Below are 54,249 nucleotides of genomic sequence, written 5' to 3'. Positions count from 1 at the left end.
GCGATAGGCAATGTCCGTCAGGTGATCGTTACTCATGGTACAGCGCTCTCTGTGGCTCGGTCGTGGCAAAACGCATTAGATATAACAGAATCACGCCCATAATGAATACAAGGTTAAGGTGTTTTATGGTCGCCTTTCCGGCCCGGACAACCGCCGATCGCGCGGCGGACACTCCTGTTAAGCGTAGTGGACCAGGCCACCTTCGGGGGGATAACCTCGGCGATTTTCGCACTTAGGTCGCCCACTAATAGTTACTTTTATTGATTAAAAAGTTTGATTGAAAGAATAAATAAAAGGAGTAATGTTAATAATACTTTCTATGGAGGTTAAATATGTTGCGTGATTATTTAAAAGTGGAAAAAGAAGATCGGTTGGTTGAACAACAGAGTCGTCATGACAATAGTCAGCATTATTCTTCGGTAACTGAATGGGTTATTTTAAGTAAAGATGGCCAGCGTAAAGGCCGGGTATCCCTGTTTGACCGCTTCACCACCCGCCGCTCCTGGAGCGACAGCTTCCGCATTACGCAGTTCGATAATGCGGGTAAAGTGGTGGTGGATAAACTCACTGACGCGCTGTAAATTCCCCGGATTCCCGGCCTGACGGGAGAATATTCATACGCAAAATTAACACCTGCATAAAATATATTGATGCGTCGTCATCATGTTATTTTCATTCCGCATACCGATAACCTAATGGGTAATTTTCGCCATGGTGAGCCGCGCGAATTTTTAACCTGAAAAAATACGGTAAATAAGCCCGCTGGTCGGGCTTTTTTGCATGACGCTCGTCACCCACGCCACAAAATGCCAAGGACATCCCGCGCTGGTTTCTATACGATACATCTACGAATCATATATGGTCTGTTTCTATGGGAATCGTCAAAATCTCCGATCTGCTGCACGATGACATTCGTGATGCCAGCAAAGCCATGTCCCGCTCCGTTAATGCCCAGGCGGAATACTGGATCCGCCTGGGCATGATGAGCGAACTCTACCCCGAGCTTAACCACCAGCAGATCAAACTGCTGATGCTGAAATCCGGCTCTGACCGTCTGCTGGAGGTGATCAATGCCATCAATAATCATTAAAACCGCCGATGAGCTCGCGCGCCAGCGCCATGCCGGCCAGCTGCTGGCATCGGTGTTTGACATGCTGGATACCTTTATCGTCCCCGGCGTGACGACGATGGAAATCAACGATCGAGTGGAAGATTTTATCGTCAACCAGCTGGACGCCCGCCCGGCCAGCAAGGGGCAATACGACTTTCCCTATGTGTTGAACACCTCGATTAACGATGTGGTCTGCCATGGGATCCCGAAGGCGACCGAGCATCTGCGCTCCGGGATGATCGTTAACGTCGATATCACCCTCGAGAAAGCGGGCATGATCGCTGACTCCAGTAAGATGTACCTGATAGGCGACGTTTCCCCGCTGGCTCGCCGGCTGGTAAAGACCACCTATGAAGCCATGTGGAAAGGCATTGAGGTGGTGAAACCCGGCGCGACGCTGGGCGACATCGGCCATGCCATTCAGCGCTGGGTCGAGGACCATGGCTACAGCGTGGTCAGAGAATATTGCGGTCACGGTATCGGCCAGGAAATGCATGAAGAGCCGCAGGTGCTGCACTACGGCAGGCCCGGTGAAGGCGCGGTGCTGCGGGAAGGCATGGTATTCACTATTGAACCGATGGTGAACCAGGGCGGCAGTCGTATCAAAACCAAAAAGGATGGCTGGACGGTGGTCACCCGCGATAAAAAACTATCCGCGCAGTGGGAACACACCGTGGCCGTCACCGCCAACGGATTTGAGGTGCTGACGCTACGCGACGACGAGCAGTCGCGGATCCGCTAAGTTTTCTTCTCCCGGTATATCGGCATAGCCGACATTTCTCGCTGGCGAGTACCGCCCTTCGTCAGCGCACTTTATCCCCTGGCCTCTATTGCCCCCCGCGTTCTCCACACCGCGCCGGGTGTGTCTGCTTTACCCCTCATAAAGTTAATCATAAAACGATAAAAATTTATTGTAAAACGATAAACACCAGGCTAACCTGCGCTCACTTTAACACCAGGGAGAAACGGTATTCCCTCACCTGGATGTCGTACCGCGTTAAGGAGAAAACATGCGCTGGAACCGCTATCGCCGGGACAGACAGATCATTGCCGCCGTGCTGGTTTTTACCGTCATTGTGGCGGCGGGGATCGCCCTGCAGCCCGGCTTTCATCCCCCCAGCTCCCGGACGACGGGGGATAAACAGCTGGTCTCGATATTAACGCCCCTGCTCAATGGCGCCCGCGGACAGGTCGCCGCAGCGCTGATTACGCCTCAGGGGGTGCGCTACGGCCTGTGGGGGAGCGAGTATACGACGCAGTATGAGATCGCCAGCCTGAGCAAAACCATGACCGCCAGCCTGCTGCTGGAGGCTATTCGCCGCGGCGAAGTCACCGCGCAGACGCCGGTGTCGGCGCTGGTCCCGGAGATTGTCAGCCCGGTGCGGGACGTTACCCTGGAGCAACTGGTTTCTCACCGTTCAGGACTGCCACCGCTTACCGCGTCGGTTGGGCAGCGGCTGGCTATTCTGAGCGACATTGCCCGGCGGCAGAATCCCTGGCGCTACGATCGACCCGCGCTGATCGCGATGATGAACCAGGCCACTCTGCAGCCGACGAAATGGTTTGATTATTCCAACGCCGGGTTTGCCCTGCTCGGACTGGCGCTGGAGCGGGCGTCTCATCGCGATTTTGCCACACTGATGGCGCAACGGGTCTTTGCCCCCGCCGGAATGCAGGGCGCGGAAGTGGCCCGGCAGAATACCCCAGCCTCGCCGTCGTTTGCCGCGGGCTGGTCTGTCTCTGGTTTTCCTCAGCAGCCATGGGTGATGGATGCCTTCGCCCCCGCCGGCGGCGTACGCGCCACGATTGTCGATATGGCGAAATATGCCCAGGCGCTGCTGGCAGGAAACCTGGCGGGCAGTGAAGGCATGCCCCCCCTGTTCGCCACCGATGATCCCGATTCCCGGGTGGGTAATGCCTGGTTCACTACCCGCGTCCGCGGACGGGAGATCGTCTGGCATGACGGGCAGAGTGGCGGCTTTGCGGCAATGATGGCCTTCGACCGACAGCGACAGACCGCGGTAGTGATCCTCTCCGATACCGCCTGGCCGGTGATCGGGCCTGCCATCAAGCTCTTACTGGCTGCCACCCCTGATGAACAGGAGGCGCGTAATGAACGGAATTGACATCCTCTGGGCGCTGTTAACGCTGTTGTCGGTGATCCTGTTTATTTCCGGCGACTGGCTGGCGCAGCGAAAAATACGCCTGCTCAATTATGTTTTGCTGGTGACCGGGGTTATTTATCTCGCCGAGGTTTTCCAGACCCTGCAGAATCTCGGCAAAATGGGCTACCTGTTTCGGATGCTGACCTGGACCATCCAGGCATCGTTCATCACCCTCAGCCTCTACCGCGTCTGGACCCGTCCGTGGTTTGCCAGCCGTCGACGCGGCGTCCGGGCGATGAGCGTTGTCTTCGCCGTGGCCCTTATGTCATGCTTGACGCGGCTGGTGCTTTAATTATTCTCATCAATCAGGAAGGTAAATTGTGAAGCAATCCAGAACCCGGCTGAGTCTGGCTATTATTAGCGGCATACTGCCCCTCTTTTTTATGCTCGCCCTGATCGTGCCGCTGTGGATTTTCTTTACCGGCGAACGATATTTTCTTTCCACCCTGCTGCACTTTGCTGAAGTGCCGTTAACCGACAACCCGGCCCGGGCGCCGGGGATGGTGAGGAGCCTGCTGCTGCTGGCCCTGCTGTATCTTCCGGCCTCCCTGTTTGCCTTTGCTATCTGGCAGGGCATGAAGGTAACCCGTAGCGTCCGCCAGCGCAGCGTGCTCAGCCTCTCCCTGGCGCACAGCGTTCGTTACATCGCTCTGGCCATGGTGGGCATGGGGATCCTGTTGCCGGTGTGCCGCTTTCTGATCCCGCTGCTCGCCTGGTGGCCGCAGCCTTATTACCAGGTGGTGTTTCTGCTCAGCGACGGGGTGCTGCTGCTGACAGGAAGCTTGCTGTTTGTGACATTTCACGCCATGCTCCACGGGATCCGTGCGGAAGAAGAGAATAAGGAGTTTATTTAACGATGGCTGTGGTGGTGAATCTGGACAAACTGCTGGTGGAAAAAAAGATGACGTCCAGGGCGCTGGCGGCCTTTGTAGGCATTACCGAACAGAACCTGTCGCTGCTCAAGTCAGGTAAAGTCAAAGGCATCCGCTTTGATACCCTGTCGCGCATCTGCGAGGCGCTCGAGTGTCAGCCTGGCGATATTCTGGCGTGGGAGCCCGACTGACCTCTCCCACCTGATGTCAACAGTCCTATCAAGGAATTGCTCTGGCCAGCGAATCGTAAGAGAATAGCGCCTACACGCGACGATCTGATTACACGGGAGTTCATCATCAGCCATTCTCGTCGATTCCCCCTAGCCAGCAAAGTGGCGCTGGCAGGCGCGGCGCTCATCGCCGCCGGCATGCTGTTCAGCTGCACCAGTAAGGCCCCCAAATCCCTCGTCACGCCGCCGAAGAGCGCGGCCGTTAAAGCCGGTCAGACGCACCGGGAGCCGGTACGCGGCGTCTGGCTGACCACCGTCTCGCGCCTTGACTGGCCGCCGGTCGGGTCAATTATCGCCAGTACGCCGGAAAGCCGCATCACCCAGCAGAAGCTGGCGCTGATCGCCAAACTCGATAATCTGCAGCGCCTGGGGATCAACACCGTCTTTTTCCAGGTGAAACCGGACGGTACGGCGCTCTGGCGGTCTGATATTCTGCCGTGGTCCGATATGCTGACCGGCAAAATCGGCGAATACCCCGGCTACGATCCGCTGCAGTTTATGCTGGATGAAGCGCACAAGCGCGGCATGAAGGTCCACGCATGGTTTAACCCTTACCGCGTCTCGGTCAACACCAAACCGTCGACGATTGCCGAGCTGAACAACACCCTCACTCAGGTGCCGGCCAGCGTGTTCGTCCTGCACCGTAACTGGATCCGCACCGCCAGCGATCGCTTTGTTCTCGACCCGGGTATTCCCGAAGCGCGTGACTGGATCACCAGCATTGTCGCTGAAGTGGTGCAGAACTACCCGATTGACGGCGTGCAGTTCGATGACTATTTCTACACCGAAACCGCTTCTTCCCCGCTTAACGACAACGAGACCTTCCGTCGTTACGGGCAGGGCTATGCCTCGAAGGGCGACTGGCGGCGGCATAACACTCAGCAGCTTATTGCCCAGGTCTCCGCGACCATTAAAAAACTCAATCCGAACGTCGAGTTTGGCGTGAGCCCGGCCGGGGTGTGGCGCAACCGCTCCCACGATCCGGCGGGGTCTGATACCCGTGGCGCGGCCGCCTATGATGAATCCTATGCCGATACCCGCAGCTGGGTGCAGCAGGGGCTGCTCGACTACATCGCCCCGCAGATTTACTGGCCGTTTGCCCGCGATGCGGCGCGCTACGATGTGCTGGCCAACTGGTGGGCCGAGGTGGTCAAGCCGACGCATACCCGGCTGTATATCGGCGTGGCCTTGTACAAGGTGGGTGAACCGTCCAAAAATGAACCTGACTGGACGGTGGATGGCGGCGTGCCGGAGCTGAAAAAACAGCTCGACCTCAATGAGTCCCTGCCGCAGATCCAGGGCACCATCCTGTTCCGCGAAAACAACCTCAATCAGCCGCAGACCCGCCAGGCGGTTAACTACCTGCGCAGCCGCTGGGGGCCGCCGCAGAGCTAACCGCCAACCGGCTTCGCTATCCCGCCAGCAGCCCTTGCTGCAGGCGGGCGTGCAGTTTAAGCATGTTCTCCGTGATGGCCCGCCAGACGTGGGCGGAAAAGTCCGACGGCAGCGTCCGGCGGGCGCTTTCGATGGCCTGCGGCACGCGGTCGGCAAACTCGCCCAGGATCGCCAGCATCTGCTCCCGGGGGAAGTTAACCGCTTTGGCGGTCGCCAGAAAATGACGCGGATAGATAGCGTTAATCTCCGTTTTCCGCCCTTTTGTGGCATTGAGCCCCATCGACAGCTTCAGGTCGCGCAGATGCAGTCCCGTCCCGCCCAGCACCGGAAATGCCGAAATAATGTCGTAGAACGGCGTGAGCCGGTAGCTGCCGCCGGGCAGCAAAAAGAGCGAGAAGTTCTTCGCATGCCCGTCCGTTGCCCCGGTCAGCCACTGGAACACCATGAACTTCATAAAGTCATAGCGATCTTTCAGGGCCTCACTGGAGCCCAGCAGAAAGGTCATGATCGCGGCGATACCCGGCCCGCCGTCAGACTCATATTTCATCGACGACGGTATGCCGAATGCCTGACACAGATCCTCCTGCGGCAGACGCAGCAGCACGCGCCCCTCCTGCGCCCAGCGCCGGTCGAAGCGGGTCACCGCCAGCGCACGGATCCGCGGCGTGTTGATAATCTCCGCCTCCGGCACCGCCAAGCCCAACGCCCTGGCCAGCGCCAGGCACAGATATTCGTTATCCACGCTTTCACGCAGATCCAGCGTCGCATTGGGCTGCTTTATCTCGCCGATGGGCAGTTTAATGATATGGGTGGTCGGGGTGGTGCCCTGCGGAATACACCAGTGCTCGCCCATTCGCAGCAGCGCGGTTTTCTCCTGAGCGCCGGCCACCGAGATCCGAAAATCGTCCTGGCCGGTCACCATCCCGAGAGGAATATCCGACTGGTAGGCGGTCAGCAAAGCGGTCAGCTGCGCCTCATCCAGCGTCTGCCAGCGCAACGCGGCAAGATGCGCCTCTTCCCCCGGCGGCAGCAGAGTCACCGCCCCTACGCTGTCCCGCCCGACCTCGGCCAGCAGATCGAACGGCTGTTTCGAACGCGCCTGATAGCGCCTGACGATCCGCTCGCGGACCTGCGGGCTGTCGGGCAGCAGGTTATCAAAATAGTGATACACCGCGTCGGCGGTAATATTGCCATACTGCAGCGGCAGCGAGAGGGAGAGCGGTCTGGCGCGCGGGCTGCGCAGCCACTCCTCATCATAGCGGAAACTGTGCGCCCCGTTGGCCTGGCGGGTTAAGGTTCCCACGCGCGCATTGTTCATCCAGGTGGTGAGCGTCGCCATTACCAGTCAAGATCCGTGGTGTTATCGGGAATCATCGCCGTCTCTGCCGGTTTGGCGTTCAGGGTCATCACCACCCCCAGCGACTGGAGGATCTTAAACAGGGTGGTTAAGGTGGTTTTGTCGGGGTGATTTTCAAAATTGGACAGCGTCGCCTGTTTAATGCCGATCCGGCTGGCCAGCGCCTCCTGAGTCCAGTGATTTTGCTGGCGCAGCAGTTTCAGGTAATTGGCCAGCTGAACCGGACTGTATATCTGCGGGGAATTCATCGCCTTGTTCCTCACCATCATTTATCCCCCTATCGGGATAAAACTGGTTTTATACCCTGCAAGGGATAATGTCAAGTTTATCCCCTGGTGGGGATAGGTCAATGATTATCCTTACGTAGGGATAAAGCAGAAGGGATGGCAGCCGGAGCAACGTGGTCTGCCCGGTGGCGGCTGCGCCTTACCGGGCCTACGGGCTGTCGCTACCAGTTTCATCATCATCCAGGCCGGGCAAGCGCAGCGCCGCTCGGCAATGGCTGTCACTCGGGCAACGCGCAGCCGGGCTTAGCTGCCGCGGTAGGTCGACCACCCGCCCGGGGCGATCAGAAACGGCAGATGGAAATGGTCCTCTGCCGCCTCGCCAATGACAAAATCAATCTGCGCCCGGGTAAAAACGCTATCGCGCCCGGCACGGGCAAACCACGCCCCGGTTTCCGCGGTTAAACGGTAGCGCCCCGCCGGCAGCGGCGCGGAGCTGAAGCTGGCGATACGCCCCTGGGCGTTGGTCACCAGGTTCGCCAGGGTCTCGCCCTCCCGGCTCAGGCTGACCGCGACGCCTTCAGCCGGCGTGCCGGTGGAAATATCCAGAATATGGGTGCTCAGGGTGCTCATTCGCCAATCGCTCCTTCCAGTCTTAACATCGTAATTTCCCGCAGCTGGGCAAGCGCCTCAGCCACTTCTTCGTCAGCGGTATGCTGCAGCCGGCGCGTCAGCGCCTGCAGAATCTCTTCGCCGCTGCGCCCTTTGGCGCGGATTAAAAACACCCGGCCAAAGCGGGCTTCGTAGCGGGCATTCCCCTCCCGCAGGGCCTGCGCCAGTCTTTCATTATCGCTGTCCACCGCCGACTGCTCCTGGCGCGACATCGTCGCGTGCGCCTGGCTGCCGCTCGGTTTTTCGCCGATCCGCGGATGGGCGCTGAGCGCCGCGTTCAGATCGTTCTCTCCCCAGTCGCCCATCGCTTCCCGGGCGACCTGCAGCAGCGCTTCACGGTTGGCGAAGGGGCGCAAGTTCACCAGCTTATCGCTCCAGGCCGGGATCGCCACACAGGGAGCCAGCAGCTCCCCTGCCTCATCGCCACTCAGGCTGTTAAACTGACTCAGCGCGATCATCCTGACTCCTTATCGTTTTCGTCGCCGCCTGCTCCTGCGGCAGAACAAGGTTCAGCGCTATCGCCACCAGCCCACCGCTGGTGGCCGCGGAACCGAACAGATCGCCGACCATCGGCGGAAAATGGCTGAGAAACGCCGGCACCGACTCCACGCCAAGACCCGCACCAAACGCCAGACCCACGATCAGCACATCGCGTCGGGTGAGCGGGTTCTGGGTAATGATCCGGATCCCGGCCGCCACCACGCAGCCAAACATCACCATCGTAGCGCCCCCCAGCACCGGCGCCGGGATCTGCCGCAACAGTTCGCCCACCGGCGGGAACAGCCCGAGCAGGATCAGAATTACGCCAATGTAGCGTCCGACATAGCGGCTGGCCACCCCGGTCATCTGGATCACGCCGTTGTTCTGCGCGAAAGTCGTGTTTGGAAAGGCGCTGAGCATTGCGGCCACCATGCAGCTGACGCCATCCGCCAGGATACCGCCCTTCAGCCGGTTGCGGAAAGCGCGATCGTCAACAGACTGTTGTGAAATCAGCGAGTTGGCCGTCAGATCGCCCACCGCCTCCAGAATACACACCAGCGACACCAGCGCCACCGGCAGAAATATCGCGCTGTTAAACTGAAAGCCAAACGGGAACAGCGTTGGCAGGCGAAACAGGGTATCGCCCAGGCTGTGAAGATGGAACTGACCGCTCAGCCCTGCCGCCACACAGCCCACGGCAATGCCCACCACCACCGAGGAGAGCCGCAGCCAGCGGTTTTTGGCGCAGCTCAGCAGGACGATAACGCCAAGGGTACCCGCCCCGAGCGCGATATTGCTCATGCTGGCAAAATCCTGCGCCTTTTCCCCACCGCACCAGTTAATGACGCTGACCTTGATCAGGCTGATGCCGATCAGCGCAATCACGCTGCCGGTAATGATAGGGGTAAAGATTTTCTTCAGCGGTTCGATAAAGCGGCTGACAATCACCGGCACCAGGGCGGCGACAAAGTTAACGCCAAACAGCATCGCCATAATATCCTGTGGCCCGCCGCCCTGCGCTTTCACCCACATCCCTCCGGCTACCGCCACGCCCAGAAAGGCGAAGCTGGTGCCCTGCATGCAGATCATCCCGGCGCCAATGCCCCAGACCCGGTTGGACTGCAGAAAGGTACCGATACCCGAAGCCAGCAGCGACATACTGATGAGATACGGCAGCCAGTCGCCAAGTCCGAGGGTGGCGCCGATGATCAGCGGCGGCGTGATGATCCCCACCAGACCCGCCAGCACATGCTGGAGGGCGCTAAAAAAGGCCGGAAGCGGTGGGATCCGCTGTTCAAGGCCGTAAAGCAGGCCGCTGTGATGTTCGTCAGACATGGTGTTATCCCGTAGCAAAGAGAAGTGCATGGGCTACTGCACAAAGCAGGCCAGAGACGACAAAAGCGCACGAATAAATTTATTAACACTTCAAAATCATCAACTTAAATTATTCGAATGATGCATCATTTCCCTCCGCTGCTGAACCAGGCTTATGAAACGATAGATTCTTAATGCAACATACAGAAACTTTTGATTCATAAAAAGGCAACCAATGCATCACATTGCACCGAGGTGGTGCGCCATGACCTGCCGCTGTGCCTCTGGCGGGCGGTTTTCCTCCCTCCGGCGAACTGGTACGCAAATTGCTGTAGTCAGTGCCTACATCTGGAGAAGGAGAAAAAAATGAAAGCAATCGTGATTGGCGCGGGCATCGGCGGCTTAAGTGCGGCAGTGGCGCTCAAACAGTCGGGGATCGACTGCGACGTCTATGAGGCGGTGAAAGAGATCAAACCGGTCGGCGCGGCGATTTCCGTATGGCCCAACGGCGTGAAATGCATGGCCCACCTCGGCATGGGCGATATCATGGAAACCTTCGGCGGACCGCTGCGCCGCATGGCGTATCGCGATTTCCGCAGCGGCGAGAACATGACCCAGTTCAGCCTCGCGCCGCTGATCGAACGCACCGGCAGCCGCCCCTGCCCGGTATCCCGCGCAGAGCTGCAGCGGGAAATGCTGGATTTCTGGGGACGGGAGCGCGTGCAGTTCGGCAAACGCGTCACCCGCTGTGAAGAAAACGCCGACGGCGTGACGGTGTGGTTTACCGACGGCAGCAGCGCCAGCGGCGATCTGCTGATTGCCGCCGACGGCAGCCATTCCGCGCTGCGTCCGTGGGTGCTCGGCTTTACCCCGCAGCGCCGCTACGCCGGCTACGTCAACTGGAACGGTCTGGTGGAAATAGATGAAGCGCTGGCACCCGGCGATCAGTGGACCACCTTTGTCGGCGAAGGCAAGCGCGTCTCTCTGATGCCGGTCTCCGCTGGCCGGTTCTACTTTTTCTTTGATGTGCCGCTGCCGGCGGGTCTGGCCGAGGATCGTGACACCCTGCGCGCTGACCTCAGCCGCTACTTTGCCGGCTGGGCGCCGCCGGTGCAGAAGCTGATCGCCGCCCTTGACCCGCAGACCACCAACCGTATTGAAATCCACGATATCGAACCGTTCAGCCGCCTGGTGCGCGGTCGCGTCGCGCTGCTGGGCGACGCCGGACACAGCACCACCCCGGATATTGGCCAGGGGGGATGTGCGGCGATGGAAGATGCGGTGGTGCTGGGCGCCGTTTTCCGCCAGACCCGCGATATTGACGCCGCCCTGCGCGAGTATGAAACCCAGCGCTGCGATCGGGTTCGCGATCTGGTGTTGAAGGCGCGCAAGCGCTGCGATATCACCCACGGTAAGGATATGCAGCTCACCGAAGCCTGGTACCAGGAGCTGCGGGAAGAGACCGGCGAACGGATTATCAACGGCATGTGCGACACCATCCTCAGCGGGCCGCTGGGCTGACGGTCGCCATGGATTCAATCACCGCGCTCAGCGTCTGAATGGCCATCTGCGCGGGACGCGATAGCTGACGCGAGGGCGCGGTGCACAGCGCCAGGGTCAGCGGCCGCAGCAGCGTACTGCGCAGCGGGATAAAGGCCAGCTGTCCGCGCTGAACCTCGTCCAGCACGTCGAGCAGGCTGAGGAGCGTCACGCCGCTGCCGCGCAGCACCAGCGACTTAATGAGTCGAATATCATTGCAGCTGATGGTATTCTCCGGCGCAAAGTCATGGTGGCGATAGAGGAGCGCAACACGCTCATGAACAATCAGCGGCGCGCCGGGCACGATGTGCCGCTCCAGGCTGAGCTCGCCCAGAGACAGGGCCTTCGCCCCCGCCAGAGGATGGTCCGGGCGCATCACAATCCCCACCTCCAGTTCGGCAAAGGCCAGCACGCTGAGTCCGGCCTGCCCCTGCGGATCGAGGATCAGACCGACGTCCAGATCCGCCTGACGCACTTTCTGGCTGACGGTGTGGCTGTCGGCCACCTGCAGATCCAGCTCCAGCCACGGCCAGCGGGCGATGATCTCCGCCAGCGCGGCGGCGAAGCCGCCTTCCGCCAGCGCCTGCACCATGCCGACGCTGACGCTCCCGCGCTTCATCCCCTGCAGCTCATCAAATTTTTGCCGGGTCTGACGAAACTCCTTCTGCCAGCGCAACAGATTGTCATACAGCAGTTCACCCGCAGTGGTCATCCGCAGTCCCTCCGGCAGCCGCTCGAACAGCGGCGTCCCGAAGGCCTCCTCGGCCTGCAGGATCTGGCGGTTAATCGCCGAGGCCGAGATATGCAGCTGCTCGGCGGCCCGGCGCAGGCTGCCGCAGCGAGCCACGGCGATGAAATAGTGGGCGAAACGGGAAAATGGACTCATGGTGCCCCTGTACTCTTTTTTGCAACAGCAGAGTGAATTAATGGTGATGGATGTGAACACCCTAATATGACAACAATAATCTCACAACAATAAAACAATCACCGATGTGAGCAGGAAGAGAAATCATGAAGACAACCACCCCCACGCCCCCCGCCCATAGCACCTTCGATCCGGAAGACTGGCTGCGGCTGGCCCGTTGCTGGCACCCGGTGGCCCGCGCCTGCGATATTGACGGCGCTCCGGTGAAAGCCACCCTGCTGGACGAACAGCTGGTTATCTATCGTATAAAAGGCCAGGTGGTTGTCGCCCGCGACGTCTGCCCGCACCGCGGCGTCCCGCTGACCCTGGGGTTTCATGAAGAAGAAGGCATCGTCTGCCCCTATCATGGCCTGCGCTTTGGCGAGGATGGCCGCTGCAACCGCATCCCCTCCAGTCCGGGGCAACCCATTCCGGCCAAACTGCATCTCACCAGCTTCGCCGTGGAGGAGCGTTACGGGCTGATCTGGACCTGCCTGGCCTGCGATCCGGACAATCCGCCGCCGTTACCGACCATGCCGCACTGGGACGACGCCGGCTTTCAGCAAATCAACTGTCCGGCCTTTGAAGTGAAGGGCTTTGCCGGCCGCCAGGTCGAAGGCTTTCTCGATGTCGCCCACTTCGCGTGGATCCACACCGAGACCTTCGCCGATCCGGACAACCAACAGGTGCCGGACTACACCCCGCAGGAGACGCCGTTCGGCTTTGTTGCCGACTACTGGAGCTCGGTAGGCAATTACCCGGCCAGCTCCGATTTCCGCGCGCCGGAAGGGTTCCAGTGGCTGCGTCACTTTGAAATGCATCTGCCGTTCACCGCCACGCTGACCATCCATTTCCCTGCCGATGCGAAGCTGGTGATCATGAACGCCGCCTCGCCGGTGTCGTCGCGCGTGACGCGAATGTTTGCCCCTATCGCCCGCAATTTTGACCTGCATGTGCCGGTGGAAGACGTTCATGCGTTCAACCTGCGGGTGTTTGAGGAGGACCGCCTGATGGTTGAGACCCAGCGCCCGGAGCGGCTGCCGCTGGATCTGACCCTGGAGGCGCATATTCCGGCAGACCGCAGCTCTATCGCCTACCGGCGCGGGCTGAAGAAGATGGGCTTTGGCGATTTCTTTCTGGTATGAGTGGAGGTCTTATGCGCGACATACTCCCGGTGGTGGTCGATGGCCTGTGGCGCCAGGGCGCGAAAAATCTGGCCGTTCGTCTGGTGAGCGCCGATGGGCAACCGCTGCCGGCGTGGGCGCCCGGCGCCCATATCGACCTCCATCTCCCCTGCGGGCTGATCCGTCAGTATTCGCTGACCGGCAGCCCGGCCAGACGGGATCACTATCTGCTCTGCGTCGCCCGCGAGGCGCAGTCGCGAGGCGGCTCCCGTTATATTCATGACACCCTGCGTCCGGGGCAGCCCTTGCTGATCTCTGCTCCGCGCAACCACTTTCCCCTGCACGGGGGCGGCCACGTGGTGCTCCTCGCCGCCGGGATCGGCATTACGCCGCTGCTGGCGATGGCCCATGCGCGCGCGGCGTCCGGCGCCAGCTTTACGCTGCACTATTACGTCAGCCGCGCGCAGGAGGCCGCCTTCGCCACCGAGATCGCCAGCCAGCTCACCGGCGGAACCTGCCTGATCCACAGCTCTGCCGACGGGCAGAGTCCGCGCCTGCGGCTGGCGCAGGATCTGGGCGCGCCGGACGCCGACACCCGAGTCTATTTCTGCGGACCGCCGGGGTTTATGGCCCAGGTGCGCGACACCGCGCTGGCGGCCGGCTGGGCGGAAACGCAACTGCACAGCGAAGCGTTCCAGCCGACCGTCCCGACGGCGGCGTCGGCGGAGGACGGCACCTTCACCATCACCCTCGCCTCCACCGGGGAGCGCTGGCCGGTCCCGGGGGACAAAACCATCGCCCGGGTGCTGCAGGAGCATGGCGTTGAGGTGCCGCTCTCCTGCGAGATGGGGATCTGCGGCGCCTGCCTGACGCCGGTGCGGGAGGGAACGGTAGACCACCGGGATACCGTGCAGTCGGAGGCGGAAAAACAGGCCGCGGAGCAGCATATCGCGCTGTGCTGCTCCCGCAGCCTGTCGGCCAATTTAGTTATCGATCTCGCGGGATAAGCGGCCGGTCTCCGGCTGCTCGGCGCTGGCGACCGGTTTCACCCGCACGGCGGTGAAGACCACGACCATCGCGGTCAACAGCAGCAAACCGCTGCCGGTGAAGACGCCGCTGGCACCATGCAGATCGAACACCGCCCCGCCGCCGGCGGCGCCGGCGCTGATGGCCAGCTGAATAGAGGCCACCAGCAGACCGCCTGCGCTTTCCGCCTCATCCGGCACGGTGGTGGCCAGCCAGGTGGACCAGGCCACCGGCACCAGACCGAAGGCAAATCCCCACAGGGCGACCAGCAACCCGTCGAGCACGGACAGATGGCCAAACGTCACCATCAGCAGCGCCAGGACGCTCATCATCAGCGGCACCAGCGCCAGGGTCAGACGCAGGCTGCGGCTCAGCAGATAGCTCGCCACCGAGGTGCCGATAAAGTTAGCGACACCGAAGCCGAGCAAAATCAGCGAAACGCCTTCAACGCTGGCCTGCGCGACGGTCTCAAGGAACGGTCGCAGGTAGGTGAAGAAGGCAAAATGGCCGCTGAAAATCAGGATCGACGCCAGCATGCCCCCCAGCATACCGGGACGGCGCAGCACCCTGAACAGCGTGGAGAAGGTGCCAACGCTTTCCGGCCGCATGGAGGGCAGCACCCACAGCTGCCAGAGCAGCGCCAGCAGGCTGGGTATCGCGCAGAGAATAAACACGTTGCGCCAGCCGATCAGCTCTCCGAGGTAGCTGCCGAGCGGCGCGGCCACCACCGTGGCGACAGACACCGCGGAAAAGATGATCGCCAGCGCTTTCGGCACATGGGCCGCCGGCACCAGACGCATCGCCGTGGCGGTGGACATCGCCCAGAAACCACCGATGGCGATCCCCAACAGCAGACGACCGAGCAGGAGAAACGCCAGCGAACCGGCAAAAGCGACCATCAGGCTGGAGACAATCTGCAGCACGGAAAAGAACATCAGCACCCAGCGGCGGTCGATATTGCGGGTGGCGGTGGCGATCAGCAGGCCGGTGACTAACGCCACTAACGCCGTGGCGGTCACCGCCTGCCCGGCCATCCCTTCGCTGACGCCGAGGCTGCTGGCCATCGGCGTTAACAGGCTGGCGGGCAGAAATTCAGCCACGATCAGGCCGAACACCCCGAGGGCCAGGGCATAGACGGCGCGCCAGGCAGGCCTGACGGGTGACAGGCTCGCGTCAGCAGCTATGCAGGAAGTCATATACATCTCTCCAGGTTTATTAACATCCTGGTCATCTTAGGGGCTTACCCCTGGACGATATATGATGCATACTCTTCAGTTATTGATTATTCGTCCGGAATTACCATGAGCCAGCCCACTATCGACCTGACCAGCGAACTGCTGCGCGGTATGCGCCTCTCCGGCGTGAATTACCGGCGCATCGAGACCTCCCGCCCGTTTGGCGTCGGCTTTAGCGCCGTGGCGGGCAAAGCCCAGTTCCATTTCATCAGCCGCGGGCCGGTGCTGCTGCGCATGGCCAGCGGAGAACAGTTCACCCTGGAGAGCGGCGACGCGCTGTTTATTCCCAACGGCGACGGGCACGCCCTGCTCTCCGATCCGCAGGCCGCGGTGGTGAATGTGGCGCAGCTGAACAGCGAAACGGTGTGCAGCACGGTCAGTTGTATCAACGCTGGCGGCCAGCCTGACTGCCCGGAGCGCGCCGTGATTTTCAGCGGTTGTATGGACTTTGAACTCGGCGGCATGCAGCCGCTGGTGAAGGCCATGCCCGAAGTGATGCGGGTGAGCTGCCTGCTCAACACCTGGCCGGAGATCCAGCCGCTGCTGGCGGCGATGGAGCGGGAATCGCTCACCCGCCAGGCGGGCTATGCCGGGATCCTCGCCCGACTGGCGGACGTAGTGGCCGCGCTGATAGTCCGCGGCTGGGTGGCCTGCGGGTGCGGTAACGCCACCGGCTGGGTGCAGGTCCTGCGCGATCCCCGGCTGGCGAAAGCGATCTACGCCATGCATCAGCGTCCGGGCGTTAACTGGAAAGTGGAAGATCTGGCGCGGGAGGCGGGGCTGTCGCGCTCTCTCTTCGCCGAGCGTTTTCTTGCCGCCACCGGCACCACCCCCGCCCGCTATCTCACCGAGCTGCGTATGCGGCTGGCGGTGCAGTACATCACCCACGAAGGCCAGGCGCTGGAAAAAGTCGCCTTCAGCCTCGGGTATCAGTCGCTGGCGGCCTTTAGCCGGGCGTTCAAACGCATCACCGGCCAGCCGCCGGGGGCCCTGCGCGCGACGGTACGCTAGCGTCAGCCTTTATATAAAGCGATACACGCCGTTGCCGACGCGAAAGCGTTGCCCCTTAAGCGCCGGGTTGGCGACGCGAAACACCAGCTCGGCCAGCTGGTTGGCGGGTCCCTGGCGGAAAGTAAACCACTGGCCGCCCGCGTCCAGCCCCTGCTCTCCCTGTGACGGGAAGCCCAGCAGTGCCTGCCAGCGGTCGCGCACCGCCTGCGGATTGTCCACCTCGAACACCGCCTGCTCGAGCACAATGTCGCCCAGCGGATGAGGCACGTCCAGCCCCTGAGCGCGCAGCCGCGCCAGCCGGGTCTCGTCGTCTTCTCCCCACTGCAGCACAAAAGGAAAGACCAGCCCGTCGGTGTCGCCATCGATGGTGAAGATCCGCCAGCGGATGACATTGCCCTGCGGATCGTGGCGCTGGCCATCGACAATCGGTGACACCGCCAGCCCCTTGCGACGCAAGTGGTCATGGGTGGCCTCGATGTCGTCGCTGCGCAGCGCGACGCGTAACAGCGCTTCGTTCTCCGGCAGCAACCGCGCGGCATCCCGCGAGAGCAGAAATCTGTCCGTCGCGGCGCGCAGTTCGTCGGGGTCGGAAATGGCGAGGAATTCGATATAGGTCAGACCAAAATAGCTCAGCGCATTGCGGGTTCCCCAGCCCGGATGGCGCCCGCCGACCGCCGCCCGCAGCTGCTGCCCGGCAAAGATTTCAATCGCCGCTTCCGGCTGATTCACAAACTGTACTGCGTGATCCCACTGCAAGGTGGCCATGATCTCTCCCGGGGTTGTGCCTGTTAAGACGTCTGCGGCAAAAGATAGTGCTGGGGTGAAGGCAATGGCAAACAAGAATTATGTATATTGAAAGCTGGATAAGTGATTTATATCAACGCGGTATGTTGAGTCTGACAGGCGATGAAATGGCGGGCTAACGAATTGCCCGCCGGCGGGATCAGACCGACCCTTCTTTCTCAATCACCAGAATACGCGCCGCCCCCTGGGGATGGGCGACATGCTCGCATCCCACCTCGGCGTAAAAGATATCTCCGGCGTTCAGCATGATCACCTGTTCCTCGCCGTCGACCTTCACATGCATCACCACCTGACCATCCATCACGGCAAACACCTCCTGACCGTCGTTGATGTGCCAGATATAGGGTTGGTCGGTCCAGTGCAGGCGCACGGTGGTGCCGGAAAAATTGGCAATGTCCAGCGCGCCCCACGCGCGGTCGGCGGTGAAATCTTTACTGCTCCAGCTCTGCATGATGTTGTCCTGTGGTAAGAGTTATTTTTTCTGCCAGTTTGCCCAGGGATCCGCTTTCTCCGCCGGCGCATCGTCGTCGAGCGAAGCCAGATACATCGCCTCCACCTCTTTACGCGCCCACGGCGTCCGGCGGAGAAATTTCAGGCTGGACTTGATGCTGGGATCGCTTTTAAAGCAGTTAATGTTGACCTGGCGGGCCATTTCCACCCAGCCGTAGCGCGCCACCAGGGCATTGAGCAGCGCTTCCAGCGTCACGCCGTGCAGGGGATCTTTTGAGCTGTGCATGAGGATACATCCGTTCCGCATTAAAAAAGTGCGCCCACCTTACTGACTCTCGGTGACGGGCGCAACGGCTTCAGTTCGCCCTTACGCCTTTATCTATTTAACGCAAAAGCACAGAACCCCGCGCGGACATAAATTAGAAAATAACGTTATTGGTTGCTTATCTGGCCCTGAGGCAAGCTGTGCTCAGCCCCGGACAGAGGAAATCACCATGCGCTGCTGTTGTGCCAGAACCCTGAACCTGAATCGACCCATAACTTATTATCCCGTTTTCGGAGAACACAATGAACGCGACCACCCTGCCGATTCTCGATCTGGCCCGCTACGCGGACCCCGCGGATAAAGCGGCCTTCCTGACCGACCTGCGTCACGCCGCCCGCGACATCGGCTTCTTTTATCTGATCAACCACGGTGTCGACGACGCGCTTCAATATGAAGTTCAGCGCCAGTCCCAGCGCTTTTTTGCGCTTGATGAGGCGCAAAAACAGCAGGTGGCGATGATCCACTCCCCCCATTTTCGCGGCTATAACCGCGCGGCCTCTGAGCTGACGCGCGGCCAGCCTGACTGGCGAGAGCAGTTTGATATCGGCGCCGAACGTCCGGCGCTGACCCTCAGCGACGACGCGCCGCGCTGGCAGCGCCTGCAGGGTCCGAATCTGTGGCCTGCCGCGCTGCCATCGCTAAAACCGGTATTACTTCACTGGCAACAGCAGATGACTCAGGTGGGTATCCGCCTGCTGCGCGCCTTTGCCGAAGCGCTGCAGCTCCCGGAGAATGCCTTTGACCGGCTTTACGGCGACCAACCCAACGAGCATATCAAGCTGATCCGTTATCCCGGCCAGCAGGAGACCCAGAGCAGCCAGGGCGTTGGCGCCCATAAAGATTCCGGTTTTCTCAGCTTCCTGCTGCAGGACGAGCAGAAAGGGCTGCAGGTTGAGGTGGCGCCCGGGCAGTGGATCGACGCCGTACCGCTGGCCGGCAGCTTTGTGGTCAATATTGGCGAATTGCTGGAGCTGGCCACCAACGGCTATCTGCGCGCTACCGTTCACCGGGTGGTGTCACCGCCGGCTCAGCAGCAGCGCCTCTCCATCGCTTTCTTCCTTGGCGCCCAGCTTGACGCGGTGGTGCCGGTTTATACCCTGCCGCCCGAGCTGGCGCGTGAAGCGCGCGGTCCGGACAGCGACCCGCACAATCCGCTGCTGCGCGATGTCGGCTGGAATTATCTCAAGGGCCGTCTGCGTTCCCATCCGGACGTGGCGGAACGCTACTATCAGGACGTTTTTCGCGAACGCGCCGAGCAATTGATCGTTTAACCATAACTAAAAAGGAACACACCATGAAATATGCTGCTTTTAAACTGGCAGGGGTCGCACTGTCTCTTTCTCTGGCATGGACGTCTGCCCAGGCCGCCGCGCTGCGCGTCGCCGCGGACCCGGTTCCCCACGCGGAGATCCTCAACTACATCAAAAAAATCGATCCCAGTCTCGATCTCAAGGTGGTGGAGCTGACCAGCGGGGTCAACGCCAATGAACTGCTGGCCAGTGGCGATGTGGATGCCAACTACTTCCAGCATGTCCCCTACCTGAAGGATCAGGAGAAAGCGCTGGGTAAAACCTTTGCCGTCGCGGCCACGGTTCATATTGAGCCGCTGGGGATCTACTCGCATAAGCATAAAGATTTCTCGTCGCTGCCGGAAAACGCCACGGTGGCGGTACCGAATAACACCACCAACCTGAGCCGGGCGCTGTTCCTGCTGCAGGCGCAGAAGCTTATTAAGCTGGACCCCAAATTTACCGACCCGGCCACCACCCTGGCGACGCCGAAGGATATTGTCGAGAACCCGAAACACCTGAAGATCCTGGAGATTGAATCGCCGCAGATCCCGCGCTCCCTCGACGATGTCGACCTGGCGGTGATTAACGGTAACTACGCGCTGGAAGCCGGTCTGGTGCCAGCGAAAGATGCCCTGGGGCTGGAAAGCGCCGAGCATAACCCCTACGCCAATATCCTGGTGACCACCCCGGCCCTGGCGAATGACCCGCGTATTAAGGCGCTGGCGAAAGACCTGACCTCGCCGCAGGTGGCGGAGTTTATCCGTAAAAACTACAACGGCTCGGTGATCCCGGTGGCCCCTCAGTCATGATCACCATCGAAGGGCTGAGCAAAACCTACGCCGGAACCGGCCGACCGGCGCTGAACGATATCGCGTTACAGATCCCGAAAGGGGCGATATACGGCATTCTCGGGCGCAGCGGCGCCGGCAAAAGTACGCTCATCCGCTGTCTCAATTTGCTGGAGCGGCCCACCTCGGGCCGCATTCTGGTGAACGGACAGGATATTACTCAGCTGAACAAGGCGGCGCTGCGGGATTATCGCCTGCGCACCGGGATGATTTTCCAGCACTTCAATCTGCTGCATGCCCGCACCGTCGCCGATAACATCGCGGTGCCGCTGGAGATTGCCGGGGTGCCGCGGGCCGCTCGCGAAGCGCGGGTGCGCGAACTGCTGGAGCTGGTGGATCTCAGCGAAAAGGCCGCCGCTTTCCCGTCGCAGCTTTCCGGCGGGCAAAAACAGCGCGTCGGCATCGCCCGGGCGCTGGCCGCCCGACCGGAGGTGCTGCTGTGCGACGAGGCGACCAGCGCTCTGGATCCCGAGACCACCGCCTCGGTGCTGGCTCTGCTGGCGGATATTAACCAGCGGCTCAATCTGACCATTGTGCTGATAACGCACCAGCTGGAGGTGGTGAAAACCATTTGTGACCACGCGGCGCTGCTGGAACAGGGTGAGATTGTCGAGAGCGGCAAACTCGCGGACCTGCTGGTGACCCCATGGTCGCGGCTGCGCCAGTCGCTGCTGCACGACCCGCAGGCTGAACAGGATTTTCTTACCCGTCACGGCGTTCAGGGGAGGCCATTATGCGGAGTAGCATGAGCTGGGAAGATTTGTGGCCGTTATTACTCGACGGCACGCTGGATACGCTCTATATGGTGGGCCTGGCGGCCCTGTTTACCGTGCTGATCGGGCTGCCCACCGGTGTGTTGTTATTTATTTCCCGCGCCAACGGGCTGGCGCCGATGCCGAAACTGAACGCGTTGTTAGGCGCGGTGATCAACATCGGCAGGTCGCTACCGTTTATCGTGCTGCTGATCGCCCTGATCCCTTTTACCCGGCTGATCGTCGGCACCACGCTGGGCAGCACCGCCGCCATCGTGCCGGTGACCATCGGCGCCTTTCCGTTCTTTGCCCGCCTGACGGAAAACGCGCTCGACGAGGTGGATTACGGAAGAATCGAAGCCATTCTGTCGATGGGCGGCAACGTCTGGCACGTGATTTTTAAATCCCTGCTGCCAGAAGCCCTGCCGACGCTGCTGGCCGGGATCACGCTGACTATCGTGATGCTGATTGGCTTTTCGTCGATGGCCGGGGTGATCGGCGGCGGCGGACTCGGCGACCTCGCCATCCGCTACGGCTATCAGCGATTCAATAATGAGGTGATGTTTGGCACAGTGCTGATCCTGGTGGCGATGGTTCAGGGCGTGCAGATGGCCGGCGATCGGCTGGTGCGCAGCCTGGCCCACCGCCGTTAGCCGTCAGTCATTAGTTCCAGCCGCTCTCTGCCGCCAGCTGGCGGACCAGACGGGCGGCGTCACACTCGCGGATCAACCCCACCCCCTGCCCGGCCCAGTGGGCGCCATACTCATGGACGCCCTGGGCTTTCGCGGCGGCGGCCAGCGCTTTGCCGATATCATACGCCAGCGGATAATCCGGCACGGCGCTCGTCGGACAGGCTTCCCCCAGCGCGCAGAAGGCATTCGCCAGACAGCGTGCCGGACGCCCGGATATTGCGGAGGTCAGCACCGTACGCCCGTCAAGGCTGTTGTGGATCGCCGCGCGATAGCCGGCGTCGGCGGCCGATTCCGGACACAGTAAAAACGCCGTACCGAGCTGTACGCCCTGCGCCCCCAACTGCATCACGCTAGCGATCCCCGCTCCGTCCATGATGCCCCCGGCGGCCACTACCGGGATGGTTAGTCGACGCCGCAGAAGTTGCACCAGGGTGAAGGTGCTCAGCTGCGCGTCAGGCTCCTGCGGAGCAAAGATCCCCCGGTGCCCGCCCGCCTCATAGCCCTGAGCGACCACCACGTCGATCCCCTGCTGTTCAATCAGCTGCGCCTCCTGGAGCGAGGTTGCCGTCGCCAGGGTGACAATCCCCTGCTGTCGCAGACGCTGGATCGTCTCACCTTCAGGAAGGCCGAAATGAAAGCTCACCACCGCCGGCGAGTGGTCGAGAAGCAGCTCCAGCATGGCGGTGTGGCCGATAAACGTCTGGTATATCTCCCTAAGCGATGCCGGAGGCGTACTGCCAAAGCGGGTAAAATGGGGGCGCAGCGTCTCTGCCCAGTCCGCTTCACGTGGGGCGTCGCGCCGCGGCGGCGCATGGCAAAATAAATTGACATTGAACGGCCGGTCCGTCAGCTGGCGGGTGGCGACGATCATCGCTTCCGCCTGGGCAACGGTTGCAGCGCCCAGCCCCAGCGAACCCAGCGCCCCGGCATTACTCACCGCAGCAGCCAGCGCGGGGGTGGAGACGCCCGCCATCGGGGCCTGGATCAGGGGGTAGTCAATATCAAGAAGCGAAAGCAGTGAATTTTGCATGAGTTCCTCGTAGATGAGTGATGCCGGAGGCTTACCATCTCTTTTAAAGATGATAAGATCAACATCATTATCATATTGAGAATAAAAATATGAACCACAGCACACTGCAGATTTTTATCCAGGTGGCCGACACGCAAAGCGTCACCCTGGCAGCAAAACGGCTGGGCCGCGCCCAGTCTAATATCACCACCCGTATTCAGCAGCTGGAAGAGGAGCTTGCCGTGGAACTTTTCGTCCGCGGCAACAAAAAAATGGTACTGTCGCCGGCAGGCGTACAGTTCCTCAGCTATGCCCGGCGGATCCTGAGCCTGGCGGAGGAGGCAAAGCAGGCTCTGCATCCGACCACACCCGGCGGCAGCCTGCGGTTGGGCGCGATGGAGGCGACCGCCGCCAGCCGTCTGCCGCCGCTGCTTACCCGCTTCCAACAGCAATGCCCGCAGGTGGATGTCACCCTCAGCATCCGGCCGACCCGCCAGTTAGCCGAGGGGGTATTCACCGCCGCCCTCGATGCCGCGCTGGTCTGCCTGCCGCCAGGGCCGGATGGCCAACCGACATGCCCGCCCGGGCTGGAATCTGTCCCGGTGTTTCAGGAAACCCTGATGCTGGTCCGGCCGCAGGGCGCGGGCCCGCTGCGGTTCGCGGCATTTACCAGCGGCTGCAGCTATCGGGCGTTAGGAGAGCGCTGGCTGGCGGAGCAACAGGCGGCCGTCGAGGTGCATGAGGTTAGTTCCTATCACAGCATGCTGGCCTGCGTGGCCTCCGGGCGCTACGTCTGCCTGCTGCCGCAGAGCGTGCTGTCGCTGATGACGCTTCCCGAAAACTGTCTTAGCGAACCGCTGTGCGAGGCGACCACCCAGCTTATCTGGCGTCAGGGGTTCAGCACCTCCGCCCTCAGCGAGTGGCGCATCCTGTTGCAAAGCGCTGCGAACGGCTAAGCTAGAAGAGGATTCAGTGACACACGCGCAGGGGGCGACCCAGAGCTCTTGCCGACAAACGCAGAGGCGTTTTGCCGCTACAGTATCAACCCGAGCGACAACAGCGACAGAATCGCTTTTCGCCACAGGTCGCGGCTGTGACGCCGTTTTTTTGCCGGGTGGCGGCTGCGCCTGACCCGACCTACATGGCGGCGCTTAGCCGGCTAAATGGGTCCCCCGCTCCGTAGGCCCGCGCAAGCGCAGCGCCGCCGGGCGACGGGTCGCGGCTGTGACGCCGCTTTTTTTGCCGGGTGGCGGCTGCGCCTGACCCGGCCTACGCCTTATGGGAGTCATTATGTCGTTCTGCCACATGCGCATCGCCAGACCGGTCAGCGAACTGGAGACCAGCGCCAGCATGTATTGCGCCGGGCTGGGGCTGCAGGAACTTGGCAGCTTTACCGATCATGAAGGATTTAGCGGGATTATGATCGGTTTGGCGGATGCCGGCTGGCATCTGGAATTCACCCATTGCCGCCACCATCCCGTCACTCCCTCGCCAGGAGATGAAGATCTGCTGGTGCTGTACTATCCGCAGCGTCAGGCCTGGGAGGCACAATGCAGCGCCATGGACGCCGCCGGGTTTCTGCGCGTCACGGCGTTCAACCCCTACTGGGAGGTCAACGGCGTCACTTTCGTCGACCGCGACGGCTATCGCACCGTGCTGCAAAACCGCGCCTGGGGCGTGGTGGGCGATGAGTCGCATGTGGCGGCGAGCTGACGATGATCGGGGCTGGCGTCAACCGCTGCAAAAGCAATTATTTACCTTCGGACAGACAACGTTCCCGTCGGTTACCGATAAAACGCCTTCCCGACTCGCCAGCCTTCTCGCGGCGCGCTATGCTAAACATCCCTATGTATTAACCCTTTATCCCTATGAGCACTTCCGTCAGCACCACGCAGCTTAATTTGCGCATCATTTCGATCGTTGTTTTTACCTGTATCTGCTATCTCTCGATTGGTCTGCCACTGGCCGTTCTACCGGGTTATATTCACTATCAGCTGGGCTACAGCACCTTTGTCGCCGGTATTGTGATCAGTCTGCAGTACATCTCCACGCTAATAAGCCGGCCGCACGCCGGGCGCTATACCGATATCTGGGGGCCGAAAAGAGTGGTTAGCCTCGGGATCGTCTGCTGTCTGCTTAGCGGCGCCTTCACGCTGCTGGCGGTAATGTTGCAGACGATGCCCATGCTGGCGATTGCCGCGCTGTTGGCGGGCCGGGTATTTCTTGGCGTCGGCGAGAGCTTTACCGCCACCGGAGCCACCCTCTGGGGGATCAAAACCGTCGGCGCGATCCATACGTCACGGGTGATCTCGTGGAACGGCGTGGCGACCTATGTGGCGATGGCGGTGGGCGCGCCGCTGGGGGTCACCCTTAACCACTATTTCGGCATCAGCGGCTTTGCCACGGTGGTGGTGCTGGTCGCCGCCATCGGCCTGCTGTTCGCCCGCACGCGGCAAGACGTCAGCGTGACCGCCGGTGTCAGAGCGCCCTTTCACGCGGTGGTGCGCAAAATCTGGCCTTATGGCCTGGGGCTGGCCTTTGGCACCGTCGGTTTCGGCGTTATCGCCACCTTTATCACCCTCTACTTTGCCGCGCACAGCTGGCAGGGCGCCGCGTTTACCCTCTCGCTGTTCAGCGTCGGCTTTATCTGTGTTCGCCTGGTGCTGGGGAATACCATCACCCGCTATGGCGGAGTCCCGGTCTCCCTGGCCTGCTTCGTCATCGAATGTCTCGGCCTGCTGCTTATCTGGCTGGCGCCATCAGCCTGGGTGGCGGGCATCGGCGCCTTCCTTACCGGCTCGGGTTTTTCGCTGGTCTTCCCGGCGTTGGGGGTTGAGGCGGTAAAACAGGTGGAAGAGCAAAACCAGGGGACCGCCCTCGGCACCTACTCGGCGTTCCTTGACCTCGCGCTGGGGCTGACCGGGCCGCTGGCCGGCTGGGTCGCCGGCTACTACGATCTCGCCACCCTGTATCTGCTGGCGGCGATCGTCGTCGTGTTCGCTTTCCTGCTGATTTTACGCGTACATCTGCAACAGCGGGCAGCGGTCAGGACGTAGCCAGGCCCGGATCGCGGATCGCCGCGGGCTGCCGACACCGGCAAAAAACGAATCGGCAATTGACGACGATTCGGCTTCCGTGCCAACATCCCCCTCAGCGTCTGGCGACAGATGCAAGGACGGTGGCGGAAAACAACAGAGATCGCGCAACGATCCAGCCCGCCGCCGTAGTCCAATCCGAATCACTGACCCACACGGTGAATTCCTGATTCTGGCGGGAAACACAGACATGCACCAAAGTTTTAATCAGCGCGTTCATTTCTATTACTGCGTCCTGGTCGCGCTGAAGATGCACGGAAAGTCGAAAAAGTCGGGCGGTATCCGAGGAAAGAACAACTTTCTGCTGAAATGGCTGCGCCGGGCGCAGGATAACAACATTTTCCATCCCGATATCACCAGTGAAATCGAATGGCTGCGCGGGAAGATTATTCAGGCCGGCTACGATACCGATCTCGAGCCGATGCTGGATTTTGTTTACGCCACCGCCAGCCGCGCCGAAGCGCTGAAGAACGCCGAATAAGCCACTGCGCCCGCTGCGGGCGCAGATGCTGACCAATCCGCTTCCCCTCACAATGTGCCCATACCGCACGCGATAGCCTGCTGATGCCATTTTATCTGTGACAGTGTCACGCTGCCAGATGCTGCAGGGGATCATTTCCCCTGACAGGCGGCCCTGGGCGTTCTATGCTTTGCCCTGTCTCCCTCACACAGGACAACGCCCGATGGCTGACTGGAATCCTTCGCTGTATCTGCAGTTTGACGCTGAGCGCACCCGCCCGGCGGCTGACCTGCTTTCCCGTATCGCTCACCTGCAGGTTGAGAGCGTCGTTGACCTCGGCTGTGGGCCGGGCAACAGTACCCGCCTGCTGCGTGCCGCCTGGCCGCTGGCGGCGATCGTCGGTATCGATAACTCCCCGGCCATGCTGGACCAGGCGGTGCGGGCCTTACCCGACTGTGAGTTCATCGAGGCCGATATCGCCAGCTGGCGGCCTGCGCAACCGCCAGACGTGATCTATGCCAACGCCTCGCTGCAGTGGCTGGCGGATCATGAGACGCTGTTTCCGCATCTGGTGAATCAGCTGGCGGATAACGGTACGCTGGCGGTGCAGATGCCGGATAACTGGCAGGAGCCCTCCCATACTCTGATGCGTCAGGTCGCCGGCGAGCTGGGATTGCCGGACCGCGGCCGCCAGCCCTTGCTTCCGCCGGACGCCTGGTACGATCTGCTCACCCGTCAGGGCTGTGAAGTTGATATCTGGCGCACCACCTATCTTCATCCGCTCGCTTCTCATCAGGCGATAGTCGACTGGCTGCAGGGCACCGGATTGGGACCTTATCTGACGGACCTCGATGAGCAGGCCAAAAGCGCCTTTCTGACCCGCTATTTGGCATCGTTGGCCGACCACTATCCGTTACAGTGTAACGGAATGGTGCTTCTACGCTTCCCACGTCTGTTTATCGTGGCGCGAAAAATAGCCGCCTGAGGGTTGCCTTGAGCGTGGCGTAAAACATAACCAATACATAAGCAAGTCGAGCCAGCAAACATTCCTGTTTTTCAGGATCAATTATCCTGAACATTGCGATATTCAACACATTCCTCAGCGTGCGACAGTGACGACCACTTCAACCTGTAACGGGAGTCACCATGGATACCACCCCTGTCGATCGCCACACGCTGGCTGCCATTGCGCCAAAACTGGCAGAACTGACCGAAACGGTGCTGTTTGGCGATATCTGGGCGCGCAGCGAGCTGTCGCCCCGGGAACGCAGCTTAATCACCCTCTCCGCCCTGACGGCGCTGGGCAAAACCGAGCAACTGCCCTGGCATATCGCCTACGGCTATCAAAATGGCCTGAGCCAGGAGGAAATTGTCGAATTATTTACCCACCTGGCGTTCTACGCCGGCTGGCCGGCGGCGGCCAGCGCCCTGACCTGCCTGAACGCGCAGGAGGCGCCATGCCTCTGACCCGAATTTCGCTTGGTACGGCATGGCGTCCCGCGGAGTTTGCTCAGCTGTCGGCGCTATTCCATGAGTGCCTGGTGGCGGAGTTTGCCGTGCCGCCGGCGGACAAATTTCAGTTTATCGAGCAGACCGCCGACGGGCAGCGCATTTACGACCCGCATTATCTTAGCGGCGGTCGCAGCGATCGCTTCGTGCTGTTTCATATTTTCGCCGGAAAACCGCGCCGCCGGGCGCAGAAACAGGGTCTCTATCGTCGGCTCTGCGCGCGGTTAGCCGATGAGATGGCGGTCAGCCCGCAGGACGTGATGGTGGTGATCCAGTTTAACCAGCTGGAGGACTGGAGTTTTAGCGCCGGCAAAATGGCGGGTGAATAAGTCAGGCGGCGCCTGCAGGGGCGCCGCGATTCAGGCTATTTAGTTGCTACCAGGCGAGATGATGCACCAGTGACAGATCCCAGGCCGTCGCCAATAGCGAAAGAAACATTATCAGATTGACCACTGTTTCGAGACGTTTTTCCATCGTTGCTTCTCCTGAGCCTGTTTCCCCTGTTATAGCGGGAAAAGCTTAACAGCATCTTATCGCTTCAGGAGTCAAGGGTGATCCTGTAGCGTACATAATCGTCAGCTGGGGTGAATTCATCATACAGGTGGCGGGCGGGATTATCACGGCGAGTATGCCAGTACAGACGTGACCAGCCTTGATCAGCCCCTTCGGTTTGCAGCGACTTAATCAGCGTTCTGGCAATGCCTTGTCCGCGGAAGGCTGGATCGACGAACAGATCCTCCAGATAGCAGATTGGCGTGGTGACCCAGGTGCCTTCGTGCAGAATGCAGATAGCGAATCCCACCACCGTATCATTCACCACTGCGACCCTGCCCAGCACGGGTGAGTTCACGTCCAGCATCCGCTGCCAGGTGCATTCGGTCACCTCTTCCGGCTGCGGACTGCCGTAGAAGTGGGTATAGCCTTCCCAGAGCTGAAGCCATTCGGCTTTGTCATGCGGCCGTACTTCCCGGATATCGATGACCATGCGAGTTTCCTTACAGATGAATGAATTAGCCTGCGAACATTGGCAGGAACCAGGTATTAAGGCCATTATTTTCCTGCGCAGATATTTGTTCAAGCGGCTTAACCATAATTCCCGCCTGCGCAGGGCGATTTGGCACTAAAAAGCCTTTTGCAGCGGGGCTGCTGACCGGCTCTATCGGGACAATAAAAAAGTATGTTGTAACTAATTTGAGTGCCAATAAACCCGGCAGCAGCCGGGTGAAGAGAAGAGACTTCGCTATCAGCAGAGCGGCCTGACGGCGTCGCGCATCCCGCGGGTCAGAATAGCGTCAAGGTCAGCGGCGACCTGATCCACCAGTCCGGGGATCTGGCTTAGATCCTGCTCCCAGTGGGACTCCACGCTGAGCACAGCGGAAACCAGCTCGCGGGTGCTTATCTGACCGTCGCGATGGCGGGCCCAGAGCGTCTGGTAGCGCGTCAGCCAGTCAGCATCATCCTGTACCGGATAGCTTGTCCCCTCCCGCTCTCCTCGGTAGAAGGCAATCAGCGCCGCCAGCGCGAAGGTCAGGCGCGGCGGCAGCGTGCCATGCGCCTTCTGCCCTGCCAGCAGCTGCGGCAGAATACGGGTGCGGTACTTGGTCATCCCGTTGAGGGCGATCGAGAGCAGCTGATGTTTGATATAGGGATTGCGGAAGCGCCCGGTCACGGCGCTGGCGAATGACACCAGCTCATCGCGCGGCAGGTCCAGCACCGGAATAATCTCGTCATAAATCGCTTTTTCGACAAACGCGCAAATCTCCGCGTCGTTCATCGCTTCGCCGACGGTGTCGATTCCAGCCTGGAAGGCCACCGGCACCAGGGCGGTGTGCGCCCCGTTAAGGATCGCCACTTTGCGCTCTTTATAGGGCTTGATATCGTCGACGATACGCACATTCAGCGGCAGCTTATCGAGACGCAGCTCGCTGGCCAGCGAAGCGGGCCCCTGGATAACAAACAGATAGAAGTGCTCGGCGGTATCGAGGAAAGCGTCTTGATAGCCGGTTTGCGCCTCCAGAGCCGCCACTTCATCGCGCGGATAGCCGGTCACAATGCGATCCACCAGGGTGGAACAGAAGGTGTTCGCCGAGGTGAGCCAGTTGATAAAGTCCTGCGGCAGCTGCCACTCGGCGGCATAGCGCAGGACCAGGGCCTGCAGCGCCTCACCGTTATAATCGATCAGTTCGCAGGGGATAATCACCCATCCCTTATCGGCTGCGCCGGCGAAATGCTGGTAACGCTCAAACAGCAGGCGGGTTAGTTTCGCCGGATAGCTGACCGGCGGCGCGTCGTCAAACCGGTCCCCGGCATGGTAGCTGATGCCTGCCTCGGTGGTATTGGAGAAGACAAACCGTATCTCCGGGTTATGCGCCAGACGTAAAAAAGCGTCGTAGTCAGCGTAAGCGCTGATTTCGCGATTGACCGATCGGATCAACCGCGCGTCGCTAACCGCTTCGCCCTGCTCGTTGAGACCACGGATAATGGTGGTATAGAGGCCGTCCTGGGTGTTCAGCGACGGTGGAAAATCCGTGTCAATGGGGCGAACGACCACGATGCCCGCATTCAGGTCGGTATGCTCGTTGAGCAGGTCGATCTGCCAGTCAACGAATGCGCGCAGGAAGTTGCCTTCACCAAACTGGACGATACGGTCAGGGTACTGCGCGCCGGGGAAATCACGACGGTTTAATGTTTTCACAATGGGTTCCCTCTAATAGTAGTCATACAACCTGAGTAATTGGTCCAATAAGTTATCAGGTTTTACGACCACTGAAACCCTGTTTTGATCAAAGCATTCTGCAATAGCGGCCGTCAGGGCAGAAACTTATAGAACAGCGAGGTGGCAGTCATCTTGCCGTCTGGCATCAGCGCATAGCGCGGAATTTCCCCCACTTTTTCCCAACCGCAGCGAACATAGAACTGCTCCGCCCCGCTGCCGGTCGCCGTGTCCAGCACCAGCACTGTCTTCCCTTCCCGACGAGCGGTTTGCTCCAGCTCCGCCATCAGCGCGTTGGCAATACCCTGGCGGCGGGCATTTTGGTGAACCAAAAGTTTGGCGACATCCGCACGATGCGGCTGATTTTCCGGCTGGCTGATAATCAGCTGCACGGTGCCGACGGGGCGCGCGTCAGCGTCAAGGGCGGCCAGCACGATGCGCTCCCCGGCCGCCACGCTGTCAGCGGTACGTTGCCAGAAGGTCGTCGCGGTTTGCAGACTAAAAGGCAGCATAAAGCTCACCGAGGCGCCGCCGTTAACGCAGCTGGCCAGGATATCGCTTAATGCCGGAAGATGATGAAGAATATCGTCACGCGACAGCGTGCGTAATGAAAAGGATGTGGTCATAAGAGCTCCCTGTTATCGACCACATCACTATGTTTTTAACCAAAAATTAACACAAGAGAGATCCTGATAGGATTTTCTTATGGCGCACTTTCGGTGAGCGCCGGCATACAGATGCGGTTACGGCCGGTCTGTTTGGCTTTGACCATTTCATCATCCGCCGCCAGCAGCAGCTGGTTAAACAGTTCGGTAATGCGGGCGTGGCCCACCTCGCGGGTCTCCAGTCCCATACTGATGGTCAGATGGATCGGGTTCTGACCGAGGCCGAAGGATTGCGACTCCACACCGTGGCGGATCTTCTCCGCCAGCACATAGCCCTGCTGAGCGCTGTCGACGACGGCGGCCACGGCAAACTCCTCGCCGCCGATACGGGCAACCATCCCCTGCTCGCCCACCAGGTGTCGAACCTGCTGGGCAAACTGGGTCAGCACGCAATCGCCGCCTTCATGGCCCAGAGCATCATTCACTCGCTTGAAGCCATCGATATCCAGCACCATCACCGTCAGCAGCTTATCTGCCGGCAGCGCCTGGCGCTTCAGCGCCTCGCTCAGCCCGGAACGGGAATAGACGCGGGTCTGGAAATCAAAATCAGCGCGCAGGGCCAGCTGCTTCACCAGCATGTTAATCGCCTCGACGCTGGAGGCGACGATCACCGGGCTTATCAGCATAGCCGCGATCCCCAGGCGGGTGGAGAACAGCTGCCACGGCTGCATTCGCGTATCCGGCGAAAAGTGAATTAACGAGTTGGCCACCAGCAGTATCTCGCCGATGCCGGTGAGAAAGGTCAACAGGCAGGTCAGCGGCAGCGGATAGCGCACGGCGCACCAGATCAGGGCCGGTAACGGGAAGGTAATGCTGCCGGCGCCGCCCACCGCCACGCCGAGGGCAATCGACAGCACCAGCGCCAGCGCTGGCAGCAGCTGGTGAAAGCGAAAACCGCTTAACGCGGATGGCAGCGTCAGGGTCAGAATAAACGGCAGGATAAGCACCGCCGTCGAGAACTGCTCGCTAAACCAGTCCGCCAGCTGGGGAATAAAGGTGGCGCGCTCGACGTCCACCGACCCCAGCGCGCCGACCGCTGCGCACAGCAACGCGGCTAACAGACAGAAACAGAATAAATTAAGCGCGTTAATCGGGCCTGGCATGGAATCGGCGCGTCGTTTATCCCACAGCACCAGCTGTGCCAGGGTCACAATAAATACAATATTGGAGAAGTTAATCAGCAATGAGGCAAAGCCCATTCCCCAGCGCGAGGTTAATCCGTCATAGACCAGCATTGCCGCAAAGCAGACGGCATAAAAATAGCTGCGATTAAGCCATACGTAGCGCGCAAAAATCCCGGCCATCACGGCGTTGAGCGGCCAGAAGAAAGAGAGCTCCTGCACCAGACGCAGCATGGCGCCCAGAAAATGCAGCAGTAGTGTTAACGTAAATAAGACCAGTGCATCGCGCACGGGTTGTTCTTCACGAAACAGCGTAAATGACCGAATCGACAGTGAAGACATTCAGTAATTATCCGTCTAATTGTTTCAGGCAATTATTATGTTAATAGTTAGTTAGCGGATTATCATAACATGAGAATATTTATCAGGCATACTCCGGCGCCGATCAAATGCAAATTAGCGCACAGACGGCGCGTTCATCTGCAGCACCAGCCAGCGGTGGATCACCTGCACAATATAGCGCTGTTCCTGCTCGCTCAGCGCGCGGCCGTGGGGAATGGCGTGCCATTTTTCCAGGCAGCCGCGACAGCAGGTGGCGGTCGCGTGCTGGGCGATAAACACCGGGTGACCGCGCATCGGCGTCTGCTTGCCATCATTGGCCGGCGCGGCGGATGCCAGCCGCTGGCGAATGAAATCGGCGGCGTGCTGGTCGATGACCTCCGGTCCCTTATCGAGACAATATTGCCGCTCTTTCATCCCCAGCCGGAAGCGCGAACGAAACGTCGAGCGCGCCAGACGAGCAAACAACCGATCCTGATCGACCATCAGAACACCGACCTCCCCAGCCGCTGAGTCAGTTTCTCCAGCAGCGCCACCCCGGCCAGCGAGTTACCCGCCTCGTCAAGCTCCGGGCTCCACACCGCGATCGCCATCTCCTGCGGCACGATCGCCACAATTCCGCCGCCGACGCCCGATTTCGCCGGCAGCCCCACGCGCCAGGCGAACTCGCCGGCGTTCTGGTACATGCCGCTGGTCATCATCAGGGCATTCACCTGACGGGACTGAATAGGCGCGATAACCGGCTTTTCCAGGTGCGGGGCGATGCCGCGGTCGGCGAGGAAGAGAAAGGTTCGCGCCAGCTCGACGCAGCTCATCTCCAGCGAACAGTAATGAAAATAGTTCTGCAGCACGGTGGTGACGTCGTTATGGAAGTTGCCGAAGGATTTCATCAGCCAGGCGATGGCGGCGTTGCGTGCCGAATGTTCAAACTCAGAGCGGGCCACCAGCGGATCGTAGGCGATATCGGCCACGCCGCTGAGGCGGCGGACTATCTCCAGCATCCGCTGGCGCGGCGCGCTGAGCCGGCTCTGCAGCATGTCGCAAACCACCAGCGCCCCGGCGTTGATAAACGGGTTGCGCGGTTTACCCTGCTCGATCTCCAGCTGCAGCAGCGAGTTAAACGGCTGGCCAGAGGGATCTTTCCCCACCCGCTGCCAGATCTCTTCTTCCTGATAGTGGTTCATGGCCACCACCAGACTCAATACTTTGGAGATCGACTGGATGGAGAATCGTTCATGCGCATCGCCGGCGGCAAAATGTTGCCCGTCCACTGTACTGATAGCGATGCCAAGCTTGTCGCCGCTGACGCTGGCCAGCGCCGGAATATAATCCGCCACTTTACCGCGGCCAATCAGCGGCCTGATTTCTGCCAGAATGGCTTCCAGCATTGCGTTATTGATCACCGTCGCCACACGCGGCTCCTTGCCCACCGTCGAATTTTGGTGGGCGAGTATAGCAGACGAGAACGACGGTCGTCAGGGGCAAACGCAGATTAGCGACGGTCTTTCCAGACGGTCTGCGCATTGCAGAACTCGTGCAGACCAAAATGCGACAGTTCACGACCAAAACCGCTCTTCTTCACGCCGCCGAAAGCCACCCGGGCGTCGCTGGCGCAGTAGCCGTTAAGGAAGACGCCGCCGCACTCCAGCTCGCGGGCAAAGCGCTGAGCCTGCGCTTCGTCGGTGGTGTAGACCGTTGCCGACAGGCCAAATTCGCTGTCGTTGGCGAGGGCCAGCGCGTGGTCCGCATCTCGGGCGGTGGTCAGGGTCGCCACCGGACCAAACAGTTCCTGGCGGAAGCCGGTCATTCCGGCGGTGACGTTGCCCAGGACCGTGGGCGCGTAGTAATTGCCCGCCCCTTCGATTTTCTCCGCCCCCAGCAGCAGGGTCGCGCCTTCATCGAGGGTCGCCGTGACCTGCTGGTGCAGTTCATCGCGCAGATCGAATCGCGCCATCGGCCCGACGTAATTCTGCTCGTCGCGCGGATCGCCCATCTTCAGCGCCGCGACGGCGTCGACAAATTTGCGGGTGAAGGCTTCGGCAATGCCGGCTTCGAGGATAAATCGTTTCGACGCGGCACACACCTGGCCGCTGTTCTGATAGCGGCCGGTGACGGCGGCCTTTACCGCTTCATCCAGATCGGCGTCGTTCAGGACGATAAAGGGATCGGATCCCCCCAGCTCGAGCACGCATTTTTTCAGCGCTGCGCCCGCCTGAGCGCCAATCGCTTTTCCGGCGCGGACGCTGCCGGTGACGGTCACCGCCGCGATGCGGTCGTCATTGATAATCTGCGAAACGCCGTCATTGGTGGCATTGACCCAGCCAAAAACCCCCTCCGGCAGGCCGGCGGCGGCAAAAATTTCGCCCAGCAGACGGGCGCTGCCCATTACGTTATTGGCATGCTTCAGCAGGTAGCTGTTGCCGGCCAGCAGGATCGGCACCGCGCCGCGCAGCACCTGCCAGACCGGGAAATTCCACGGCATCACCGCCAGAATGGCTCCCAGCGGACGATATTCGATCACCGCCTGGTTATTTTCCACCTGGGTGGCTTCGGTCGCCAGCATCGCCGGGCCATGTTCGGCATACCAGTCGCAGAGGTTGGCGGATTTCGCCACCTCGCCGCGAGCCTGAGCAATCGGTTTGCCCATCTCGAGCGTGATCGTCTGGGCCACCTCTTCACCGCGGGCGCGCAGCTCGGCCCCAATGCGGCGCAGCGCGTCGGCGCGTGCGGCGAGCGGCGTCTGACGCCACTGGCGATAACCCGCCGCGGCGAGAGCGATAGCCGCGTCGACCTCGCGTTCGCTGGCCCACGGCAGCGAGGAGACCACCTCACCGGTAGTCGGGTTGACGGATACGGCGTGCGTTGCAGATAAATTCATCGTTATTCTCTCTCTCGTTGCTTGCGAAGTGAGCGTATTCTGGCTTACCTTTTCATTCATTGAAAATGAATAATATTAAGCAACGCATTCACAAAAGAAGAATGGTATGGACCTGACTCAACTTGAGATGTTTAACGCTGTCGCCAGCACCGGCAGCATCACCCAGGCGGCGCAAAAAGTGCATCGTGTGCCGTCCAACCTCACCACCCGCATCCGCCAGCTGGAGGCTGATCTTGGCGTTGAGCTGTTTATTCGCGAGAACCAGCGGCTGCGCCTCTCCCCCGCAGGCCACAGCTTTTTACGCTACAGCCAGCAGATCCTCGCCCTGGTTGACGAGGCGCGAATGGTGGTGGCGGGCGACGAACCCCAGGGGCTGTTCTCTCTCGGTTCGCTGGAGAGCACCGCGGCGGTGCGGATCCCCACCACCCTGGCCCACTTTAATCAGCGTTACCCGAAAATTCATCTCGCCCTCTCCACCGGCCCCTCCGGGACGATGATCGACGGCGTGCTGGAGGGAGCCCTGAGCGCCGCGTTCGTTGATGGACCGCTGGTGCATCCGGGCCTGGAGGGGCTGCCGGTGTTCCCTGAAGAGATGATGATCGTCGCCCCCTACGGCCACGCGCCCATCGCCCACGCCAGCGAAGTGAACGGGGCAAATGTCTACGCTTTTCGCGCCAACTGTTCCTACCGCCGGCATTTTGAGAGCTGGTTCCATGCCGACAGAGCGACCCCGGGGAGGATCCACGAGATGGAGTCTTACCACGGGATGCTGGCCTGCGTGATCGCCGGCGCGGGCCTGGCGTTGATCCCGCGCAGTATGCTGGAAAGTATGCCCGGCCATCAGCAGGTATCCGCCTGGCCGCTGGCGGAAGAGTGGCGCTGGCTCACCACCTGGCTGGTGTGGCGCCGGGGCGCCAAAACCCGCCAGCTGGAGGCGTTTATAGCGCTGCTGAACGAAGATCGGCGAACAGCGGTTTCTCCATAAACACGCTGAGCGGATCGGGCTGGTAAGGGGCAAACGCGCAGCGGGTCTGATAGCCGTTGCGCGTATAGAGGGTGATGGCCGCATGCTGATGGATGCCGGTCTCCAGGCGCAGAGTATGGCAGTCGCGCTGCCGCGCTTTCTCCTCCAGGACCGCCAGCAGCTTTTCTCCCAGCTGCTGTCCGCGGTGCTGTGGATCGATATAGACCCGCTTCATCTCGCCAAAACCTTCAGCGCTGAGGACGATAGCCCCGCAGCCAACGGCTTCGCCCTGCGGACTGCGAATCGCCAGGGCGATCACTGTCTCTGGCGGCAGCTGGCCGAGGTCCAGCAGATGGTTGCTCTCTGCCGGGTAGAGTGTCTCCTGCCAGGCGTCGAGGGCGGCAATCAGGGCGGTAAATTCGGCGTCGGTGGGGGCGATGTCGGTAACGGTATACATAGGTGAGCTCCTTTTTTTATGCCACTGTAGCGCGCCTCAGGACGGTTTCCGCCATAGCATTAACTTATATTGCCGCCAACCACTTGCGCTAACTCACTGAAACACAGTAATTTTATCCCCTGCCGTTCGTTTTTGAGAGCTGAATATGCACACCAAAGCCCGTAAAGTGATGATTATTGGCGCCGGCAACGTCGGCGCGTCGGCGGCCTACGCGCTGCTCAATCAGAGCATCTGCGAGGAGCTGATCCTCGTCGACATTAACCAACAGCGCGCCGAGGCACACGCTCAGGACCTCAGCGATGCCGCGGCCTATCGGCCGGGGATGATGACCATCTCTACCCGGGAGGCTAGCGACTGCGCTGATGTCGACATCGCGGTGATCACCGTCTCCGGCGGTGCGCTGCGTCCAGGCCAGAGCCGACTGGATGAACTGACCACCACCGCGAAGATAGTGAAGCGCATCGTGCCAACGATGATGGCCAATGGGTTTAACGGCATCTTTCTGGTGGCCACGAACCCCTGCGACATCATCACCTGGCAGGTATGGCAGCTCTCCGGCCTGCCGCGCAGCCAGGTGCTGGGCACCGGCGTCTGGCTGGATACCACCCGCCTGCGCCGTCTGCTGGCGCAGGAGCTGAACATTGGCGCCCAGAGCATCGACGCTTTTATCCTCGGCGAGCACGGCGACACTCAGTTTCCGGTTTGGTCGCACTCCTCGGTGTATGGCTCGCCGATAGCCGACCTCTACCAGCAGCGCACCGGCCGGCCGCTCGACCGCGAGGCGATGGCCGACAAAGTGCGTAAGCTGGGGTTTGAGATCTACGCCGGGAAAGGCTGTACGGAATATGGTGTGGCAGGCACCATCGCCGAGATCTGCCGTAATATTTTTACCGGCAGCCACCGCGCGCTGGCGGTCTCCTGCATTCTTGACGGTGAGTACGGGGTCTGCGGCGCGGCGGCTGGGGTGCCGGCGGTGCTGGCCCAGGGGGGCGTGGAGCAGATTATCGAACTGCGGCTGGCCGACGAAGAGCAGGCGAAGTTCAGCCAGTCGATTGCGGTAATCAAAGCCAATATCGCGCGTCTGCCCTGATGGCAGACGGCGACGTCTGGTTCAGTCGGCAATGATCAGCTGTGGGGAAAGGGTCACCAGCGCCTCGCGGGTCGCTTCCGGCAGGTGGCTGTCGGTAACGATATCGGTCAACGACTCCAGCGGGGCAATGTTGAACAGTGACCAGGCACCGTATTTCGAGCTGTCCGCCAGCAGGATGCGCCGGCGGGCATTGGCCATCAGATCGCGCTTCAGGGCGGCCTTCTCTTCCGTCGGGGCGGTGATCCCTTTCTCAAGGTCCCAGCCGTTGCAACTGACGAAGGCGAGATCGGGCCAGATGGCCTGCAGCAGGCGGCGGCCGTGATCGCCAATGCACGACTGGCTGCTGTCATCGATGCGGCCGCCGATAATCGTCACTTCAATCTGCTTAAACTCCGACAAAAACAGGGCGATATGTAAATCGCTGGTGATCACCCGCAGCGGCAGATGGGTGATCTGCCGCGCCAGTTCAATCATGGTGGTGCCGGCATCAAGCACAATGGCGTCGCCGGCTTTCACCAGCGCTGCCGCCGCGCTGGCGATCGCCTGCTTTTCCAGCGGGCTGCGCTGGGCTTTCTCCAGCGTCGTCGGCTGGGCAGGAATAAACCGGTTTAACGTCACCCCGCCATGCGTGCGGCTGATCACCCCTTCCTGATCGAGTTTGATCAGGTCACGGCGAATGGTGGCCGGCGAGGCGTTGGTCGCCGCCACCAGCTGGTCGACTGTCACCAGATTATGGCTTTTCAGGAAGTCCATAATCTGCTCTAACCGGTTATATCCCTTCATGTTATTCCTGCGCGATGTGCATGGCGAGCTCAATGGAGGTTGCCATGCTCTCAGACTTCGCTTTACCTGTCCAGGCAATATCAAACGCGGTGCCATGATCCGCAGAGGTGCGGATAAACGGCAGCCCGGCGGTGATATTCACCCCATCATAGAATCCCAGCAGCTTCAGCGGGATGTGCCCCTGGTCGTGATACATCGCCACCACCATGTCGTACATCCCCTCATGACACTGCATAAACACCGTATCCGGCGGACAGGGGCCGGTCACCTCCACGCCCTGCGCCCGCATGGCGGCCACCGCGGGGGCGACGATGCGGATCTCTTCATCGCCAAACAGGCCGTTCTCCCCGGCGTGCGGATTCACGCCGGCCACCGCAATGCGCGGACGCGGATAGCCGACGCGGCGCAGAAAGCGATCCGCCACGCCAATCACCGTCTCAATCCGCCGCTGGTTGAGTGTATCGAGGAACTGGCGCAAGGAAATATGGGTCGTGATATGGATAACTTTAAGTTTCTCGGTATACAGCACCATGGCGTAATCTGTAGTCTGCGTCAGGTGGGCCAGCAGTTCGGTATGGCCGGGATAAGCGTGCCCGGCGAGATGCAGCGCCTCTTTATTCAGCGGTGCGGTAGCGATGGCCGCGACCGCGCCCTCCAGTGCGAGGGCGGTCGCCCGTCTGATGCAACGAAATGCCAGATCGCCCGCCTGAGCCTGGACTTCACCAGGATGCAGCCCCTGCGGATCGCTGAGCGGTTCATCGATAACGTTAATCGTCGCCGGGGTAAATACTGCTTCGGAGGGATGGTCGATTATGCGCAGCTCCACCCGCGGCGTGATATTCAGCGCCAGGATCCGCCGCAGCGTCTGCGCGCAGCCTACCACCACCACCGGCGCGCCGCTCAGCGCCCCCTCGGCGAGGGATTTAATAATAATCTCCGGACCAATACCTGCCGGGTCGCCCATTGTGACTGCAATCATTTTAGACACTCAGTTTCTCCTCAATAAAATTCACAACATGTAACAGCGTGGTGTCGGTGCCGAATCCTCCGGCTTTGGTCATCACCGGCCGCGACCAGCGGCCACCGAGAAAATGTCCGTAAGGAACGCAGGCCGCCACCCGGCCACGGATCTGGAAACCGCTGGCACCCAGCGCGTGCGCGACGGCGATGGCTACATCACCACCGGAAAGATACAGCGCGCCCGGAGGGCACTGCGCCACCGCCTGCGCCGTGACGTCGGCAAGCCAGGCGCAGATGCGCTCTCCGTAGGCCGCGCGGCTGAGGCCATGTTCGCGACACTGGGCTTCAATCCCGTGCCGGGCGGCGTGATTCGGGCGGGTGGTCACCACGCAGTGCTGCCCCTCACGCAGCACCTCGGCGATCCGCGAGGCTTCCTCCTTCGGCGATCCGCTAAAGGCCTGTTCGACATCAATTTCAATCTTCCTCACTCGGGAATGAGCCTGCAGCGCAGCGACCTGGCGCTGCGCCATCTCGCTCATCGAACCAACCACCGCCAGCAGAGGCCCCTGCTCGCTGCGGCGAAGGCGGCGGGCCAGCGCCTCGCAAAGTCCCGCCGAGCCGACCAGCAGCGTCTCTCGCGCATGGGGCGCGACGGCGTCGATCACCTGATCCAGTTGGCTGTCTTCCCAGGCGTCGACAATCAATACTCGCTTCTCCTCGCCCGCCATCGCTAATGCCGCCGGGAGCTGGGTAGCGTTCAAGGTCAGACAGGGAAGACGGCTCTGCATGGCGATAATTTCGCTAATCTCCGCCCGGCTCACCGGCGTTTTCGGGTCGCTGGCAAATTCGGTCTGATCGAGGGCCACCCCATACACATAGCAGCGTCCGTCACGGGTATGCCGCCCGGCCGCCGGATACGCCGGCGCCACCACCGCCACCCGGCAGTTCTGCACCGCCATCATGGCCTCCAGCTCGGCACCGGGGTTCCCGCGCAGCGTGGAGTCGATCTTCTTTACCTGCCAGTGCGGGACGAATGTCGCTGCGTCGCGCAGCAGAGCGGTGACCTTGTCCGCCGCTGCGGCGGCGGTCATCGCCCGGCTGTCGCTGTTGAGAATTAATGCCCGCACGGAGGACGTCTGCCCGGCGGTGAATGCCACTTCCACCGCCATTCCCGCCTCTGCGAGGCTGACCCCGGCGTCATTGGCCCCGGTAAAGTCATCCGCCAACACCAGCACGTTGTTATTGCCGTCGTTCATTGTCCTGCCTTGTGGTCGATGAAATTATGAATTGATTATATTCAATCATAATTGATTAAATGTGAGCAAGCTCAAGTTATTAATCCGCCGTATAAATTATAACTTTTCCCCACCAGACGAGTTCCATAACAAACGAATGATTGAAAATAATCAATTGCTACCAAGGAGAAACGCGTGGCGACGATACACAGCACGATTATCAGCGGGGCGGGTGCCTCATCGGCTCTGCTCCCGTTATTGGCCGGTAAAACCTCTATCCTGCTGGTGACCGACAAGAACGTCGGGGCGCTGGAAGCAACCCAGGCGATCCATCGTCTGCTGGCGGCTGAGGGGCGTGTAGTTGAGGTCATTGACACGGTACCGGCCGAGCCCAGCCATCACGATGTGGCGCAGATCGTCAGCCAGCTCGACGCCAGCCAGCCACAGTTAGTTGTTGGCATCGGCGGGGGAAGCGTGCTGGATGTAGCAAAATTGCTGTCCGTACTTCTGCACCCTGAGGCGCCCGCTCTGACGGCCCTGCTGGCAGGCGAGCAGCCGCAACGACGGATCGGCTCATTGTTAATCCCGGCCACCGCCGGGACCGGCTCCGAAGCGACGCCGAACGCCATTCTGGCAATCCCCGAGCAGCAGACCAAAGTGGGGATCATCTCCCCGGTGCTCCTGCCGGACTATGTCGCCCTGCTACCGGAGCTGACCACCAGCATGCCGGCCAGCATCGCGGCGTCGACCGGCATTGATGCCCTGTGCCATCTGCTGGAGTGCTTTACCTCCACCGTCGCCAACCCGGTAAGCGATAACGCCGCGTTAATCGGTTTGCACAAGCTGGTGCGCCATATCGAACGCTCGGTGAATCAGCCGCAGGATCTGACGGCGAAGCTGGAGATGCTCTGGGCCTCGTGGTACGGCGGCGCGGCGATTAACCATGCGGGCACCCACCTGGTACATGCGCTCTCCTATCCACTCGGCGGCACCTGGCATCTGCCGCACGGAGTGGCCAACGCCATTCTTCTGGCGCCCTGTATGCGGGTGATCCGCCCCCACGCGGTGGTGAAATTTGCTCAGGTCTGGGATCTGATCCCCGACGCGGATCGCACGCTCAGCGAGGAAGAGAAATCCCATGCGCTGGTCGCGTGGCTGGCGGCGCTGGTCAAACGCTTACCGCTGCCCGATAACCTCGCCGCGCTCGGCGTGCCGCAGGAGAGCATTCCCGCCCTCAGCGCGGCGGCGCAAAACGTTAAACGCCTGATGAACAATGCCCCCTGCAGCGTCAGCCGCGAAGAGATCGCGGCCATCTACCAGACGCTGTTTCCAGAACATGCCTAACAGGAGAAAGTAAAATGAGGAAAGCTATCAGCGGCGTACTGACCGCCATCGTCACCCCCTTTACCGTCGAGGGCGCGCTTAACCTGCCAGCGCTACGCCAGCAGGTGCAGCGCCAGATCGCCGCGGGCAACGGTATTTTCTGCGGCGGCACCAACGGCGAGTTTTTTGTCCTCAATGAGGAAGAGAAGATCGCCGTCGCCAGAACCTGCGTGGAAGAAGCGGCCGGTCGCGTCCCGGTGGTGGCCCATATCGGGGAGGTTTCCACCCGAGAGACTCTCCGGCTGGGCCAGCAGATCGCCCGCCTCGGGGTTGATGCGGTATCGGCCATTACCCCGTGGTTCGTGCCCTTGAAGCAGGAAGAACTGATTAACCACTATACGGCGATCGCCGACGCGCTGAGCGTCCCGCTTTTTCTTTACAACATTCCCGCCCGCACCGGGAACACCATTGCCCCGGAGACCGCGCGTCAGCTGGCCAGGCACAAGAATATTGTCGGCATTAAGGATAGCGCCGGCAGCTACGACAGCCTGAAAGGTTTTCTCGACGCGGTGCGCGATATCGACGGTTTCGACGTTCTGAACGGACCGGACTCGCTTATCCATCAGGGATTTGTCGACGGCTGTTCGGCGTGCATCTCGGGGCTTGCCAACGTCGCGCCCGCGGAAATTAACGCCATCTGGTCGCGCTTTCACGCCGGGGATATCGTCGGATCGCGCCAGGCCCAGGAGCAGGTAACGGGCCTGCGCACCGATCTGTATAAAGTGGCGTTCTCGCCTGCGGCGGTGAAGAAAGCTCTGCAGCTAATGGGTCATGAGGTGGGCGACAGCCGCTACGCGGTGCAGTTCAGTGACCAGCAGCTGCAGGAAATTCGCGGCATCATTGCCCGTTATTTAGCGTAATACCCGCTGCGTTTCGTAAATAAAACAGACCGGGTACCGTCGTACCCAGGATTCGTACGCCCAGAGAGAGGCTAAGATGAATCATTTTACCGCTGAAGATACCTTTATTATTGTCGGCATTGTCATTGCCTATATTCTGTTTACCACCTGGCTGACATTCCGTATTCGTAGTAAAAATTCCGGGGATTTTATGGAAGGCTCGCGCGCCATGCCGGCCTTAATTGTCGGTATATTACTGATGTCGGAATATATTGGTGCCAAATCAACCATCGGTACCGCTCAGGCCGCCTTTGAGAGCGGCATTGCCGCTTCATGGTCCGTGCTGGGGGCAGCCATCGGTTTCCCGCTGTTCGGTTTGATTCTGGTAAAACGCATCTATAACACCGGGAAAATCACCATCTCCGGCGCTATCGCTGAGAAATATGGCACCAGTACCAAAAATATCATCTCCCTGATCATGATTTATGCGCTGTTGCTGGTTAACGTGGGCAACTACGTCAGCGGCGCCGCGGCTATCTCCACCGTCTTAAAAGTCAACTTACCCGTGGCCGCCTTTATTACCGCCATCGTCAGTACCTTCTATTTCGCTTTCGGCGGCATGAAAGGCGTCGCCTGGGTCACCATGTTACACAGCGCGTTAAAATACGCCGGACTGCTGATCATTCTGGGTTTTGCTCTGTCCAAAACCGGCGGCTTCACGCCGATGATTGAGAATATGCCGGATTACTACTGGACGTGGGATGGCAACATTGGCGCTGGCACCATCTTCGCCTGGCTTATCGGCACCATCGGCTCCATCTTCTGCACCCAGTTTGTTATCCAGGCGATCAGCTCCACCAAAGATGTCCGGTCAGCAAAGCGTTCCACCTGGATCGCCTTCTTTTTCTGCCTGCCCATCGCCCTTGCCATCGCTATCATCGGCGTGGCGGCGAAATATCTGCATCCGGAAATCAACAGCCTGTACGCCCTGCCGGTATTTCTGCAGGACATGAACCCGTGGCTGGCGGGACTCGTGACAACGTCACTTGTGGCCTCGATATTCGTCAGCGTTAGTACCGTTGCCCTAGCCATTGCCTCGCTGGTGGTGAAAGATTTCTACGTGCCATGGCGTAACCCGACCCCGGACCAGGAGTTCAGAGCCACGCGCTGGGCATCGTTAATTATCGGCTTCCTGCCGCTGGTCTTTGTGCTGCTGGTGCCGGAAGTGCTGAAACTCTCCTTCTTCACCCGCGCCATACGCCTGTCCATTACCGTGGTGGCGGTTATCGCCTTCTACGCACCGTTTTTCCGGAGCACCCGCGGCGCCAATGCCGGTCTGATCGGCGCCTGCGTGGTGACCTCCGTTTGGTATTTACTTGGCGATCCGTTCGGCATCAATAACATGTATGTCGCCCTGGCGACCCCGGCGATCATTATGGTCCTCGATCGCTTGATCCCGAATAAATCACAATCATCTCCTGCCCCTGTTGAGCAACGTGGAGTCTAAAACATGACCACAATACCTTCTTTCGACGGCGTCATTCGCCAGCACCCACAAGATGAACATATCGCATGGGCGATGCTCCCCTGCGCCTGCCCGCAAAATCATGCCGCCAACCTGCTTCAGCTGAAAGATGGCAGCCTGATGTGCGTCTGGTTCGGCGGCTCGCAGGAAGGGAAAGCCGACATTTCGATCTGGGGATCGCGGTTAGCCACCGACAGCGATCGCTGGAGCGAAGCGGTTAAGCTCTCTGACGATCCTGACCGCTCGGAACAAAATCCGGTGCTGTTTCAGGCGCCTGACCAGGTAGTGTGGCTGTTATGGACGGCGCAATACGCCGGCAACCAGGATACCGCCATTGTCCGCTACCGCCAGTCACATGACGGCGGGCAAAGCTGGGGTCCCATCGACACCCTGTTGGATCAGCCCGGTACCTTTATTCGCCAGCCGATTAGCGTCATGCCTGACGGCAGCTGGCTGTTGCCAGTGTTTTACTGCCGCACCGAACCAGGCGAGAAATGGGTGGGTAACAATGACGTCAGCGCGGTGAAAATCTCCTCAGACGGCGGCATAAGCTGGCGTGACGTGGCAGTCCCGGAGAGCCTTGGCTGCGTCCATATGAGCATCACCCCGCATCCCGACGGCGGACTGGCGGCCTTCTTTCGCAGTCGCTGGGCGGATCATATCTGGTTCAGCCACTCCAGCGACCAGGGTGAAAGCTGGTCTGCGCCGGCGCCCACGACGCTGCCGAACAATAACTCGTCCATTCAGGCGACAACTCTCGACAATGGCGAACTGGTGCTGGTGTTCAATAATATGAGCGCCGCCGGAGCCACTGAACGTCGTGCCTCGCTGTACGATGAAATTGCGGATGACGATGGCCGTAAGGAGCCGGAAACAACCGGGAAAAGCGCCTTCTGGGGCGCGCCACGCGCGCCGATGACGGTGGCGATTTCACCCGATGGCGGCAAAAGCTGGCCGTGGTTGCGCAATCTTGACGAGGGTGACGGCTACTGCATGACCAATAATTCGGAGCAGAAGCTGAACCGGGAGTTCTCCTACCCCAGCATCAAACAGGGAGCAGACGGTAATTTGCATATCGCCTACACCTGGTACCGCCAGGCGATCAAGTATGTTCGCGTTTCGCCACAGTGGGTGAAAGGAGAAAGCGCATGATTATCGGTAATCTGCAGGCGCTGCAGCAGGCTGGCCTGCCGCCGGCGTTAAACCAGCTTTTGAGCAGCGAGGTCTGCTCGCTGGCCGCCCTGAGCGCCAGAGAGGATGGCCGGTTCCAGCCCGACGGCGCGCCGTGGTTCTGCACCCTCAGCGTGGTGCAAACCCAGCCCGCGGCCGAGCGGCATACGGAATATCATCGCCAGTGGGCGGATATTCAGGTCATCCTGGCCGGCGAGGAGCGGATCCAGGCGGGCATGGCTCCCGCGATGCGCCCGGAAGATAATGAGATTAAGCCCGACCTCTATATCTGTCAGCCGGCCCCGGAGAGTGTCTCTATTCTGCTGCGTCCCGGCGACTTCGCGGTCTTTTACCCCGGCGAACCGCACCAGGCGCTGTGTGCGGTTTCGACGCCAGCGCCGGTCAGAAAGGCGGTATTCAAGATCCCGGCGGCGATGCTGGAGGCGCGATGAAGCAGGCAATTGTAACCGGGGCCAGTTCCGGGATCGGCGCCGCGGTGGTGAGGCAGTTGCTGGAGGACGGCTGGCAGGTGGTCGGCATGAGCCGTTCGCTGCCGCCCTTCTCACAGCCGAACTTTCGCCATCTGACGGTCGACGTCAGCCAACGCAGCGCGCTGCTGGCGGCGCTGGAGCAGATTGAGCCTCCTCAGGCCATCATCCACGCCGCGGGCTCGATGACCGCCGCAACCCTGGGCAATCTGGATCCACTGCACGGCGAGTCGCTGTGGCGTTTACATGTCGACGCAGCCCAGATGCTGGTCAATCACTTCGCCCCGGCCATGAGGCCGGGTGGGCGGATTGTTCTGCTGGGAAGCCGTACATCACGTGGCGCAGCGGGTCGTTCACAGTATACGGCCACCAAAGCCGCGCTGGTCGCCCTTGCCAGAAGCTGGGCGGCAGAGCTGGCGCCCGCTGGGGTGACGGTCAACGTGGTGGCGCCCGGGGCAACCGATACGCCGATGCTCCGTCAGCCCGGCAGGGAAAGCTCCCCGCCGCAGCTGCCGCCGCTGGGGCGGCTCATTACCCCGCAAGAGGTGGTCTCGCTGATAAGCTGGTTATTGAGTGAGGGCGCATCGGCGATGACCGGACAGGAGCTGGTGATGTGCGGTGGCGCCTCCCTCGCCTGATGACGCACGCCGCGCCGTCCCCGGACAGCGGAACGACGCGGCGGTGATGATTAACGCAAATAGACAGTCCCGCGCAGATAGGTGGTGGCCTGGCCGCCGATAAGCACCCTGTCGCCCTGCCACTGGCAGCGCAGGTCGCCGCCGCGGGCGGAGCCCTGGCGCGCCATCATGGTGGTTTTCCCCAGTTTTTCGCCCCACCAGGGGATCAGCATGCTATGGGCGGAGCCGGTCACCGGATCCTCCGGCACCCCTTCACCCGGGCAGAAGAAGCGGCTGACAAAGTCATACTCCTCATCCGGCGCGCTGACGCAGATCATTTTGCCAAGCGTCTGCAGGCGCGCCATGTCCGGCCGCACCGCTTCAACCTGCTGACGATTCGCCAGCAGCACCAGATAATCGCGCCCTTCACGTACCTCGACGGCCGCCTCGAGGCCTAGTCCGGCCAGCAGGTCCGCCGGCGGGTTGGCCACCGGGGTGGTCGTCCACGCCGGGAAGTCGAGCGTCAGCCAGTCGCCGCTGCGGGTGACTCGCAGGTCGCCAACGAAGCGGGTGCTGAAGGTGATGGTCGCCGAGGGATGGTCGAGATATTCAAAAATAACGTGCGCCGCGGCCAGGGTGGCATGACCGCAGAGGTTGATCTCGTGCAGCGTGGTAAACCAGCGCAGCTCATAGCCTTCGTCGGTGCGGACGAAGAACGCCGTTTCGGACTGATTATGCTGTTGGGCCATTTTCAGCAGCACATCGTCGGCTAACCACTCGCTGAGGGGGCAGACGGCCGCGGCATTGCCACCGAAGTTTTTATCGCTGAAAGCATCGACCAGATAAAATTGAATTTCCTGCATACACTGTCCTTACTTTTTTTACTTTCCTTCAACATGACATAAAAGTGCCCCTCTGACACTATCCATAGCAAAATTAATTGCTTAACCGCGCCTGGCTGCTTACAGTGAAATGAGAGACAGATCACATAATGATTGTCTTTTCGCCAGCAAACGTTTTATGATCGGCGTCACATCTTCCCCTGAATCACCAGTCCAGAGCTTATGACTACGAATACGGTCTCACGCAAGGTAGCGTGGCTACGTGTCGTGACGTTGGCCATCGCCGCGTTTATTTTTAACACCACAGAATTCGCCCCGGTCGGTCTGCTGTCGGATATTGCCGACAGCTTCGACATGGAAACCGCCCAGGTGGGCATGATGCTGACCATCTACGCATGGGTGGTGGCGTTAATGTCGCTGCCGTTTATGCTGCTGACCAGCAAAGTGGAGCGCCGGCGGTTGCTCATCGGCCTGTTTATTCTGTTTATCGCCAGCCATGTGCTGTCGTTCTTTGCATGGAATTTTGACGTGCTGGTCATCAGCCGCATCGGCATCGCCTTCACCCATGCGGTGTTCTGGTCGATAACGTCGGCGCTAGCCATCCGCATGGCACCCCCGGGCAAACGGGCGCAGGCGCTCAGTCTGATCGCCACCGGTACCGCGCTGGCGATGGTGTTTGGGATTCCGATCGGCCGCATCATCGGCCAGTATTTTGGCTGGCGAATGACCTTCCTGGCGATCGGCCTGGGCGCGTTAGCCACCCTGGTCTGCCTGGTGAAACTGCTGCCGACCCTGCCGAGCGAACACTCAGGCTCGCTGAAGAGCCTGCCGGTGCTGTTCCGTCGCCCGGCGCTGGTCAGCGTATACATTCTGACCGTAGTGGTGGTGACCGCCCATTATACCGCCTACAGCTATATCGAACCCTTCGTCCAGACGGTGGCGGGTCTGAGCGGCAATTTTGCCACCGTGCTGCTGCTGATCCTCGGCGGGGCCGGGATTATCGGCAGCATTCTGTTCGGCAAGCTCGGTAACCAGCACGCTTCGGGGCTGATAAGCCTCGCCATCGGCCTGCTGCTGGCCTGTCTGCTGCTGCTTCTGCCGGCCTCGCATAACCCGCACCACCTGATGCTGCTCAGCATCTTCTGGGGGGTGGCGATTATGATTATCGGTCTCGGCATGCAGGTGAAAGTGCTGGCCTCCGCCCCGGACGCCACCGACGTCGCCATGTCGCTGTTCTCGGGCATCTTTAATATCGGCATTGGCGCCGGCGCGCTGGTGGGCAGCCAGGTGAGTCTGCATCTCTCTATGGCCTCCATCGGCTATATCGGCGCTATCCCGGCGCTGGCAGGCCTGATCTGGGCCCTGCTGATCTTCCGCCGCTGGCCGGTTTCGCTGGAAGAACACCAGCCGCACCACTCTTAATTCAGCCGCAAAAAAAGCCCGCCGGTATCGCTCCGGCGGGCTGTTGTCTCTCTGCGCATCACCGCGGTCAGGGATGCCAGGTCGAAATGATCTCCAGCACGCCATTAATAATAAATTGCACGCCCATGCAGACCAGCAGGAAACCCATCAGTCGTGAGATGGCCTCAATGCCGCCTTTGCCTACCAGACGCATAATCGCCCCCGAACTGCGCAGGCAACCCCAGAGAATAATCGCCAACAGGGCAAAGATAATCGGCGGCGCCGCCAGTACCACCCACTCCGGAAAGTCCACCCCGTGCTTAACGGTCGAGGCGGAACTAATGATCATCGCGATGGTGCCCGGACCGGCGGTGCTTGGCATCGCCAGCGGCACAAAGGCGATATTGGCGGTCGGCTCATCCTGTAGTTCTTCCGATTTGATCTTCGCTTCCATCGAATCGTGGGCTTTTTGCTGGGGGAACAGCATACGGAAACCGATAAAGGCCACAATCAACCCCCCGGCGATTCGCAGCCCAGGTATTGATATGCCGAATGTATTCATCACCACCTGGCCGGCATACCATGACACCATCAGGATGGCGAAGACATACACCGAGGCCATCAACGCCTGCTTGTTACGCTCGGCGTTGTTCATATTGCCCGCGAGGCCGAGGAACAGCGCCACGGTAGTCAGCGGATTCGCCAGCGGTAAAAGCACCGCCAGGCCGAGCCCTATCGCTTTAAACAAATCGAACATAGTTAAATAAAGTCCCGTAAATATTCATTTTTTAAAGATGGTTTCAGTCCGTGAGTATACCGGCTTCAACAATTCCAACGCCAGCCAGCTGATAAATCACTTTTGCCAAAAATTAACAAGCGTTAGAAAATTTACAAACAGTGACACGCGTCGAATTTTTTTGTTTTAGCAAATCGTGGCATCGGCTAATTCATAATGTTGACTTATGATTGCCTGGGCAATAGTATCACTCGCAACTAAATCATTGCCTGGGCAACCATCATGAAAAATACCAGCGACCTGTTCAACGAGATGATCCCGCTGGGCCGCTTGATCCAGATGGTTAACCAAAAAAAAGATCGCCTGCTCAACGACTACCTCTCACCCATGGATATTACCGCGACCCAGTTTCGGGTGCTCTGTTCCATTCGTTGCGAGGTATGTATTACCCCCGTTGAGCTGAAAACCGTGCTTTCCGTCGACCCGGGCGCGATGACGCGTATGCTCGACCGCCTGGCGTGTAAAGGCTGGATTGAACGGTTACCCAACCCCGCTGACAAGCGCGGTGTGCTGGTGCAGTTGACGCCAGACGGCGCAGCCCTTTGCGAGCAGTGTCATCAGGTTGTGGGTCAGAAGTTACACCAGGAGTTAACAAAAAATCTGTCGGCGGACGAAGTCGCCATGCTTGAGCAACTCCTCAAGAAGGTCCTGCCGTAAAAATAAGAAGAGGTAAGATGATGTCCAGACGTAATAATGACGCCATCACTATCCATAGTATTTTGTCGTGGATCGAGGATAACCTGGAATCGCCCCTGTCGCTGGAAAAAGTGTCTGAGCGCTCAGGTTACTCCAAGTGGCACCTGCAACGTATGTTTAAGAAAGAGACTGGCCATTCCCTCGGCCAGTACATCCGCAGCCGTAAGCTGACGGAGATTGCGCAAAAGCTCAAGCAGAGCAATGAGCCAATCCTGTACCTGGCGGAACGCTACGGTTTCGAATCGCAGCAGACCTTGACGCGAACATTTAAAAACTATTTTGATGTTCCGCCCCACAAATATCGCATAACGAATGTACCTGGCGAATCCCGCTATCTGCATCCGCTAAATAACTGATGTTAATCGCCTGTAATATCAAAGACGTATTGAGGAAATCATGAAACTATTCGCTGCCGCAGCTATCGTCCTTCTGTCGCTGGCATCCAGCTTCAGCTTTGCGGAGCAAACCACCACGCCGGTGCGGCAAAACCAGCGTGACACAATGATTCTCCCTTCGGACCATAACGACTCGCCGTTTGATTTCAATCATATGGCGGCCGGCAATGATAAATCTGACGAACTAGGCGTGCCGTACTACCAGCAGCACGACCTGTGATGCCATTACACGCATACTTGTGTATAGCCCCGTCTCCGGGGCTTTTTTTTACCCGCGCGCCATGCCCGGCCGCACCAGACGCAGACCGAAAACGTTGATATAGAGCCCGGCCATGATCAGCGCCGCCCCGGCGAGCTGCAGTCCGCTCAGCGTCTCCCCCAGCAGCAGCGCGGCGCTGGCCATCCCCACTACCGGCACCAGCAGCGACAGCGGCGCCACCCGCCAGGTTTCATAGCGCCCCAGCAGCGAGCCCCAGATACCATAGCCGACGAGGGTGGCGATAAACGCCAGGTAAAGCAGCGAGAGAACCGTCAGCATATCGATCTGGCGTAGACTCGCCAGCATGAGCTGCGGGCCATCGATCAGCCACGAGGCAAACATAAACGGCAGCACCGGGATCAATGCGCTCCACACCACCAGCGACATGATTGGCGGGCGGGTCGCCTGGGACATGATTTTTTTGTTGAAAATATTGCCGCAGGCCCAGCTGAGCGCCGCCGCCAGGGTCAGCATAAAGCCCACCAGCGGGACATGCTCCCCGCCGAGGCTCCCCTCCACCAGCACCAGCACGCCGAAGATCGCCAGCGCGATCCCCGCCAGCTGCTTGCCCTGTAAGCGTTCGCCAAAGACGAAGGCGCCAAGAATGATGGTAAAAAAGGCTTGCGCCTGCAGCACCAGCGACGCCAGCCCCGCCGGCATGCCCAGGCCGATAGCGCAGAACAAAAAGGCAAACTGGCCAAAGCTAATGGTCAGGCCATAGCCCAGCAGCAGGCGCAGCGGAATGGCCGGCCGGGCGACAAACAGCAGCGCCGGGAAGGCGACCAGCATAAAGCGCAGGCCCGCCAGCATCAGCGGCGGCATATTGTGCAATCCCAGCTTAATCACCACGAAGTTAAGCCCCCACACCACCACTACCAGCAGCGCCAGCAGTCCATCTTTCCTCGTCATACCCTGCCTCTGTCGTTATTAGAATTTTTGTGAACAAAATCAAAGTAGCGAAAAAGCGGTCGCCAGGATAGATCATTATTTTTGGCAGGTTCGGAAGTGCCTATCGCCACCGGGGCGACCTGTACAAGGCGTGATGGCCGTGTTATTTGTGATCGAAGACATAAAATTATAACAACATGACAGGCAAGGAAATCATGATCACCACACTCCGGCGCTCCACCATCGCGCTGCTGGCATCGTCGCTACTGTTGACTATCGGCCGCGGGGCCACACTGCCGTTTATGACCATCTACCTCACCCGACGCTATCAGCTGGAGGTGGATGTGATTGGCTACGCCCTGTCGCTGGCCCTCGTGGTGGGCGTGCTGTTTAGCATGGGCTTTGGCATCCTCGCGGACAAGTTCGACAAAAAGCGCTATATGGTGTGGTCAGTGCTGGTGTTTATCCTTGGTTTCAGCGCGATACCGCTGGTCAATAACGCTATCCTGGTGGTGATCTTCTTTGCGCTGATCAACTGCGCCTACTCGGTCTTTTCCACCGTGCTGAAAGCCTGGTTCGCCGACCGGCTGACGGCGGAGAAAAAAGCGCGCATTTTCTCGCTGAACTATACCATCCTCAACATCGGCTGGACCGTCGGACCGCCCATCGGCACGCTGCTGGTGATGCACAGCATTAATCTGCCATTCTGGCTGGCGGCAGCCTGCGCCGCCTTCCCGTTAGTGTTTATTCAGCTGTTTCTGCAGCGAGATGGCGCCGCCGCCGCCCAGCCAGGGGCTGCCGTCTGGACGCCTTCGGTGCTGCTGCGCGACCGCGCACTGCTGTGGTTTACCTGTTCAGGGCTGCTGGCCTCCTTCGTCGGCGGCGCTTTCGCCTCCTGTATCTCGCAGTACGTACTGGTGGTCGCCAGCAGCGACTTCGCCGAAAAAGTGGTGGCCGTGGTGCTGCCGGTTAACGCCGCGGTGGTCGTCGCTCTGCAGTACGCGGTTGGCCGGCGACTGAGCGCCAGAAATATCCGCCCGCTGATGACCTTCGGCACCGTCTGCTTTGTGATCGGCCTCGTGGGCTTTATGTTCTCCGGCGCCAGCCTGTGGGCGTGGGGGATCTCGGCGGCGGTCTTCACCCTTGGCGAGGTGATTTATGCCCCCGGCGAGTATATGCTGATTGACCATATCGCCCCGCCGGGGATGAAGGCCAGCTACTTCTCCGCGCAGTCGCTGGGATGGCTGGGCGCGGCATTCAACCCGATGCTGACGGGGTTGATCCTCACCCATCTGCCGCACTGGTCGCTTTTTGTCATTCTTATCGGGGCGATTGTCGCCGCCTGGCTGATGATTTTCCGCGGGATCAATGCCCGCCCCTGGCAGCCGGATTCTCCGCTGGCCAACGCCTGACGCCAGCTGGCATGCGGCTGTCAGGTTGCTGTCGGGCCGTTGTCGGGTCGCTGTCGTGGTGGCTGGCGGCCCGCTTTTCCATACTCCATCACAAGTTTACATCCGCAGAACGTTATGGAGCATACAAATATGAACAGCAACAATCAGGTCAAACAATTACGGCTGCAGCGCGCCTGGTCCCAGGAACAGCTGGCCGAAATGGCGGGGCTCAGCGTCCGCACGATCCAGCGCATTGAGAATGGCGAACGCCCGGGACTGGAGACTCTCAGCGCCCTCGCCGCGGTCTTTGAGGTGACGGTGGCCGAGATCGGCGGCGAAGCCTCGCGGGAGGGCGCTACGGGCCCGGAAGCCTCGCTGGATCTGCGTATAGAGGAAGCGAAAGCGCGGGTGCAGCAGGAGAGCCGCTTTTTTCGTTCGCTGTCGGTCGCGCTGGTGGTC

63 protein-coding genes (2 of these 63 running past the window's edge) are annotated in these 54,249 nt (G+C 60.2%); 37 read left to right on the top strand and 26 right to left on the bottom strand.

Annotation, left to right across the window (positions count from 1 at the left end; genetic code table 11):
• Positions 1-36 carry the start of a putative bifunctional diguanylate cyclase/phosphodiesterase gene (locus GQR96_RS11920; RefSeq protein WP_065904744.1) on the bottom strand. It extends 1,620 nt beyond the left edge of the window, so 36 of the gene's 1,656 nt are visible here — the first part of the coding sequence; it begins with the start codon at positions 34-36; its stop codon lies off the left edge, out of view.
• A 296-nt stretch (positions 37-332) separates the two neighbouring features.
• On the opposite strand from GQR96_RS11920, the gene GQR96_RS11915 reads away from it, so the two are divergent.
• The 8 genes from GQR96_RS11915 (at position 333) to GQR96_RS11880 (ending at position 5,773) form a co-directional block, all read left to right on the top strand.
• Positions 333-581 carry a hypothetical protein gene (locus tag GQR96_RS11915; RefSeq protein WP_004205912.1) on the top strand — a complete coding sequence of 83 codons (249 nt, stop codon included), beginning with the start codon at positions 333-335 and terminating at the stop codon, positions 579-581.
• Positions 582-871: 290 nt separating this feature from the next.
• Positions 872-1,090 carry a ParD-like family protein gene (locus GQR96_RS11910; RefSeq protein ID WP_002904808.1) on the top strand — a complete coding sequence of 73 codons (219 nt, stop codon included), beginning with the start codon at positions 872-874 and terminating at the stop codon, positions 1,088-1,090.
• On the top strand, positions 1,071-1,853 hold the full coding sequence (map, locus tag GQR96_RS11905) for a type I methionyl aminopeptidase (RefSeq protein ID WP_065904745.1): 783 nt from the start codon (positions 1,071-1,073) through the stop codon (positions 1,851-1,853). The genes GQR96_RS11910 and map overlap by 20 nt, the downstream gene beginning before the upstream one ends.
• 268 nt (positions 1,854-2,121) lie before the next feature.
• Positions 2,122-3,237 carry a serine hydrolase domain-containing protein gene (locus tag GQR96_RS11900; protein ID WP_065904746.1) on the top strand — a complete coding sequence of 372 codons (1,116 nt, stop codon included), beginning with the start codon at positions 2,122-2,124 and terminating at the stop codon, positions 3,235-3,237.
• Positions 3,224-3,568, top strand: coding sequence for a hypothetical protein (locus tag GQR96_RS11895; RefSeq protein WP_004205915.1), 345 nt, complete (start codon positions 3,224-3,226; stop codon positions 3,566-3,568). Before GQR96_RS11900 ends, GQR96_RS11895 begins: the two co-directional genes overlap by 14 nt.
• A gap of 28 nt (positions 3,569-3,596) precedes the next feature.
• A complete protein-coding gene (locus tag GQR96_RS11890; RefSeq protein WP_053810394.1) occupies positions 3,597-4,130 on the top strand; it encodes a hypothetical protein in 534 nt (177 codons plus the stop codon).
• A 2-nt stretch (positions 4,131-4,132) separates the two neighbouring features.
• A complete protein-coding gene (locus GQR96_RS11885) occupies positions 4,133-4,339 on the top strand; it encodes a helix-turn-helix domain-containing protein (RefSeq protein WP_004205917.1) in 207 nt (68 codons plus the stop codon).
• Between the two features lie 141 nt (positions 4,340-4,480).
• Positions 4,481-5,773: a glycoside hydrolase family 10-like protein gene (locus tag GQR96_RS11880; protein ID WP_023318214.1), complete on the top strand. Its 1,293-nt coding sequence runs from the start codon at positions 4,481-4,483 to the stop codon at positions 5,771-5,773.
• Positions 5,774-5,789: 16 nt separating this feature from the next.
• Here the strand turns inward: GQR96_RS11880 and GQR96_RS11875 are convergent, their stop codons facing one another.
• The 5 genes from GQR96_RS11875 to GQR96_RS11855 form a co-directional block, all read right to left on the bottom strand.
• Positions 5,790-7,112: a type II toxin-antitoxin system HipA family toxin gene (locus GQR96_RS11875; RefSeq protein ID WP_064187239.1), complete on the bottom strand. Its 1,323-nt coding sequence runs from the start codon at positions 7,110-7,112 to the stop codon at positions 5,790-5,792.
• The gene (gene hipB / locus GQR96_RS11870) at positions 7,112-7,378 is read right to left on the bottom strand and encodes a type II toxin-antitoxin system antitoxin HipB (protein WP_004205921.1); all 267 of its coding nucleotides are present in this window, start codon (positions 7,376-7,378) and stop codon (positions 7,112-7,114) included. The genes GQR96_RS11875 and hipB overlap by 1 nt, the downstream gene beginning before the upstream one ends.
• A 282-nt stretch (positions 7,379-7,660) precedes the next feature.
• On the bottom strand, positions 7,661-7,987 hold the full coding sequence (uraH, locus tag GQR96_RS11865) for a hydroxyisourate hydrolase (RefSeq protein WP_053810395.1): 327 nt from the start codon (positions 7,985-7,987) through the stop codon (positions 7,661-7,663).
• Entirely contained in the window at positions 7,984-8,484 is a 501-nt protein-coding gene (gene uraD, locus GQR96_RS11860) for a 2-oxo-4-hydroxy-4-carboxy-5-ureidoimidazoline decarboxylase (protein WP_017900378.1), read from the bottom strand. The genes uraH and uraD overlap by 4 nt, the downstream gene beginning before the upstream one ends.
• The gene (locus tag GQR96_RS11855) at positions 8,462-9,841 is read right to left on the bottom strand and encodes a nucleobase:cation symporter-2 family protein (RefSeq protein ID WP_017900377.1); all 1,380 of its coding nucleotides are present in this window, start codon (positions 9,839-9,841) and stop codon (positions 8,462-8,464) included. Before GQR96_RS11855 ends, uraD begins: the two co-directional genes overlap by 23 nt.
• Before the next feature lie 345 nt (positions 9,842-10,186).
• Here GQR96_RS11855 and hpxO point away from each other — a divergent pair, with 345 nt between their 5' ends.
• Positions 10,187-11,341, top strand: coding sequence for an FAD-dependent urate hydroxylase HpxO (gene hpxO / locus GQR96_RS11850; RefSeq protein ID WP_043519552.1), 1,155 nt, complete (start codon positions 10,187-10,189; stop codon positions 11,339-11,341).
• Here hpxO and hpxR read toward each other — a convergent pair.
• A complete protein-coding gene (hpxR, locus tag GQR96_RS11845) occupies positions 11,322-12,245 on the bottom strand; it encodes a LysR family hpxDE operon transcriptional regulator HpxR (protein WP_004205929.1) in 924 nt (307 codons plus the stop codon). The two genes, hpxO and hpxR, sit on opposite strands and share 20 nt — an antisense overlap.
• 125 nt (positions 12,246-12,370) lie before the next feature.
• On the opposite strand from hpxR, the gene hpxD reads away from it, so the two are divergent.
• Together hpxD and hpxE are read left to right on the top strand one after the other, a co-directional pair.
• Complete coding sequence (hpxD, locus tag GQR96_RS11840) at positions 12,371-13,408, top strand: molybdenum cofactor-independent xanthine hydroxylase subunit HpxD (protein ID WP_074384465.1); 1,038 nt, start codon at positions 12,371-12,373, stop codon at positions 13,406-13,408.
• 11 nt (positions 13,409-13,419) lie between these two features.
• Complete coding sequence (gene hpxE / locus GQR96_RS11835; protein WP_004205932.1) at positions 13,420-14,394, top strand: molybdenum cofactor-independent xanthine hydroxylase subunit HpxE; 975 nt, start codon at positions 13,420-13,422, stop codon at positions 14,392-14,394.
• Here the strand turns inward: hpxE and GQR96_RS11830 are convergent.
• Positions 14,371-15,609, bottom strand: coding sequence for an MFS transporter (locus GQR96_RS11830; RefSeq protein WP_049115597.1), 1,239 nt, complete (start codon positions 15,607-15,609; stop codon positions 14,371-14,373). The genes hpxE and GQR96_RS11830 overlap by 24 nt on opposite strands.
• A gap of 105 nt (positions 15,610-15,714) precedes the next feature.
• Between GQR96_RS11830 and GQR96_RS11825 the strand changes: the two genes are divergently transcribed.
• Positions 15,715-16,659: an AraC family transcriptional regulator gene (locus tag GQR96_RS11825; RefSeq protein WP_004205934.1), complete on the top strand. Its 945-nt coding sequence runs from the start codon at positions 15,715-15,717 to the stop codon at positions 16,657-16,659.
• Between the two features lie 9 nt (positions 16,660-16,668).
• Here GQR96_RS11825 and GQR96_RS11820 read toward each other — a convergent pair whose 3' ends face one another.
• The 3 genes from GQR96_RS11820 to GQR96_RS11810 form a co-directional block, all read right to left on the bottom strand.
• Entirely contained in the window at positions 16,669-17,424 is a 756-nt protein-coding gene (locus GQR96_RS11820) for a VOC family protein (protein WP_065904751.1), read from the bottom strand.
• 178 nt (positions 17,425-17,602) lie between these two features.
• Positions 17,603-17,914, bottom strand: coding sequence for a cupin domain-containing protein (locus GQR96_RS11815; protein WP_065904753.1), 312 nt, complete (start codon positions 17,912-17,914; stop codon positions 17,603-17,605).
• Between the two features lie 21 nt (positions 17,915-17,935).
• Positions 17,936-18,199 carry a VF530 family protein gene (locus tag GQR96_RS11810; RefSeq protein WP_025999254.1) on the bottom strand — a complete coding sequence of 88 codons (264 nt, stop codon included), beginning with the start codon at positions 18,197-18,199 and terminating at the stop codon, positions 17,936-17,938.
• Positions 18,200-18,480: 281 nt separating this feature from the next.
• Here GQR96_RS11810 and GQR96_RS11805 point away from each other — a divergent pair, with 281 nt between their 5' ends.
• The 4 genes from GQR96_RS11805 to GQR96_RS11790 are packed head-to-tail and all read left to right on the top strand — an operon-like array spanning position 18,481 to position 21,783.
• A complete protein-coding gene (locus tag GQR96_RS11805; RefSeq protein WP_017900371.1) occupies positions 18,481-19,509 on the top strand; it encodes an isopenicillin N synthase family dioxygenase in 1,029 nt (342 codons plus the stop codon).
• A gap of 23 nt (positions 19,510-19,532) precedes the next feature.
• Entirely contained in the window at positions 19,533-20,339 is an 807-nt protein-coding gene (locus GQR96_RS11800) for a MetQ/NlpA family ABC transporter substrate-binding protein (protein WP_004205939.1), read from the top strand.
• Positions 20,336-21,127: a methionine ABC transporter ATP-binding protein gene (locus GQR96_RS11795; RefSeq protein ID WP_008804932.1), complete on the top strand. Its 792-nt coding sequence runs from the start codon at positions 20,336-20,338 to the stop codon at positions 21,125-21,127. The genes GQR96_RS11800 and GQR96_RS11795 overlap by 4 nt, the downstream gene beginning before the upstream one ends.
• Positions 21,124-21,783 (top strand): methionine ABC transporter permease, encoded by a 660-nt coding sequence (locus GQR96_RS11790; RefSeq protein ID WP_004217626.1) that lies wholly within the window; start codon positions 21,124-21,126, stop codon positions 21,781-21,783. The genes GQR96_RS11795 and GQR96_RS11790 overlap by 4 nt, the downstream gene beginning before the upstream one ends.
• 10 nt (positions 21,784-21,793) lie before the next feature.
• Here GQR96_RS11790 and GQR96_RS11785 read toward each other — a convergent pair whose 3' ends face one another.
• A complete protein-coding gene (locus GQR96_RS11785) occupies positions 21,794-22,852 on the bottom strand; it encodes an NAD(P)H-dependent flavin oxidoreductase (protein ID WP_043519548.1) in 1,059 nt (352 codons plus the stop codon).
• Positions 22,853-22,941: 89 nt separating this feature from the next.
• Here GQR96_RS11785 and GQR96_RS11780 point away from each other — a divergent pair, with 89 nt between their 5' ends.
• The 7 genes from GQR96_RS11780 to GQR96_RS11750 all read left to right on the top strand — a co-directional run bounded on the left by GQR96_RS11780 (position 22,942) and on the right by GQR96_RS11750 (position 28,224).
• Positions 22,942-23,787 carry a LysR substrate-binding domain-containing protein gene (locus GQR96_RS11780; protein WP_065904755.1) on the top strand — a complete coding sequence of 282 codons (846 nt, stop codon included), beginning with the start codon at positions 22,942-22,944 and terminating at the stop codon, positions 23,785-23,787.
• A gap of 334 nt (positions 23,788-24,121) precedes the next feature.
• On the top strand, positions 24,122-24,544 hold the full coding sequence (locus tag GQR96_RS11775; protein WP_043519546.1) for a VOC family protein: 423 nt from the start codon (positions 24,122-24,124) through the stop codon (positions 24,542-24,544).
• 155 nt (positions 24,545-24,699) lie between these two features.
• On the top strand, positions 24,700-25,887 hold the full coding sequence (locus tag GQR96_RS11770) for an MFS transporter (protein ID WP_043519545.1): 1,188 nt from the start codon (positions 24,700-24,702) through the stop codon (positions 25,885-25,887).
• A gap of 229 nt (positions 25,888-26,116) precedes the next feature.
• Positions 26,117-26,407, top strand: a complete 291-nt coding sequence (locus GQR96_RS11765) for a hypothetical protein (protein WP_004205945.1) — start codon at positions 26,117-26,119, stop codon at positions 26,405-26,407.
• A 202-nt stretch (positions 26,408-26,609) separates the two neighbouring features.
• A complete protein-coding gene (gene tam, locus GQR96_RS11760; RefSeq protein WP_065697134.1) occupies positions 26,610-27,371 on the top strand; it encodes a trans-aconitate 2-methyltransferase in 762 nt (253 codons plus the stop codon).
• 161 nt (positions 27,372-27,532) lie between these two features.
• On the top strand, positions 27,533-27,853 hold the full coding sequence (locus GQR96_RS11755; RefSeq protein ID WP_049115607.1) for a carboxymuconolactone decarboxylase family protein: 321 nt from the start codon (positions 27,533-27,535) through the stop codon (positions 27,851-27,853).
• A complete protein-coding gene (locus GQR96_RS11750; protein ID WP_004205951.1) occupies positions 27,844-28,224 on the top strand; it encodes a tautomerase family protein in 381 nt (126 codons plus the stop codon). The genes GQR96_RS11755 and GQR96_RS11750 overlap by 10 nt, the downstream gene beginning before the upstream one ends.
• Before the next feature lie 209 nt (positions 28,225-28,433).
• Here GQR96_RS11750 and GQR96_RS11745 read toward each other — a convergent pair whose 3' ends face one another.
• The 7 genes from GQR96_RS11745 to sad form a co-directional block, all read right to left on the bottom strand.
• Entirely contained in the window at positions 28,434-28,880 is a 447-nt protein-coding gene (locus GQR96_RS11745) for a GNAT family N-acetyltransferase (protein ID WP_004205953.1), read from the bottom strand.
• A gap of 258 nt (positions 28,881-29,138) precedes the next feature.
• The gene (locus GQR96_RS11740) at positions 29,139-30,590 is read right to left on the bottom strand and encodes a tagaturonate reductase (RefSeq protein WP_049003684.1); all 1,452 of its coding nucleotides are present in this window, start codon (positions 30,588-30,590) and stop codon (positions 29,139-29,141) included.
• 113 nt (positions 30,591-30,703) lie between these two features.
• Positions 30,704-31,234 carry a GNAT family N-acetyltransferase gene (locus GQR96_RS11735; RefSeq protein ID WP_049003686.1) on the bottom strand — a complete coding sequence of 177 codons (531 nt, stop codon included), beginning with the start codon at positions 31,232-31,234 and terminating at the stop codon, positions 30,704-30,706.
• Positions 31,235-31,311: 77 nt separating this feature from the next.
• The gene (locus GQR96_RS11730; RefSeq protein WP_048294837.1) at positions 31,312-32,736 is read right to left on the bottom strand and encodes a GGDEF domain-containing protein; all 1,425 of its coding nucleotides are present in this window, start codon (positions 32,734-32,736) and stop codon (positions 31,312-31,314) included.
• 114 nt (positions 32,737-32,850) lie between these two features.
• Positions 32,851-33,219 carry a DUF4186 domain-containing protein gene (locus GQR96_RS11725; protein ID WP_004205959.1) on the bottom strand — a complete coding sequence of 123 codons (369 nt, stop codon included), beginning with the start codon at positions 33,217-33,219 and terminating at the stop codon, positions 32,851-32,853.
• Entirely contained in the window at positions 33,219-34,145 is a 927-nt protein-coding gene (gene glsB / locus GQR96_RS11720) for a glutaminase B (RefSeq protein WP_004205960.1), read from the bottom strand. Before glsB ends, GQR96_RS11725 begins: the two co-directional genes overlap by 1 nt.
• A gap of 80 nt (positions 34,146-34,225) precedes the next feature.
• Positions 34,226-35,611, bottom strand: a complete 1,386-nt coding sequence (gene sad / locus GQR96_RS11715) for a succinate-semialdehyde dehydrogenase (RefSeq protein WP_065697132.1) — start codon at positions 35,609-35,611, stop codon at positions 34,226-34,228.
• Between the two features lie 106 nt (positions 35,612-35,717).
• Between sad and GQR96_RS11710 the strand changes: the two genes are divergently transcribed.
• A complete protein-coding gene (locus tag GQR96_RS11710; protein WP_017900362.1) occupies positions 35,718-36,596 on the top strand; it encodes a putrescine utilization regulator PtrR in 879 nt (292 codons plus the stop codon).
• Here GQR96_RS11710 and GQR96_RS11705 read toward each other — a convergent pair.
• A complete protein-coding gene (locus GQR96_RS11705) occupies positions 36,550-37,032 on the bottom strand; it encodes a GNAT family N-acetyltransferase (protein ID WP_065697131.1) in 483 nt (160 codons plus the stop codon). The genes GQR96_RS11710 and GQR96_RS11705 overlap by 47 nt on opposite strands.
• A 145-nt stretch (positions 37,033-37,177) precedes the next feature.
• On the opposite strand from GQR96_RS11705, the gene GQR96_RS11700 reads away from it, so the two are divergent.
• Positions 37,178-38,122 (top strand): L-lactate dehydrogenase, encoded by a 945-nt coding sequence (locus GQR96_RS11700; RefSeq protein ID WP_017900360.1) that lies wholly within the window; start codon positions 37,178-37,180, stop codon positions 38,120-38,122.
• A gap of 21 nt (positions 38,123-38,143) precedes the next feature.
• Here GQR96_RS11700 and GQR96_RS11695 read toward each other — a convergent pair whose 3' ends face one another.
• The 3 genes from GQR96_RS11695 to GQR96_RS11685 are packed head-to-tail and all read right to left on the bottom strand — an operon-like array spanning position 38,144 to position 41,121.
• On the bottom strand, positions 38,144-38,905 hold the full coding sequence (locus GQR96_RS11695; protein ID WP_048324158.1) for a DeoR/GlpR family DNA-binding transcription regulator: 762 nt from the start codon (positions 38,903-38,905) through the stop codon (positions 38,144-38,146).
• 1 nt (position 38,906) lies between these two features.
• On the bottom strand, positions 38,907-39,893 hold the full coding sequence (locus GQR96_RS11690; protein WP_065904757.1) for a D-threonate 4-phosphate dehydrogenase: 987 nt from the start codon (positions 39,891-39,893) through the stop codon (positions 38,907-38,909).
• Positions 39,886-41,121: a D-threonate kinase gene (locus tag GQR96_RS11685; RefSeq protein ID WP_065697128.1), complete on the bottom strand. Its 1,236-nt coding sequence runs from the start codon at positions 41,119-41,121 to the stop codon at positions 39,886-39,888. Before GQR96_RS11685 ends, GQR96_RS11690 begins: the two co-directional genes overlap by 8 nt.
• A gap of 174 nt (positions 41,122-41,295) precedes the next feature.
• On the opposite strand from GQR96_RS11685, the gene GQR96_RS11680 reads away from it, so the two are divergent.
• From GQR96_RS11680 to GQR96_RS11655, 6 genes are all read left to right on the top strand, one after another.
• The gene (locus tag GQR96_RS11680; protein ID WP_060655797.1) at positions 41,296-42,444 is read left to right on the top strand and encodes an iron-containing alcohol dehydrogenase; all 1,149 of its coding nucleotides are present in this window, start codon (positions 41,296-41,298) and stop codon (positions 42,442-42,444) included.
• Between the two features lie 14 nt (positions 42,445-42,458).
• Positions 42,459-43,343, top strand: coding sequence for a dihydrodipicolinate synthase family protein (locus GQR96_RS11675; protein WP_065904759.1), 885 nt, complete (start codon positions 42,459-42,461; stop codon positions 43,341-43,343).
• A gap of 76 nt (positions 43,344-43,419) precedes the next feature.
• The gene (locus GQR96_RS11670) at positions 43,420-44,829 is read left to right on the top strand and encodes a sodium:solute symporter family protein (protein ID WP_048324146.1); all 1,410 of its coding nucleotides are present in this window, start codon (positions 43,420-43,422) and stop codon (positions 44,827-44,829) included.
• 3 nt (positions 44,830-44,832) lie between these two features.
• A complete protein-coding gene (locus tag GQR96_RS11665; RefSeq protein WP_057215137.1) occupies positions 44,833-45,999 on the top strand; it encodes a sialidase family protein in 1,167 nt (388 codons plus the stop codon).
• On the top strand, positions 45,996-46,469 hold the full coding sequence (locus GQR96_RS11660) for a NanQ anomerase/TabA/YiaL family protein (protein ID WP_048324142.1): 474 nt from the start codon (positions 45,996-45,998) through the stop codon (positions 46,467-46,469). The genes GQR96_RS11665 and GQR96_RS11660 overlap by 4 nt, the downstream gene beginning before the upstream one ends.
• Entirely contained in the window at positions 46,466-47,143 is a 678-nt protein-coding gene (locus GQR96_RS11655; protein ID WP_065697124.1) for an SDR family NAD(P)-dependent oxidoreductase, read from the top strand. The genes GQR96_RS11660 and GQR96_RS11655 overlap by 4 nt, the downstream gene beginning before the upstream one ends.
• A gap of 50 nt (positions 47,144-47,193) precedes the next feature.
• On the opposite strand, the gene GQR96_RS11650 is transcribed toward GQR96_RS11655, so the two are convergent.
• The gene (locus GQR96_RS11650) at positions 47,194-47,985 is read right to left on the bottom strand and encodes a PhzF family phenazine biosynthesis protein (protein ID WP_065904761.1); all 792 of its coding nucleotides are present in this window, start codon (positions 47,983-47,985) and stop codon (positions 47,194-47,196) included.
• Between the two features lie 201 nt (positions 47,986-48,186).
• Between GQR96_RS11650 and GQR96_RS11645 the strand changes: the two genes are divergently transcribed.
• Entirely contained in the window at positions 48,187-49,386 is a 1,200-nt protein-coding gene (locus tag GQR96_RS11645; protein WP_065697122.1) for a sugar transporter, read from the top strand.
• A gap of 67 nt (positions 49,387-49,453) precedes the next feature.
• Here the strand turns inward: GQR96_RS11645 and GQR96_RS11640 are convergent, their stop codons facing one another.
• Positions 49,454-50,122 carry a MarC family NAAT transporter gene (locus GQR96_RS11640; RefSeq protein WP_004205969.1) on the bottom strand — a complete coding sequence of 223 codons (669 nt, stop codon included), beginning with the start codon at positions 50,120-50,122 and terminating at the stop codon, positions 49,454-49,456.
• A 261-nt stretch (positions 50,123-50,383) separates the two neighbouring features.
• Between GQR96_RS11640 and marR the strand changes: the two genes are divergently transcribed.
• Genes marR through marB form a run of 3 tightly spaced genes read left to right on the top strand, consistent with a single transcriptional unit; the run spans position 50,384 to position 51,472 of the window.
• The gene (marR, locus tag GQR96_RS11635) at positions 50,384-50,818 is read left to right on the top strand and encodes a multiple antibiotic resistance transcriptional regulator MarR (protein WP_017900358.1); all 435 of its coding nucleotides are present in this window, start codon (positions 50,384-50,386) and stop codon (positions 50,816-50,818) included.
• Positions 50,819-50,838: 20 nt separating this feature from the next.
• Positions 50,839-51,213 carry an MDR efflux pump AcrAB transcriptional activator MarA gene (marA, locus tag GQR96_RS11630; protein WP_002904397.1) on the top strand — a complete coding sequence of 125 codons (375 nt, stop codon included), beginning with the start codon at positions 50,839-50,841 and terminating at the stop codon, positions 51,211-51,213.
• A 40-nt stretch (positions 51,214-51,253) separates the two neighbouring features.
• Entirely contained in the window at positions 51,254-51,472 is a 219-nt protein-coding gene (marB, locus tag GQR96_RS11625) for a multiple antibiotic resistance protein MarB (RefSeq protein WP_043519537.1), read from the top strand.
• 48 nt (positions 51,473-51,520) lie between these two features.
• Here the strand turns inward: marB and eamA are convergent, their stop codons facing one another.
• Positions 51,521-52,420, bottom strand: coding sequence for an O-acetylserine/cysteine exporter (gene eamA, locus GQR96_RS11620; protein WP_065697120.1), 900 nt, complete (start codon positions 52,418-52,420; stop codon positions 51,521-51,523).
• Between the two features lie 194 nt (positions 52,421-52,614).
• Between eamA and ydeE the strand changes: the two genes are divergently transcribed.
• The gene (gene ydeE / locus GQR96_RS11615) at positions 52,615-53,811 is read left to right on the top strand and encodes an efflux MFS transporter YdeE (protein ID WP_004205975.1); all 1,197 of its coding nucleotides are present in this window, start codon (positions 52,615-52,617) and stop codon (positions 53,809-53,811) included.
• Between the two features lie 129 nt (positions 53,812-53,940).
• Positions 53,941-54,249, top strand: the 5' portion of a protein-coding gene (locus GQR96_RS11610; RefSeq protein WP_064187249.1) for a helix-turn-helix domain-containing protein. Its footprint extends 174 nt past the window's final position; the window shows 309 of its 483 coding nt (coding positions 1-309); its start codon is at positions 53,941-53,943; its stop codon lies off the right edge, out of view.

Origin of the sequence: Klebsiella sp. PCX (genome assembly GCF_021869705.1) — a bacterium.
In the GTDB taxonomy this organism is placed as follows: Bacteria; Pseudomonadota; Gammaproteobacteria; order Enterobacterales; family Enterobacteriaceae; genus Klebsiella; species Klebsiella quasipneumoniae.
The sequence above is the reverse complement of the archived record's forward strand: the minus strand, read 5'-3'. Positions and strand labels throughout refer to the sequence as shown.

Excerpts from the sequence above, each read along its gene's own strand:
- GQR96_RS11915 (WP_004205912.1), top strand. The coding sequence starts at position 333 with ATGTTGCGTGATTATTTAAAAGTGGAAAAAGAAGATCGGTTGGTTGAA.
- GQR96_RS11910 (WP_002904808.1), top strand. The coding sequence starts at position 872 with ATGGGAATCGTCAAAATCTCCGATCTGCTGCACGATGACATTCGTGAT.
- map (WP_065904745.1), top strand. The coding sequence starts at position 1,071 with ATGCCATCAATAATCATTAAAACCGCCGATGAGCTCGCGCGCCAGCGC.
- GQR96_RS11900 (WP_065904746.1), top strand. The coding sequence starts at position 2,122 with ATGCGCTGGAACCGCTATCGCCGGGACAGACAGATCATTGCCGCCGTG.
- GQR96_RS11895 (WP_004205915.1), top strand. The coding sequence starts at position 3,224 with ATGAACGGAATTGACATCCTCTGGGCGCTGTTAACGCTGTTGTCGGTG.
- GQR96_RS11885 (WP_004205917.1), top strand. The coding sequence starts at position 4,133 with ATGGCTGTGGTGGTGAATCTGGACAAACTGCTGGTGGAAAAAAAGATG.
- GQR96_RS11875 (WP_064187239.1), bottom strand. The coding sequence starts at position 7,112 with ATGGCGACGCTCACCACCTGGATGAACAATGCGCGCGTGGGAACCTTA.
- hipB (WP_004205921.1), bottom strand. The coding sequence starts at position 7,378 with ATGAATTCCCCGCAGATATACAGTCCGGTTCAGCTGGCCAATTACCTG.
- uraH (WP_053810395.1), bottom strand. The coding sequence starts at position 7,987 with ATGAGCACCCTGAGCACCCATATTCTGGATATTTCCACCGGCACGCCG.
- uraD (WP_017900378.1), bottom strand. The coding sequence starts at position 8,484 with ATGATCGCGCTGAGTCAGTTTAACAGCCTGAGTGGCGATGAGGCAGGG.
- GQR96_RS11855 (WP_017900377.1), bottom strand. The coding sequence starts at position 9,841 with ATGTCTGACGAACATCACAGCGGCCTGCTTTACGGCCTTGAACAGCGG.
- hpxO (WP_043519552.1), top strand. The coding sequence starts at position 10,187 with ATGAAAGCAATCGTGATTGGCGCGGGCATCGGCGGCTTAAGTGCGGCA.
- hpxR (WP_004205929.1), bottom strand. The coding sequence starts at position 12,245 with ATGAGTCCATTTTCCCGTTTCGCCCACTATTTCATCGCCGTGGCTCGC.
- hpxD (WP_074384465.1), top strand. The coding sequence starts at position 12,371 with ATGAAGACAACCACCCCCACGCCCCCCGCCCATAGCACCTTCGATCCG.
- hpxE (WP_004205932.1), top strand. The coding sequence starts at position 13,420 with ATGCGCGACATACTCCCGGTGGTGGTCGATGGCCTGTGGCGCCAGGGC.
- GQR96_RS11830 (WP_049115597.1), bottom strand. The coding sequence starts at position 15,609 with ATGACTTCCTGCATAGCTGCTGACGCGAGCCTGTCACCCGTCAGGCCT.
- GQR96_RS11825 (WP_004205934.1), top strand. The coding sequence starts at position 15,715 with ATGAGCCAGCCCACTATCGACCTGACCAGCGAACTGCTGCGCGGTATG.
- GQR96_RS11820 (WP_065904751.1), bottom strand. The coding sequence starts at position 17,424 with ATGGCCACCTTGCAGTGGGATCACGCAGTACAGTTTGTGAATCAGCCG.
- GQR96_RS11815 (WP_065904753.1), bottom strand. The coding sequence starts at position 17,914 with ATGCAGAGCTGGAGCAGTAAAGATTTCACCGCCGACCGCGCGTGGGGC.
- GQR96_RS11810 (WP_025999254.1), bottom strand. The coding sequence starts at position 18,199 with ATGCACAGCTCAAAAGATCCCCTGCACGGCGTGACGCTGGAAGCGCTG.
- GQR96_RS11805 (WP_017900371.1), top strand. The coding sequence starts at position 18,481 with ATGAACGCGACCACCCTGCCGATTCTCGATCTGGCCCGCTACGCGGAC.
- GQR96_RS11800 (WP_004205939.1), top strand. The coding sequence starts at position 19,533 with ATGAAATATGCTGCTTTTAAACTGGCAGGGGTCGCACTGTCTCTTTCT.
- GQR96_RS11795 (WP_008804932.1), top strand. The coding sequence starts at position 20,336 with ATGATCACCATCGAAGGGCTGAGCAAAACCTACGCCGGAACCGGCCGA.
- GQR96_RS11790 (WP_004217626.1), top strand. The coding sequence starts at position 21,124 with ATGAGCTGGGAAGATTTGTGGCCGTTATTACTCGACGGCACGCTGGAT.
- GQR96_RS11785 (WP_043519548.1), bottom strand. The coding sequence starts at position 22,852 with ATGCAAAATTCACTGCTTTCGCTTCTTGATATTGACTACCCCCTGATC.
- GQR96_RS11780 (WP_065904755.1), top strand. The coding sequence starts at position 22,942 with ATGAACCACAGCACACTGCAGATTTTTATCCAGGTGGCCGACACGCAA.
- GQR96_RS11775 (WP_043519546.1), top strand. The coding sequence starts at position 24,122 with ATGTCGTTCTGCCACATGCGCATCGCCAGACCGGTCAGCGAACTGGAG.
- GQR96_RS11770 (WP_043519545.1), top strand. The coding sequence starts at position 24,700 with ATGAGCACTTCCGTCAGCACCACGCAGCTTAATTTGCGCATCATTTCG.
- GQR96_RS11765 (WP_004205945.1), top strand. The coding sequence starts at position 26,117 with ATGCACCAAAGTTTTAATCAGCGCGTTCATTTCTATTACTGCGTCCTG.
- tam (WP_065697134.1), top strand. The coding sequence starts at position 26,610 with ATGGCTGACTGGAATCCTTCGCTGTATCTGCAGTTTGACGCTGAGCGC.
- GQR96_RS11755 (WP_049115607.1), top strand. The coding sequence starts at position 27,533 with ATGGATACCACCCCTGTCGATCGCCACACGCTGGCTGCCATTGCGCCA.
- GQR96_RS11750 (WP_004205951.1), top strand. The coding sequence starts at position 27,844 with ATGCCTCTGACCCGAATTTCGCTTGGTACGGCATGGCGTCCCGCGGAG.
- GQR96_RS11745 (WP_004205953.1), bottom strand. The coding sequence starts at position 28,880 with ATGGTCATCGATATCCGGGAAGTACGGCCGCATGACAAAGCCGAATGG.
- GQR96_RS11735 (WP_049003686.1), bottom strand. The coding sequence starts at position 31,234 with ATGACCACATCCTTTTCATTACGCACGCTGTCGCGTGACGATATTCTT.
- GQR96_RS11730 (WP_048294837.1), bottom strand. The coding sequence starts at position 32,736 with ATGTCTTCACTGTCGATTCGGTCATTTACGCTGTTTCGTGAAGAACAA.
- GQR96_RS11725 (WP_004205959.1), bottom strand. The coding sequence starts at position 33,219 with ATGGTCGATCAGGATCGGTTGTTTGCTCGTCTGGCGCGCTCGACGTTT.
- sad (WP_065697132.1), bottom strand. The coding sequence starts at position 35,611 with ATGAATTTATCTGCAACGCACGCCGTATCCGTCAACCCGACTACCGGT.
- GQR96_RS11710 (WP_017900362.1), top strand. The coding sequence starts at position 35,718 with ATGGACCTGACTCAACTTGAGATGTTTAACGCTGTCGCCAGCACCGGC.
- GQR96_RS11705 (WP_065697131.1), bottom strand. The coding sequence starts at position 37,032 with ATGTATACCGTTACCGACATCGCCCCCACCGACGCCGAATTTACCGCC.
- GQR96_RS11700 (WP_017900360.1), top strand. The coding sequence starts at position 37,178 with ATGCACACCAAAGCCCGTAAAGTGATGATTATTGGCGCCGGCAACGTC.
- GQR96_RS11695 (WP_048324158.1), bottom strand. The coding sequence starts at position 38,905 with ATGAAGGGATATAACCGGTTAGAGCAGATTATGGACTTCCTGAAAAGC.
- GQR96_RS11685 (WP_065697128.1), bottom strand. The coding sequence starts at position 41,121 with ATGAACGACGGCAATAACAACGTGCTGGTGTTGGCGGATGACTTTACC.
- GQR96_RS11675 (WP_065904759.1), top strand. The coding sequence starts at position 42,459 with ATGAGGAAAGCTATCAGCGGCGTACTGACCGCCATCGTCACCCCCTTT.
- GQR96_RS11670 (WP_048324146.1), top strand. The coding sequence starts at position 43,420 with ATGAATCATTTTACCGCTGAAGATACCTTTATTATTGTCGGCATTGTC.
- GQR96_RS11665 (WP_057215137.1), top strand. The coding sequence starts at position 44,833 with ATGACCACAATACCTTCTTTCGACGGCGTCATTCGCCAGCACCCACAA.
- GQR96_RS11660 (WP_048324142.1), top strand. The coding sequence starts at position 45,996 with ATGATTATCGGTAATCTGCAGGCGCTGCAGCAGGCTGGCCTGCCGCCG.
- GQR96_RS11655 (WP_065697124.1), top strand. The coding sequence starts at position 46,466 with ATGAAGCAGGCAATTGTAACCGGGGCCAGTTCCGGGATCGGCGCCGCG.
- GQR96_RS11650 (WP_065904761.1), bottom strand. The coding sequence starts at position 47,985 with ATGCAGGAAATTCAATTTTATCTGGTCGATGCTTTCAGCGATAAAAAC.
- GQR96_RS11645 (WP_065697122.1), top strand. The coding sequence starts at position 48,187 with ATGACTACGAATACGGTCTCACGCAAGGTAGCGTGGCTACGTGTCGTG.
- GQR96_RS11640 (WP_004205969.1), bottom strand. The coding sequence starts at position 50,122 with ATGTTCGATTTGTTTAAAGCGATAGGGCTCGGCCTGGCGGTGCTTTTA.
- marR (WP_017900358.1), top strand. The coding sequence starts at position 50,384 with ATGAAAAATACCAGCGACCTGTTCAACGAGATGATCCCGCTGGGCCGC.
- marA (WP_002904397.1), top strand. The coding sequence starts at position 50,839 with ATGTCCAGACGTAATAATGACGCCATCACTATCCATAGTATTTTGTCG.
- marB (WP_043519537.1), top strand. The coding sequence starts at position 51,254 with ATGAAACTATTCGCTGCCGCAGCTATCGTCCTTCTGTCGCTGGCATCC.
- eamA (WP_065697120.1), bottom strand. The coding sequence starts at position 52,420 with ATGACGAGGAAAGATGGACTGCTGGCGCTGCTGGTAGTGGTGGTGTGG.
- ydeE (WP_004205975.1), top strand. The coding sequence starts at position 52,615 with ATGATCACCACACTCCGGCGCTCCACCATCGCGCTGCTGGCATCGTCG.